Here is a 57,671-nt window from a genome sequence, read left to right as displayed (position 1 = left end):
TAGATGGTACCTCTTCTATCATGATTGTGAGCTATCTGGAGGAATAAACCACAAACGTAATGTTAAGGTAAGAGAGTTTTTCTATAACAGTGATGGCAGTATATCTTTGATGGATCCCTAATCTGTCTGGAGGGGGAAACTCATTTTAAAGGTTAATCCTTTATCATTATACATTTGATGTTCCCCTTCTAGCTGCTTTGTTAAACCACTGATGACGGTCATACCATAAGAGTCTGATTCTTCCGGGTTAAAGTCTTCAGGTAATCCGATTCCATCATCTTTATACAGGATATGCACATTATCATCCTGTTGGGTAATATTGATATGAATATGACCTTTTTGACCATCGGGAAAACCATGTTTAACAGAGTTGGTGAAGAGTTCGACGAATATTAATCCCAGCAATAAAGCTTTGGCTGAGGAAATGTTAATATCTTCTGTATGATTCGTTAATTGAACCCTATCCTCTGTCATATGTTTAGTCAGATTATCCATATATAAGTAAAGGCTCATGGATGTAATATCATCGCTTATATAGACGATATGGTAGAGTTCTGCCATCGCATCAATTCGTTTTTCAATTTCTGCTAATGGGGAATTGGCTTCTGCAGAATTCTTATCCGTCATCATAATACTTACCATACTGGATAATAAGGTAAAGCTGTTAATGACTCTATGCTTCAATTCTCTTAGAAGTTTTTTATTCATGTCCAGGGCCTCTGCCAATTGCCTTTTCTGCTGAATATGCTCAGTGACATCTCTTAAGGAATACATGGTGGCATCTGCTCCATCCCAAACGATATTATCTTCTTTTAGCTCATAAATATGATTATCACCATAATGATTTAGTACTTCCAATTGATTGTCCACAGTCTTGTTCTTGATCTCTTCTATCAAAGTATCAAAATTAATATCTGCCTGGAGGGATATATTGGTAGCGGCAGGATTCATATAGGCAATTCTTTTATCATGTCCTACGACTAGTTGACCATCCAGGCTTTGATCCATTAGATGTTTGATTTGATTGTTGAGTCGACTGTTGAGATAGGTTTCCTTGGCATTTAAAGCAAAGGTTATAGACTGAAGCAATAGTTCAACATTAATCTTGTCTTTAACAAGATAGAACTGGGCTCCTTCGTCCATAGCTGTCATGGAAAGGGATAAGTTATCCATACCTGTGGTCACAATTATGGGGATATCATCAGATATTTCCCGAATCTTTTTAATGGATGTCAGATTTTGCGAATCAGGGAGTAGTAAATCAAGAAAGACCAATTGAATAGGTGCTGATTGAAGGATTTGAAGCCCTGAGCTCAAAGAGTCTGCAGATTGTACCTTAAAGGAGTAATTGGGAATCTCTGAAAGGGTTTCTTCTAAGAAGAATATATCTCCCTGATCGTCATCTATAAGGAGGATCTCTAAATTCTGTCTCTCATCTACAACAACCATTTTACTTTCCTTAAGGTTGTGGATACTTAACAATAGAAAACCAAAAATTTTCTATAGAGGATACCACTTGTCTTAGCTGTTCCAAACCTACTGGTTTGGTTATATAGCAACTGGCTCCAGATGTATAACTTTTTACTATATCAATATTAGAATCTGAAGTGGTTAGTATGACAACAGGAATATGTCTGAGCTTAGAATCAGATTTAATCTCTTCAAGTGTTTCTCTTCCGCTTTTACGAGGCATATTCAGATCTAGCAAAATTAGATCTGGGGTACTACTATCAATATACTGATCCACTTTTCTAACGAAGTTCATGACTTGTACACCATCGGACACAACAGAAAGATTAAGTTTGATTTTTGACTCTTCAAATAAATCAATCATAAGTTCCACATCTGCTTCATCATCATCGGCTAATAGGACATTAATTTGTCCAGTATCCATAGTTATAACTCCTTAACAGAAAGAGAACAAAACATGTATAATTTTGAGTATATGCATGTATTGGAGAAAATCAAATATTTTTGATATTTTGCAAAATAAATATTGAGATCCTATAATTGGCTTATGAAAAAGTATAAATTCATATCAAAGTTAATGACTTTTACTTTACTATTTATGCTTGTCTTAGGATGTCAAAAGAAACCAAATGAGATGGATATCCTGGAAATATCCCTATACAAAGGTGAGGTATCAGCTCCTATCTATGTCGCTGATCAACTAGGATATATGAATGAGGAAGGTTTGAAGCTTCGATTCATTGAGTTTGATTCTGGTAAATTAGCCTTTGAAGACTTAAAAGCGGGAAATACCAAAATTACTACAGCCTCAGACTCAGTTATTCTCTCGAATCCTAATTATGCTGATAATGTTCGAATCCTTGCTGTTCTAAGTACGGCTGAGATTATTGAATTCTTTATACCCTATGATCCAGACATCAATACTATAAATGACCTATTAGGTCATCGCATTGGTACGACCAGAGGCAGTGCTTCAGAGTATATCTTAGAAAGTCATCTTCTTCTCAATGGGATAACCATGGATCAAGTAGAGCTAATCGATATGAATCCCCCAGAGATGGAAGCTAACCTTCTAGCGGATAATGTGGACGCTGTCTATTCCTGGAATCCCAATATTTACAATCTTGCCCAGGACTGGAAGGGCGATTATACGATACTGGAAGGGCAAAGGGGTAACCCCTTTTACTTTCTATTGATTGCTGATAAAGGATGGTTGGATACCCATCATAAGCAAACAATATCATTACTAAGTGCTATTAAAAAGGGCGTTGAGTATTTAAGAAATAATGAAAAATCCAGTAAATCAATTCTGATGGAACGTTTCCATTTAGATGAAGCTTATATGGATTATAGCTGGACCAGACATTTTTATACTCTTTCCTTACCTCAATCGCTTGTTTTTGCTATGGAGAATCAACTCCGCTGGATTAATAGACATGACAAAAAGGTTGATCTTGATTTTAAAAGCATTATAGATGATTCCTGGTTAAATGAAGTTAATCCTCAGGGGGTTACAATAATAAGGGAATAGTATATGACACTCAAAAAAAAGTTTCTCCTTCTTGGTATTTGTGAATTCCTCCTCCTCATTACAGCGGCCTTTTATATGGCATTTGCTTTTCATTCTGTAGAAAAATGGCGTATATACAAAAAGGAAGCCCTTGAAATCGAAAAGAACATTCGAAATTTGACCATACTGGCTTTTGAATACTCGGCTACCAAAACCAAAAGTTCTATCAATCGATGGTTTCTTCTTTATGATGAGTTTGATCAGAGTGAGTTATTACTTCTTAAAGATCCAAATCCGGAATATGCCCTTCGTAAGTTCAAAGATCAAATGCCGATTTTAAAAAATTTGTTTGAACAAATCATTACTTATCGGATCACTCCCACTAAGGATTCTCAGGATTATTTAACCCATCTGACAGTTATGTTTTTGAATTTATCTCAGGATATGTCTAATAATGCCCAATCCTATGTTTACCTCATGATAGATAGGGTTGATATTCTTCAGAGCCGCATTGTGATCACAGTAATATTTATAACTATTGCTTTGCTCTGTTTATCTATAGGTACTTATTATTATATTAACAAAAGTATTTTTAAGCCGCTCTTTGAATTAGTTGCTTTATCCCGGGAGGTGGGAAAGGGGCATCTGGAACATAGAAGCTCAATTAAGCGAGAGGATGAATTAGGTGTCCTTGTTAATAGCTTCAATCAGATGCTTGATGACATTAACCAGCAAATAGAAAAGGAGGAAGAGATTCAAAAGCAACTTTTAAATACAATGGATGGACTCCAGAAGTCCAATAGTGATCTAGAGCAATTTGCCTATGTCGCCTCCCACGATTTACAGGAACCTCTTCGTAAAATCCTAAACTTTACAGAACTCTTCAGTAAGAAATTTGTGGACATAGAAGATGAAAAGGCTAAGCGATATATTTATTATATTACCGATGGGGCTATGAGGATGCAGAACCTTATCCGGGATCTTTTAAGTTATTCCCGGATAATGAATAATCAGATAGAACTAGAGATTGTAGATATGAATGAGGTTCTTACGGCGGCCCTCACACAACTGGATGTAAAAATCAAGGAAAGCAAAACCAGGATCGTTAAAAAGGACCTCCCTATGGTTCTGGGCATGGCTTCCATGCTAACTCAGCTTTATCAAAACCTCATAGGCAATGCCATGAAGTTTCAAGCTCCTGATCGTAAACCTGTTATAGAAGTCGGTTATACAGAGGAGGCGGATCAATATACTTTTTATGTAAAAGACAATGGCATTGGAATCAGTAAGGAGTATCAGGAAAAAATATTCATAATCTTTCAACGCCTCCATGGTAAGTCAGAATATGACGGTAATGGCTTAGGATTAGCTATTTGTACGAAGATAGCCAATCGACATAAAGGACAACTTTGGGTAGAGTCAACAGTAGGGGAAGGTAGTACTTTTTATTTCAACATTCCCGTTCACCACTAAGGACGTTTTTTATGCTTAAACAACATTCTCAGCGTATTAAAACCTGTGTCATACCTATTGTCGCAGGAGTTATTTATGCTTTTGCTATCAAATACTTTATCATGCCTTCAGGGATCATTATGACAGGGACAGAAGGGATAGCCCTGGCTAGTTCCTATTTCTTTGAATCGGATCGCTTATTCATCCTATTGTACATTATCTTTCAATTCCTTCTATTGATATTCTCTTTTGTCAAAATAGGTAAGATCTTTAGTATCAAAACTATGTTAACCTTAGTGACGGTCTCCTTATTACTAATCTTTTTACCCTCTCTGGAAGTGGCTTCTCCAGAACCGGAAAATGAACGTCTTGTCCTCGTTCTCTTTGGAGCTATTGTCTCAGGTATAGGAAAAGCACTCTCCTTGATGAATAGAGGGTCCACTGGTGATGAAGATATTATTGGCGTGTATTTTTCAGAAAAACTTCGTAAACCTGTAGGTACAATCAGCATAGTGGCAGGAATAATTTCTATGTCCTATGGTTTGCTACTTAATTATCTCAAGTATCATGATGTAGGTGAGTTAGCTAATACCTTAATCTATACGGTTATCTTTGTATTTGTAGGAGCATCAACTGTTAATGAAATCTATAAACGGTATCGCTTCTCTAATGTCACGATCAATACTAATAGGCCTTTTGATGTGATCCGGATTCTCCAGCAGATTTTTCCGGATCGTACTTTTACTAAGTCTACGGTCATAGGAGGATTCTCCCAAAGACGTCGAACCATTATCAATGTGATTGTTACACAGGAAGAACTGCCACATATTATGAATGAAGTCTCCCAGCTGGAGGGCAATAATTTTATCTATCACCATGAAATAGATAATATTCAAGGGCGTTTTGTTTTTCAGCAAATCAAGTAGGCCATCATAACCCTACTTGATTTTAAAATACCGTACCATATCCTGGAGTTCCAAAGCCTGGGAGGATAGCTCTTCTGCCGTAGCGGCTAATTCTTCTGAAGAAGAAGAGTTTTGCTGGATGACCTCATCCAGCTGCTGGATCGCCATATTAATCTGTTCCACTCCAATTTTCTGTTCACCACTGGCGATACTGATTTGTTCCACTAATGTTTTTGTTGTCCTAATATCCGGGGTCAGTTTATTTAACAACTCTCCTGTCTTTTCAGCGATATCAAGGGATTCTATACTCAGAGAACCTATCTCTCCTGCCGCCTCTGCACTTTTTTCTGAGAGCTTTCTGACTTCTCCAGCCACGACGGCAAAACCTTTTCCAAACTCTCCTGCTCTAGCGGCTTCAATGGCTGCATTAAGAGCTAATAAGTTTGTCTGTCTTGCTATTTCTTCAATAATATTTATCTTTTGAGCAATGTTCTTCATAGAATTGACTGTCTGCATGATAGCTTGTTCCGTTTGTTGGGCATCGTTATAGACATCTATGGCTATTCTCTTTGTTTTTAAGGCATCCTCAGTATTATTCTGTATACTGGCCGTGATTTCTTCAATGGAGGCTGATACCTCTTCTGCTCCCGTTGCCTGAGAGATGCTTCCCTGAGAAACGTATTGAGCACTCTCACTGATTTGGGCGCTTCCTTTGCTTACATAATCAACAGAGGATACGATGTTTTCAACGATATCTTTTAGTTTATCCCCCATGGTTTTCATTGCTTTCACTAATTCGCTAACCTCATCCTTTCCTGAACGTAATCTGATTTGCTGAGTAAGATCTCCTTCTGATAACAAAGTTGCCATCTTAGCTACCTGGGTAATGGGTTTTGAAATAGTCGCGCTAATAAAAAATATAGCGGTAATGATAATGACCAGTGCAACCACCACAATAAAAATGACAAGCCACTGCATCCTTTGAAAGGGAGCGAACACTTCCTTTTCCGGTATGGCTAATGTGAGAAGCCATTGTTCCTCTAGATAATTAATGTTTAAAGGCACAGATATATGCCAATAACCATCATTTTCCAGTAATCGAAAATCTTCTATATTGGTAGAATCAAAAAAAGGAAAGACATCATGAATGTTCTGGCCCAACTGATTAGGTTGATAGCCAACTATGGTTCCTTTTCTCGTTGTGAGATAGGCAAAACTATCCTTATAAGGATTGATCTTATCTATTTCTTCCTGATAATAATTCAAATCCATAGAGTAACCCAAAACACCGACACTCTTCCCTTCATAGGTTATTGCCAGGCATAGGGATGTCTCAAAAACGTCTCCGATAGCTCCTCCATAGTCCCAATGATAAGGTTCCGTTATGGTTAACTCCTGGGTATTGAAAGGGATAGTCCACCAACTATCATACATGAAAGGATCATAATCAATACTATTGGTAATTAATTCCTCCCCCTCCCATCGCCTTACTCCAGAGTCGAACCAATTTGAATAGATATCTTCATCCGTTCCTCTTAAATCATGATCATTGATATATCCCGGCATAACAATACACCATTGGTTAAAAGCTAATAGGCTATCACTATCGTCAAAAAAACGAATCAAGGTCTTATGTAAATGGGCTCCTGTTTTATCTTGAGGGGTCTCTATATTAGCTTGAAACACATAACTTAAGGAAAACAGTTTTGTGATAATAGGGTTTAGTTTATTACTAAAGTCTGAAGAGTGTGCTTTAGCTAACTGTTCTATTCGTTGTATCGTTTGTTCCTGGTACAAAGCTTTTGACTGAGTTAGCAAAATAACTGAGATGAAAACCATACTGATTCCAAGGAGTAGGGACGTAATCAGTATTAGCTTAGTACGTATCTTCATGTTTTTTAGCATTGAAACCCTCATAAATATTAGTATTGATACTTATGAGTCTAATGCTCAGATTCTCTAATTGCCATAGTTGAAACTATTATTGTCTAATGGGCCATACAGTAGTATGTTATCACCCTAATACGTACATTTTTAATAAATAAGGAAATAGATATGTCTGAACAGAATCCTCTCTTGAATGAAAGTTCCTTAGCTTATGGAGCTCCTGATTTTGGACTCATCAAAACGGAACATTTTAAACCAGCCCTGGAGCTAGGTATTCAAGAGCAACTCAAAGATATAGAGGCTATTGCACAGAACTCTGAAGAAGCAACTTTTGAGAACACCTTTGTTGCCTTAGAGAAGAGTGGTCAATTACTTAACCGGGTGCAAGGACCTTTTTATCTCCTGGCTGGTGCCCATACCAATACGGAAATACAGAACTTAGAAGAAGAAATGGCTCCCAAGTTAGCCAATCTCTCTGACACTTTATTCCTCAATGACCAGATCTTTGGTCGAGTGAAACAAATCTATGAACAACGGAATACCCTTTCCTTAGACGAGGAATCTATTCGTTTAGTAGAATATTATTATCAAAAATTTGTTCTAGCAGGGGCTGAGTTAAGTCCTGAACAAAAAGAACGAATGAAAACTTTGAACGAAGAAGAAGCTCTGCTCTGTGCCCAATTCGAGAATAAACTGCTTATTGCTAATCAAAAGGGGGGACTGGAGGTAAGTGATTCTGCAGACCTGGCCGGACTATCAGAACAGGATATTGAAGCTTATAAAAAAGAAGACGCCGGGAAAACCAGTTATTACATCCCCCTTCTTAATACCACTCAACAACCAGATATGGCTTCTCTATCCAAGAGAGAAACTCGTAAAAAACTATATGAGAAGTCAATCACTCGTACGGAAAAAGGGGATGAATATGATACCCAGAAGATCCTCATCCGTATAGCAGAGATCCGGGCAGAACAAGCCCAGCTCATGGGCTATAAGACCTTTGCTGAATGGCAATTACAGGACCAAATGGCTAAGACACCAGAAGCGGCCAGAGGTTTATTAGCCAAGTTAACCACACCGGCCATTCCCAAAGCCAAACAGGAAGCAGAAGACCTCCAAAAGACGGTAGCGGCCCAGGGGGATAGTCTTACTCTGGAAGGATGGGACTGGAATTATTATGCTGAGTTCTTAAGGAAAGAAAAGTACGGTTTAGAAGAAAAGGACATCCGACCTTACTTTGAAGCAAACAAAGTATTAGAGGATGGGGTCTTCTATGCGGCAAAGGAACTATATGGCATTAGCTGTAAAGAACGCTTTGACATTCCTGTCTATCATAAAGACGTACGGGTCTTTGAATTATTCAATGAAGATGATAGTGCTATTGGTTTATTCTATGTTGACTTGTTCAAAAGGGATGAAAAAGGGGGCGGCGCCTGGATGGGGAATGTTATAGAGCAATCCCATCTACTAGGGCATAAACCAGTTATCTACAATATATGTAATTTCCCCCAACCCAAAGGAACAGACCCAAGTCTTCTCTCCTTTGATAATGTAGAGACCATGTTCCATGAGTTTGGTCATGCTTTACACGGCTTCTTTGCAGATCAGCATTACCCCAGTTTGTCAGGAACAAATGTTCCCAGAGACTTTGTAGAATTACCTTCCCAGATCAATGAGCACTGGGCCCTTCATCCTCAAGTCTTTGCTAACTATGCCAAACACTATAAAACAGGGGAGCTAATGCCCCAGGCTTTAGTGGATAAGGTTAAGAAATCATCCAAATTCAACCAGGGTTACGCATTAAGTGAATTTCTACAAGCCGCCTTATTAGATCAGGAATGGCATAGCTTAAGTGTGGGAACAACAGTCAAGGATGTAAAAGAATTTGAAAACAATGCTCTAAAAGAGTTCGTTTCTGAGCTTCCTCAAATCCTTCCCCGGTACAGGTCCAGTTATTTCCTCCATATATGGGGACACGGTTATTCTGCCGGTTATTATGCCTATTTATGGGCGGAAATGTTAGATACAGACGCCTTCCAATGGTTTGAAGAGAATGGCGGCCTCTCAAGAGAGAATGGACAGCGGTTTAGAGAACTTATACTATCCCGTGGAAATAGTGGTGATCTTAATCAATTCTTCCGTGATTTCCGAGGAGCAGATCCTGATATCACTCCTTTGTTAAGACATAGAGGCTTAATAGATTAATTCTTTTCTAAGCAACTAATCATTTACTGATCTTAGGTCTATTCCTAAGATCAGTATTTTTTTAAAGGCAAATCTTAAGGATGTCCCTCAAATCTTTTACTTCATAATGGGGCTTAATATCAGATTCGTTAGGGACTCCTTCAGGATTATACCAACAGGTATCCATTCCTGCCCTTAAGCCACCTAATATATCCGCACTAAGCTTATCTCCTACCATTAGACATTCCCCGGGATGCTTCGTTGTACTTTTCCCAAGGGCGTACTCAAAATAGGCTAACTCCGGTTTTGCATAGCCGATCTCTTCTGAGATAATGATAGTCTTGATAAAATCTTTTATGGGAGATCCTTCTAAGCGACTATATTGAACTTGAGTGAGACCATTGGTGGCGATTATAATCTCTATTTGGTTCTCATAGAGGGTTCGACACAATTCTTCTGCATAGGGCATGAGTTGACGCCCCTGCCCTAAGTATTCAATGTATTGTTGGCTAATTCTGTCAATGGTATCACTAGTGTGAATGTTTAATTCGTCAAAACAAAGTTCAAAACGCCTAAGCTTTAGATCCTTTGCTGTGGTTTTCTTATCTTCCAGATCCTTCCAGAGCTTGTTATTAATCCGATGATATACGGCAATATTCTCCTCATTAGCCTCGGCTCCATAGTGTTGTAAGAGCTTTGATAGGGCCTCCAATTCGGCCGCTGTGAAATCAAAAAGGGTATTATCTACATCAAACAATACAGTGTTATACTTCATTTATAATTCCTTGGTCATGTAATAGCTATGAGGATCTTCCTTATACTCCCCGAAGGGGCGGCAGAAATGAAAACCTTTCCTCTGGTATAATTTATGAGCAGGTATAAAGGAGGAATCAGAGCCCGTCTCCAGACTTAACCTTGTATACCCCCTTTCCCTGGCTGTATCTATCATATGATCTAAGAGAAGAGAGGCTATTCCCTTTCGTAAAAAAGAAGGAGCTGTTCTCATAGACTTGAGTTCTCCCCATGTCGGGGATAGTTCTTTTAGTGCTCCACAACCGGCAATCTGATTCCCTTCCCAGACACTCCATACTGTTACCGAGCTATCCTGGAGGGCGTTTAGGTCGAGGGCATGAACACTGTCGGGAGGACTGCCGGCTTTCATCTCACTTAAGTGATGAGTGATAAGGGAGCGAATCTCTATAGAGCTCAAATCATCAATTATAATGTTCATTGTAAAAACCTTGGAATTCGATAGGAAGAATTGGCAATATCATTGTAACGCTTCACGTCGTTCTTAAATACAAAATACCAAAATACCCTATTCAGGCTAAGGGAGGTAAAACTGGCAGCAGCAACTCCCCATTTTGTATTGTTGTCCCCTTCCATGAAAGGAGAGTACAACAGAGGGGCCACTATAAGCGTATCTAAAGCATAGAGAAGGAACGCACTAATTCGATAATGTTCCTTGGCAAAAGGATTGTCCTCACTAAGATAGGATACGGCCCGACCAGGAGATATGATGAGGTTTGCTACCAATCTGGACATTTCTTTAGGTTCTATATCTACAAAAATATCATCATTTTTCTTTATCTGAGGGAATTTCTCCTGCAAATAGGCAGAGAGAAGGAAGGCTGAAAAAGCGACATCCCCATTACTATTGGATTGAACACCCATGGCATAGGGGAAGTTGGAATCATTCCTGGACAAACTTAAATCACTGAGGGAATGAGTATAGCTAAGATACTCTGTACCCCTTCGTTCTGTCTTTTGTAAAAAATCAATGGTAAAAAAGGAATACCTTCCATAGAGATGAACATATTCCTCTGCTTCTTTATGGGCATTGATATTAGCTGCTACAGTATTCATGACACTCCAATCGAGGAGATCTTTATTTTCTGTGTGGAATAGGACTTTCACTAAAGGATAGTTTTCCTGCACTTGAAAGCTGGTAAGAAGCTCTTCTGGATTCTCTCCAAAGGAGGAATAAGCTAAGAGACCTATCATAGTAATAACAAATATCTTTGTGCGCATAATCATAACTGAGATTATAGAAATATCCTGTCCCCTTCAAGTTCTTCCTGGCTTAGTTAATCAATTGTTCCCTTTTCCTGGTCATCGACACCTCTCTTCACGCTTGAATAAGAAATTAGAAGGCCCTTCTAAAACTTTTAGAAAGCCCTTCTAAAAAAGTTAGAAGGTCCTTCTAATATAATTTTCAAGTGCACAAAACATCCCTTGTATCTCTTATTTATCTGCACGGGAACTAGCTGTGAACCCTGAGGTGGCAAAGCTTCTCAGCCAGCTTTCTTCTACAGGATCACCAATGCTTAAACTCTTTAATTCCAGGAATTTCATAAAGGATTTTATCTCTCTGATGATGGATTCCTTCATGGCTTTGGTAGGTTTGATGTGATCTTCCCACCACCAGTTTTGGATGAGGAGTTCTTTATCCTTCCCATTGCGAATGGGTTCAAATCGTCCTACAAAACGATCCTTATATAAGACGGGCAGAACATAATAGGCATATTTCCGCTCAGGAAGGGGCGTATAGACTTCCCATTTATAGTGAAACCCCCATAGTTCCTGGACGAGCTTTCTATCCCATATGAGATTATCCAAGGGGGCAATGAAGGATGTCTTTCCCTTGATGTCCCCTTTTTGTTGTTGGTCAAAACGATGCTTATCTACATAGAATTGGGCATTAATACCTCTGACGGTTACAGGTTCTAGGATTTGTTTTTCGATAAGACGATGGAAGCCCTCCTCTCTATCTGCTTTCTTCAAGGGACAGCCCAGCCAAACATCACTGCCCCTGTCCCATAGTAATCCCAGGGAATTAATTCTTCGTCTAACATACCAATCATTGAAATCTTCTGTGCCATAGGAATATTTTTCTTCCCCTAGAGCCTCTTCGGGATAGAGATCTTTTATGAGACCATAGTATTTTCGTGTTCCTTTTCTGTGATGAATGCCAAGATGCCCTGTATGATAGAGGCTTTCCAGGGCAGCCCGTACCCCATTAGTGGGGGCCCAGGCCCAGTCAACGGTGATGTCTGTTTTGATGTCACTTGAGCATAGGTATTCATGCTTTTCCAAGTAGTGAAATATCTGATTAGCCGCTTCTTCCCACTGTTTGGCTCTGTCCTTATAATGACTCTTGTACTTGTCTCGACTCCAGTTGAATTGCTTCCAGTCATCCAAGGCCATAATGGACATATTTTTATCCCAGCCGTCGAAGAGGACTCTATCTTTGTAAAGAAGCTTATCCAGGCGTTTTTCTTTGTAATTTTTGACACGGTTGTTTAACACCAGATCTGCATTCTTGGCGATTCTGCTTAGGGGATCATATTGGATGCACCCTACCTTACGTATGAAGTCTTGTATCTCTTCATCTTTAGTATAAGGGCTTTTTGTATTAATATTTTGATAGCTTAAGAGGTAGTGAATGGCTTCTGTTGGTGTTAGATTAATCATATACTCCATAGTAATAGGAAATCTTATGAATGGCATCTTACATTTATGATTATTAATGTGGGCAATAGGACCGACATTCCAGCCTTCTACAGTAAGTGGTTCTATCATCGGATAGCAGAAGGTTTTGTGTATGTGAGGAATCCTTATAACTACCATGATGTGACCCATTATGATTTAGACCCGAAGGTCGTGGATCTGCTCTTTTTCTGTACCAAGAATCCACAGCCTATGCTGTCGGACATATCCCTAATCGATTCCTTTGATCAGTATTGGTATGTCACCATCACTGGATATGATAAGGACATTGAACCCTTTGTCCCTCCCTTTGAATCTGTTCTCCATAGCTTTTATCAATTGAGTCATACCTTGGGTTCTCATAGGGTAGGATGGCGTTATGATCCTATTATTATAACGGATAAATATGATATGCCCTATCATTTGGCTCAGTTCGAAAGGATCGCCCGGTCTTTAGTAACTTATACGGAAGTTTGTGTTATTAGCTTTGTGGATCTTTACAATAAGACCGTTAAGAATATGCCGGGAATAAGGGAGGTCACTCCTGAGCAGCAATTAGAATGTGCGGCTGCCATGGTAGAAATCGCAGCGCAGTATGGGATGACTATCAAGACTTGTGCTGAACCTTTAGCCTCATTAGATTCCCTTGCTCTTAATAGGGATGGTTGTTTTATCCAAAAGGACTGGGAAGCTATGACGGGCAAAAAATATAAGATTCCCAAAAAGCCCTCCAAACGGGAACACTGCCAATGTCTTCTGGAAAATGAGATAGGCGTCTATAATTCCTGTCCCCATGGTTGTCTGTATTGTTATGCTAATTATAGTAGGGGCTTAGTCCTGAACAGTTATAAGAAACATGATCCCTTTTCTCCCTTGTTGATAGGTCATAGAGAGCCGGGAGATCGTATAAGAAAATCAAAACAAATGAGTTATATTGATGAACAACTTGGATTGTTCTAGGAGGCTACCCGATGGAAGATATACTAACAACATTGGATGATCTGATTCTAACTCTTAATGATAAGCTCAAACCCCAGCTAAAAGAATGGGGGGATTTTGATAGCAAATATAAGGTATTCCGGGGATTAATGAATGAACGATATCCGGGTAAGGTTCTTCCTGATTCTTATTGGGATAAACAGGATGCCCTCTTGCAGCATCTCCTTGAGAAGAAGGGTGTTGTGACCTTATCAGACATTCCTCATGCAAAGGAGGAGTTTCATTCTCCATTGAAAAACGCCTCACTTCTCTCTCTTTGGCGGGGGGATATCACTCGATTAAAAGTGGATGGTATTGTCAATGCAGCGAATAGTCGTTTGCTAGGCTGTTTTACCCCGGGCCATGAGTGTATTGATAATGTCATTCATTCAGGGGCAGGGCTTCAGTTAAGGGATGAGTGCTGGGATATTATGATGGCTCAAGGTCATGAAGAATCTACAGGGGATGTGAAGATAACCAAAGCTTATAACCTTCCCTCCCGTTATGTTCTCCATACGGTTGGCCCCATTATAGAGGGGGATCTAACAGAAGAGGACGAGTTTATGCTGAATAAGTGCTATGTCTCCTGTCTGGAAGGGGCTATCAAGAAAGGAATCAGGACCCTTGCCTTTTGCTGCATATCCACAGGAGTGTTCCATTTTCCCCAGCAACGGGCCGCAGAAATTGCCTTAGACACGGTTATTCATTACCTTGATAAGTATCCTGTTAGTTTTGATAGGATAATTTTTAATGTCTTTACAGAGCTTGATTGGAATATCTATCGGGCTCTTTTGATATCCTAGGAGCGTAAAATGTTCTTACGAAAAATACTTTTTTTATTATTGGTCCTACCATTACTCCTTATGTCCTGTGGCAATAAGGAGAAGTTTAATCTGAATCAGACCTCTTTATTTGTTGTAAGCGATATACACTACCTGGCTGATAAATTACACGATGAGGGCTCCCTTTATACTGAGCTGGTGGAAGAGGGGGATGGAAAGAATATGTATGTTCAAGCTCCCTTATTAGCGGCCCTCAAATCTACCATTGAAAGGGATAAACCAAAAGTTTTACTTGTAACAGGGGACTTAACTTTTAATGGAGCCAAGAGAAGTCATAAAGATTTGGCTGATTACTTCAAGGAAGTTGAAGAGGGGGGGACTCAAGTTTATGTGATTCCTGGTAATCATGATATCAATAATCCCAGAGCCTTGACTTTCTATAAGGATAAGGCTTTCCCTTCAAAATCTATAACCCCCTATGATTTTAAGAAAATCTACAAGGATTTTGGTTATAAGGGGGCTTTATCCTATGATAAGGATTCTCTGAGTTATTTGATTGAACCTATAGAAGGTATTCAGGTCTTGATGGTGGATTCTAATAAATATTCTAACAATAAAGTCTTAGGTAATCCCGTTCAGGGCGGCTTTATCCGTCCTTCTACTTTAGCCTGGATGGGGGATCTTGTTGCTAAAGCGCACGGAGACAATAAGCAAATATTTGTTGCTATGCATCATAGTTTGATTAAGCATAATCCTATGGTGAGTGAGGGCTTTACTATTGATGATAGTGACAAGCTTCAAGAGCAGTTCCTTGATTGGAATATCCCCATGGTACTTACAGGACACATTCATATTCAGGATATAATTCAGAAGTCTCTAGGGGATAGGAAAATTTATGATGTGGCTACTAATGCCTTATCTGTTTATCCTCATCAGTATGGACGTATCAGCTTTGGTCCTTCCGCCTGGCATTACGAAGCTCATCCTGTAGACGTTGAAACCTGGGCTAAAGAAAATGATATTGAGGATGATCAATTACGGAATTTTCCCCAATACTCCCGGGATTTCTTTATTAAACTATCTAATCTGATGGTTGATAAATCGGTGAATACAGATGCGATTGATGAGGAGACATTAGAGGAAATTAAGAAATGGACAGGAGAATCTAATGCTGATTTCTTTGCAGGAAGGGAAGGGGAGACTCCCATTGATATTCCTGGGATAGATGAGAAAGCCCGTTCCTGGATAAATCCTTTTCTGGAGAATTATCTAGACAGTATCAAGGAGGATGGGACTCCTCCTGATAATGATCTGTATATAGAACTCAATCTTTAGGATTCTGTCAGAAGCCCTTTAGATAGGAGGAACTGGGTCGCTACCTCTTTATCGCTCTTATGTTCTCCTTCTACTTGATAATTCAGGTCGGCCATAGTCTGGTCATCCAGAATATTATCCATCAATAAAAGGATGGGCTTTAATTCGGGGTAGCGTTCCAAAGTCTCTGAGCGTACAACAGTTCCACAGTAGTAGGTCTGGTAGAAGTTTTTATCATCCTTGAGAACGGTTGTGTCAGATACACTCAATTGACCATCTGTGGTAAATATATTCATCACATCAATTTGCTTACTATTGATAGCGTTGTATTTGAGTCCTATATCGAGGTCGACATGTTTTTGGAACTCAAGTCCGTATTCTGCACAGAGGGCCTTGTATCCGTCTTCCCTTTCGTAGAAGTCATACTCTGCTCCAAAGCTTAACTGATCATCATAGTTCGCCAGGTCTGAATAGGTTTTGATACCGTATTGTTGGGCTAAATCCTTTCGAATGACTAAGCCATAGGTGTTATTGAACCCATAGAGGCCCACCCATTCCAGGTTATATTGGTCTTTGTAGTCTTTAACTAATTGGGTATAGAGAGTCTGATCATCAGGAATTCCTTCTTTTTTGAGAACAAAGCTCCATCCTGTTCCTGTGTATTCCGGATACATATCAAACTCACCTTTGATTAAACCTGGATGAATATTGGAAGTCCCTCCTCCAATCCCTTTGATGAGTTCCACCCTAATGTCACTCCGGCTTTCAATGAGTTGGGCCAACATCTCTCCTAACAGGAATTGTTCTGTCATAGGTTTTGTGGCGATTTTGACAAGGTTGTCCTCTGCTTTTCCCTGACAACTTGTGAGTAGACTGAGTGATAACAGTCCTGCCATGAGGATGATTGTCATAGTGCTCTTTTTCATTATTGAACTCCCTTTATTGGCTTTACCCTTTTAGTATAAGTATAAGCTTTGGGAAAGACAAAATTCCTGATTAGGGTTGGGCCAGTAGCTCTGGATACTGAGCCTTTAGTTCTACGATTTTAGGTAAGTCCCAATACCTGATATAGGGGTAGTCAGGATTTAGACGCATAAAGTCCTGATGGTATTTTTCTGCCATGTAGAACTTCTTTAAAGGGCTGACTAGGGTTACTATGTCTCTCTTATCCGCTTTGATATATCTTTCTGCTTCCTGTCGCTGCTGTTCATTCACGTAGAATATGGCTGACCGGTATTGGGTTCCTCTATCTGGACCTTGATAATTCAGCTGTGTGGGATCATGAGCTACAGTAAAGAAGACTTCCAAGAGGGTTTTGTAGCTTATGATGGAAGGATCATAGATGATCTGAACAGATTCGGCATGTCCCGTAGCTCCGGAGCTGACCATATTGTAGTGGGCGGTCTTCTCACTACCTCCCGCATAGCCTGAATGAACATCCAATACCCCTTTTAGTTGTTCATAGACTCCTTCCACTCCCCAAAAGCATCCTCCTGCGAAGACGGCTGTCTCCACTTGATCCATGGTGTATTGGTCTTTCCATTCCGGTAGAGGTCCTCGTAATTCCGGTGATCCTTGACTCCATAAGCTGCCCGTTAAGACAGCTGTTAATAATAAGATAATGGTAGATAGATATTTCATTTCATTTCTCCAAAGAGATAGAGTAGATTTCCGTAGCCTTCCTGTTTCATTCGGGTTTTTGGAATAAACCTTAGTGAAGCAGAATTGATGCAGTAACGCAGTCCTGTAGGCTTTGGTCCATCATTGAATAGATGACCCAGGTGATTATCACCGTAGGTACTTCGTACTTCTGTACGTACCATTCCCCAGGAACTGTCTTTGTTATATTGAATATTGCCGTCAGCTAAGGGTTTGGTGAAGCTGGGCCAACCTGTGCGAGAGTCATATTTATCAGTGGAACTAAAGAGAGGTTCCCCTGATACGATATCCACATAGATGCCCTCTTCATGGTTATTCCAGTATTCGTTTTGGAAAGCCCTTTCTGTGCCTTCATGCTGGGTGACTTTATACTGGAGAGGGGTGAGTTGTTTTTTCAGTTCCTTATCTGATGGTTTCTGATAGGTACTGTTTGTTAATTGGGGAGGAGGTATTGTTCCTTCCCTGATATCCTGAGCTATTAAGAGTCCCGCTTGAAGCATTAAGATGATCATTATGTATTTCATTGTTTTTCCTCCTTAGGGATTTATCCAAAGGTAAAGGTATAGAAACGTACCTTTCCTTTGATGGTTAGAGTTAGTATATGAGATCCGGTTTTGTCCAACTGGACGAGCTGGTATAGCTTGCTTTCTGTAGGTTCTAGAGTCGAGGTCTGCTCTGAGCCGTCTATTGTGATAGTGATACTCGGTTCTTCCTCTAAAGGATCCACTACCATGTAGACATTCTTTGCTGTAAAAGAGAGCTTAATCTGGCTATCCCCTTCTGTTTCAATGAAGTCTTTTCGTACTGTCCATGAACCTTCCAGTGTCCATTCTCCTTCCTGTAAGGTCGAGTCAGGCTGGTAAGTCTTTTGTTCTTCCTGAGTGATGATTGATCCTTTATAGGCATCTGCTCTTCCATAACCGAGATAGGTTTCTTTAGTAATCCTGCTTTTGGTATTCTTAGTCTCTTTATCAATGCTTTCCTTAACAGAATAGCCAGCTTCCTTTAACAGTTTTTGTATGACCTTTTCTGAAGTCTCTGTACCCCCTTCACCAAAGTGGTAATAGCGGATCTGTCCCCGGGCATCTACAAAGTAATGGGCAGGCCAGAATCTATTGTTATAGTCGTTCCATAATTGGAAATTATTATCTTGAACAACAGGCCAGGTAACTCCTAATTCTTCCATGGCAGTCATGACATTGTTCCTATTTCTTTCAAAAGCAAATTCAGGAGCGTGTACTCCAATGATGACAAGTCCTTGATCCTTGTATTTGTCATACCAGTTCTGAAGATGGGGAATGGTACGTACACAGTTGATACAGCTGTACGTCCAAAAATCTATAAGGACAACCTTGCCTTTTAAACTATCCCAGTCCAAAGGTTCTGAATTAAGCCAGGTGCTGTTAGAGATAAAGTCCGGAGCTGATCCGTATTGGCCCAAGAGGCCGCCTTGAGGGGGATTCTGCCAGGACAGGGAACTAGTGGATTCCCTTTGTTTGTTCAACTCCTTCTGAACAATCTTGGTGTTCTCAAAACTCGTCAGTCCTGTGCCATATTGGGGAAACTTATTCAGAACATAGCTTTGGAATTGACGATCCCATCCCAGACCGATAGCCAGGGCAAGAAAGATCATAATGACCCCGAAGACCCTTTGGATCGAAGAGGCGGAATGCTTGATAAAAGGTAGGGCATTGATGAGTTTTCGTCCTCCCAGCATGATGGCAATCATAGGAATAGATGTTCCCAGGGCATAGGCTATAATTAAGACTATGCTTGATCCTTTTACCTGCTGACTAATGGCTAAGCTGATAACAGAGGCCATAATAGGGCCTACACAGGGGGTCCATATTAAACCGAGACTACTGCCCAGAAGGATTCCTCCTCCTAATCCCTGAGATTTCGATTGGGGCTTTATTTTGATGATTCTGGATAAGAAGGTCTCAAATACTCCCAGGATGGTAGGAAAGATCAGCATAATCCCAAAGATAAAGATGATAGCTATGGCAACCCAGCGTAATGCTTCAGGGGGGATATTCAGTGTCTGTACCAAAGTGGAGAGGAGGAGGGTGAAGAAGCTAAAGCTTAGGATGAATCCGATGATCACACCGATTGGTTTTCTCTTTCCTCCGACACTTCCTGACAAGACAAGGGGCAGAACCGGGAGAATACAAGGGGATAGTATGGTAACTATCCCTGACAGAAAGGCGAAAAAAGAGAGAATGATCATTACATCATCTCCAATATTTTATCTACAGAACCGCCATTCCATTTCTTTATGGCTTTGCCTTCTGAGTCTATTTGTACAAAGGTATGTTGGTAAGTGACTCCGTACATCTTTTGAAGATCATCAGAGTTATCATAATCTACTATGAGTAGGTTGATCCCTTTTAGGTCATCAACTCGGCTTTGAAGCTCTTTCTTAGCTTCTTGACAAGTAGGACACCACGTGGCATAGAAGAAGAGTACTGTTGGTTCGGATTGTGCCATTAGCTGGGCTCCTTCCAAATCCATAAAATCGGGATAGGGATCAATCAGACCTGTCATTTCTGACATGTCAGAGGACATCATCATCATGGAATCAGCATGATCTGCTTCCATGTGTTCGTCTTCTGACATCATCATAGAATCGTCCTTCTGTCCCCCGGCAAATAGGTTTGTAGAAGCTAACAGTAATCCTAATAATACAATTGTAAACATTTTCATATGCTTACCTCCTTTATTCATTACTAAGAAGATAAACAATAAATGTCACAAAAGAATCACAAAATAGGAAAAGATTTGTAAACTTTAAACATTAAAGGAGATAGTAAAGAGGGCTCCTTTCTCTGGTCCTTTAGAGGCTTGGATCGTTCCTTCGTGAAGAAGAACGATTTCTTTTGCGATAGAAAGACCTAAACCTGTCCCTGGAAGGGAACGGTTGCGGCTTTTGTCCGCCCTGTAGAACCTTTCAAAGATATGGGGAAGATCTTCTTCTGCAATACCAGAGCCAGAGTCGAGGAGGGAAATGATCCGTTTGTTGTCTTCTGTTGCGATGGATATTTCTATGTGTCCCTCTTCTGGTGTGTGGAGAATAGCGTTTTCAAGGATGTTTGTGATTACCCTTTCCAGGAGTGGGAGATCACCTTCCAGACTGGAATCTCCTTGGGGCGGTTGGTAGTTAATGCTTATCTTTTTGAGATCACTTTGGGGTTTTTCCTTGAGTATGACATCCTGAATGAGTTCGGCCAGATTGATAGTCTCCTTATGCAGGGAGATTTGTTTGGCTTCCAGTTTGGCTAAATCGAATAATTCTTGGACGAGAGATTGGAGACTGGTAACGTTTTTCATGATCGTATGAAGATATTCCTGGCTCTCTTTTTGGGATAGGGAGGATTCTTTCATGAGTATCGTTTCTAAATAACCACGTATGGAGGTCAAAGGACTACGTAGATCATGGGATATATTGGCGATTAAATCTGAACGCTGCTTTTCCGCATCTTCCTTTGCTTCCCAAGCTGATTTGATAGATTGTGCCATATCATTGAATGTCTGTTCTAAGCGACCTATATCATCATTCCCTGTGACAGGGATACGATGATGGTAATTCCCTTTCTCAAACATCCGTACACTGGTTCCGAGATGGGTGATGCGTCTTGTAATAATGAAGAAAAGAGACAGTCCTACAATGGCTGTTGCCAAGAGGGCTATCAGGAAGGTTATAATGCCTGATCTGAGGTAGTAGTTATTGCTAACCATAGCTAAAGATCTATCATAACCCTGACCTCTGAGGATGACATAGACATAGCCCAAGTCTGACCCCATCCGCAATTCCGCAGCGGAGAAGGGTTTATTCCTGTTTTCACTTCGAGGGTCTTGCCCCAGGAGGGGGACTAGCCCATTTGCATTAATAAAATCGATGACGGGCTGTATATCGATCCGGGTATGGAGGAGTTGATCATGAGGATGAGTAAAATAGGCCAATATAGCTCCTGATCCATCTAATAGGTAGATTTCCACCATGGGATTAAGAACCATCATATAGTGAATGGCTTCTTTGATGCCGTCCTGAGAGAATCCCCCTTGAACCAGGGGTTGTAATTCATTGGCTATATCCGCCGCATATTCCCTGTTAAGAAGTTGCTCTACTTCATCAAATAAATGTTTTGATGATTGGAAGGCTATTAATAAACTAATGCCTCCAAAGGCCAGTATCATGAGCAAAAATAGTATGGATAGTCGTCCATAGAAAGTTTTTAATATCATTATTTTAATTCCCTCTCTTCTGCAAAACGGTAGCCTACACCCCATACGGTTATAAGGTAGCGAGGATGATTTAGGTCAGACTCTATTTTGTTTCTTAACCGATTGATGTGGGTATTGACTGTATGCTCATAACCGTCGAAGTCATATCCCCAAATAATATTAAGGAGGTCTCTTCGGCTATAGGCTCTCCCGGGGTTTTTGCTAAAAAGGGTGAGGAGTTCAAATTCTTTTGCTGTTAAATCGAGAATGTTCCCTTTTAAGGTCGCCCTCCTTTTTCCTTCATTGATAACGAGCTCTCCCAGAACCAATTCATTCTCGGTCAGGGGAGGCTGCTGTATATGAGAGCGTCGCAGGAGTGCTTTTATCCGGGCAATGAGTTCTCGTATACTAAAGGGTTTGGTAAGATAATCGTCGGCTCCCAATTCCAGTCCGAGAACTCTATCTATTTCCTCCGCTTTAGCTGTCAGCATAAGAAGGGGGACATTATTATTTTGACTTCTTAATTCTTTACAGAGACTGAGTCCGTCTTTCTGAGGTAGCATTATGTCTAATATGACCAGATCATATTGCCCACTCAATGCTTTCGTTAAGCCTGTGTTTCCATCATAGGCATATTCTGCTTTATAACCCAGGTCTTTTATATGCAAGCCTATGAGTTGGGATATCTCTCTATCATCTTCTATTATAAGGACATGGATTGTTTTATTGTCCATAGGCTTGTCCAATGAGTTTTGCTGTAAAATCTGTTGAAGGATTCTTAACTATATATTCTGGTTCGTCATATTGATGAATGGTTCCGTCTTTCATCACCATAAGTTTAGAACCTAAAGTAAGGGCTTCCTGTATGTCATGGGTGATAAAAAAAATGGTTGTCCTCGTTGCTTGATGGATGTTAAGGATTTCTGTCTGTAATTCATGTTTGGTTATCTCATCAACCGCCCCTAAGGGTTCGTCCATGAGAATAATCTCCGGCTTGGCCGCTAAAGCCCTCCCTAAACCGACTCTCTGTCGCTGCCCTCCTGATAACTCATGGGGATAACGATGAAGTAGGTCCTCAGATAAATGGACTAAATCTAATAGTTCCCTAATTCTCTGCTTGATGAAAGGATGATCTCTTTTTTGAAGTTTTAGGACATAGGCCAGGTTGTCTTTGATTTTCATATGAGGGAATAATCCTATTCCCTGTATGACATATCCCATATGCTGTCTTAAATCATCCTGCTCTATTCGGGCAATGTCCTGTCCTTCTATCAGTACCTGTCCTGAATCAGGTGAGAGTAAGCCGTTCATGAGCTTGAGTACTGTTGTTTTTCCACATCCAGAACTTCCAATGGCTGTCACCAAGTCACCCTTTTGAATTTCCAGATTAAAATCTCTTAGTACTGGGACGTCCCCATAGCTTTTATTGATGTGTTTTAGTTCTATAGCTGTGGTGTTTGTCATTGTTCTTTCCAGGGAATGCGTGATTGTAATAGGTGAAGGATAAGGTCCATAAGTATGGCCATGAGAGCTATGAGTAGACTTCCTCCTAAGGTAACGGCCATGTTATTCGTTGTAATCCCTCTATATATGGCCACTCCCAATCCTCCCGCACCAATGAAGGAGGCTATACCTGCTAAAGCAATAGTCATTACAACCATAGTGCGCAAGCCAGTCATGATGACAGGGAGGGCTAGGGGAAGCTTGATGTGGACAAGAATATTCCAGCGGGAGCTACCCATTCCTTTGGCTGCTTCTATTATTTTGGGATCTATATTACGAATTCCCGTAGCTGTGTTGCCCACTATAGGAAGTAAGCCGTACAAGGACAGGGCTATAATGGCCGTTGTATCCCCGATGCCTGTAAAAGGGAGGAGAAATCCTAGCATGGATATGGATGGAATCGTATAGACTACATTAGATATGCTTGTCACGATTCTATATAACTTTTGATATTCTGTGATGATGATACCCAGGAATAAACCTAGGAGAGAGGCAAATAAAATAGCCAAGGCACAAATTCTAAGATGTTCGATTAGTAGTTGACTGAAGAAATCCCAGCGCTCATATAGTATTACTATGGTCTTCCAAAGCAAGGTTAATAATCCTTTTATGTTTTAGTAAAAGAGTAATGTTCAATCGGATATAAGTAAAGAATATAAAAAAAGACTAGATCAGAATGATCTAGTCTTCGATGTATAAAATTAATTATAGTCTGTTAAATTATGGGATCCAGTCAGCTACAACGTCTTCGTTATCAGCTAACCATGCTCTTGCTGCATCTTCTTCACTACCATCAGCTTCACTAATAGCAACCATCAAAGATCCTACTTCGTCAGTAGTTAGGAACATGTTGTTTAAGAACTGAGCTAACTCAGGCTTATCTTCGCTGATTGTTTTACGTCCGATAATATGAATGTTACCAGCACCCCATACAACGTCTTTATCCTGTTCAAGGAAGGTCATACCAAAATAACCAAACATTGAATGTGGTTTCCATGCTGTTACTACAATCCATTCTTCTGACTGATAAGCGTCTTTTAAAGCTGCCATCATTGCAGGTCCTGAAGAAGCTAATAGCTTATATCCTGCTTTGTCTAATCCATAAGCAGGGAAAACATTTTCTTCAGTAGTTTTCATGATACCCGCACCAGCATCAATACCGGTAATGGTTGAATCTAGTTTGTCCATAACTTCTGGTTTTGTTAAGTCAGAGATAGTCTTAACTCCAGCTTCATACATATAATTAGGTACGGCTAGTCCACTAAGAGTGCCTTCGTAGACATGTCCTAAATCAACAATATTTTCAGCATATTGTTCGTTATAATCCTTATGTAGTACAGGAAGCCAAGATTCCATAAAAGCATCTTGATCCCCGGCGGCAACACTTGCGTAGGCAGGAGCTACGTCTGAAGCCGTAATTGTTACATCATATCCCATCTTGTCTTCCAAAACGACTTTAGCCAAGTTGGTATAAGCGATTCCTTCTTCCCAGTTAGCATAAACCAGGTTAGCTGTTTTTTTAGCTTCACCAGAATCTTTTTGTCCATTAGCAAAAGTAATAGATGGTAATAATAAAGTTAGCGTTAAGGCTGCTAAAACAATCTTTTTCATTGTGTCTCCTATATAATTTTGTATTTAGAATACTAAATATAATAATCTCTCAACGAGAGAATAAATAACTAAACATTTTTCTTTTTACGGGTATTGTCACTGAGTGCTTGTGTAACTCTGTCTAAGTAGATAGCCAAAATTACAATAGCAATTCCACCTTCAAATCCCATATCGATTTTAAGCTGTGTAATCCCTTTAAGAACGACATTCCCTAATCCACCAGCACCGATCATCCCTGATATAACAACCATAGATAAGGCTAACATGATGGTTTGGTTTACCCCGGCCATGATGGTTGGCATGGCTACAGGTAGCTCTGCCTTCAATAACATTTGCCGTGGAGTTGCTCCGAAGGAGCGGCAAGCTTCTTTGATTTCTTTTGGTACCTGTCTAATCCCCAAGTTTGTCAAACGAACTGAAGGAGGTAATGAAAAGATCAACGTTGCAATAACACCTGGAACTGGACCCAGTTTAAATAAAAGTACAGCTGGTATTAAGTAAACGAAGGCGGGCAGGGTCTGCATAAAGTCCAGGGTTGGACGCAGGATCTTCCAGGCAGAATCTGATTTCGAAGCCCATATTCCTAAGGGCAACCCAATAAGCAATCCAAAAACAACAGCGGAAAAAACCAAGGATAATGTATCCATTGTCTGATCCCAGTATCCCATATAGGCAATAAGGCTAAAACCTATTAATCCGAAAATCCCCACTCCTCTACCTGCAATCCACCAAGCTAACAAAGCTAATAGGGGAATAAAGATAAAGGCTGGTGGAAGGTGAAATAACCCTTGTATAAGATTAAGAAAGCCTTCAACTACCGCAGAAATAGCATCAAAAAACCAGTCCATATTCTTAGTCATCCAATCGATGATAGCTTCGAATATAGCACCTATATCTAAAATACTTTTAATAAAATCCATGTTTATCTATCCTCCTGCTCTGTATTGTCTTCATTGAGCACATCACTAAGAACAGTTGGACTTTCTGAGTCTTTTATTCCCTCATTGACTTCGGCTATTATAGCCGCTCTGTCGACGATACCATGGAACTTTCCTTCAGTGATGACTGCGATAGGATAGGGGCTTTCAACTGCTGTTGCTAATAAATCAGAGATGGCTGTATCCATGGAAGTCGTGTACACTTCAGCATTTATGATCTCTTTAAGGTCTTTTTTCTTTTCCTTCTTAAGCCGAACAACGTCTTCAATAGATATAATCCCTTGTAAAACTCGTTCAGCATCAACAACAAAAGCATGAGGTAATCTTTCTTTTTCCATTAACCTTAAGGCAGATTCTGGGCCGTCTTTTACCAGGTTAACCTGTGGTGTCCGGTGAACAATCGCTCCTGCTGTTATGACCCTGGTTCTGTCAACATTCTGAACAAACTTCTCTACATAAGTGTCCGCTGGTGCTGATAAAATCTCTTCGGGGGTACCGATTTGTCTTACCTTCCCATCAGGACCGAGGATGGCAATACGATCACCAAGCTTTAAGGCTTCATCTAAATCGTGGGTGATAAAGATAATCGTTTTGTGCATCTTGGATTGTAGTTCTAGTAATTCATCTTGCATTTGTGAACGGATGAGGGGATCTAAAGCGCTGAACGCTTCGTCCATTAAAAGGATTTCTGGATCATTTGCCATTGCCCGTGCCAGGCCGACTCTTTGTTGCATACCACCGGATAGTTCATGGGGCATGCTAAATTCAAAACTTTCTAATCCTACTAGTTTCAGTGCCTCAAAGGCTTTCGCCCGTCTTTCTTCTTTTCCCATTCCACCTATTTCAAGACCAAACTCTACGTTGTCCACTACATTACGGTGAGGAAGTAATCCAAAATTCTGAAAAACCATCGACATTTTGTATCGTCTTAGTTTCTGTAATTCCTCTTTGTTCATTTTCATAATGTCTTGTCCGTCTATAAGGATTGCTCCTGCAGTTGGTCTGATTAGACGGTTTAGACAGCGGATAAAAGTTGATTTTCCGCTTCCTGATAAACCCATAACGACAAAGGTTTCTTTTCTGTGGATATCAAAGGTAGCACCGTTGATGGCGATGGTACAACCGGTCTTTTTTTTGATCTCCTGTTTACTCTTCCCTTCTTTGATCATGGGAATAGCGCGCCTTGGGTTGGGGCCGAAGATTTTATATAAATCTTTAACCTCGACTAATGCCATATATATAAACTCCTAAAGAAATAATATCTGTGTTTGATACTAGTATTGATATATTGAATACTAAACATAGTGTACTAAATAAATATCAAGAAATCAACACCTAAGATCAATACAGGTTTGTTTGCTTAAGTTTAGTACTCCTTAGTTTTTATCGCCAATAGGAGTTTATGAGAAATAGATTAGTGAGCAAAAATGTTCTTTTTATGCTTGTTCTTTGTTCACATTAATCCACAATTTTCCCGGCCTTGAATAAGGATCTACAGACTTTTGTTGAAATAATTGTGTGAGAGTGACAAAATGATAATTCTTTTCTTTAAGTTGTTGTATGAGAAGGTTTAAGCTTTGATGTGTCTGATGAGGCTGTACATCATGAAGCAGTATGATGGATCCATCTTGGACCTGATTCAGGATCATTTGAACCCGCTCTTCATCACTTGTTGTACTAATCCAGTCATTGCAGGCTATCCCACCCATGAAAGGTAGGTTTATTGTTTGTGACATTAGTGTACTTATGGCCAGATTAGGGGGTCTGAAAAAAAGAGTTTGTTCTGGCGCAAATTGCCGGATTTGCTCACTAGTCTTAGTAATGGACTGTTTTATTTCCTCTTCTGTCATCCTATCCAAACTGTCCCATCCCCAGGAATGATTATGGATTTCACATCCTAAAGATAGACAGCGTTCTATGGTTTTTTGTGTGGTTTGATTGATTAATTGTCCTATAACAAAAAACGAAGCAGGGATCTGTTCCCTTTCTAATATGTCTAATACCAGAGACGTTTTGTCACGATCTGGTCCATCATCAAAAGTCAGGGCACAGTATTTCTTATTCATTGCTGATCTCCTTATAGAAAGGATCCCTAATTCTTAGGAGGATGAACTAAGGATCCCTATTTTGATTATGAAAATTGACTGTTAACCAAACCTGCATAATGGCCGTTTTGAGCTAATAATTCCTGATGGTTGCCGGATTCAACGATTTTGCCATCATCCAGGACAAGAATATTATCTGCTCCTTTGATAGTAGATAATCTATGAGCAATAACAAAGGTAAAGCGATCTTCTTTTTGGACACTTAAGGCTTGTTGGATAATCTCTTCTGTTAAGGTATCTATGTAAGCGGTTGCTTCATCCAGGATAAGGACTTGAGGTTCTTTCACTAGAGCTCTCCCTAATGATAATAACTGTCTCTCTCCCAGGGATAGATTATTTCCCCTGGCTCCTGCCTTGGTCTGATAACCATGGGGGAGCTTATCAACAATATCAGACAGGCCGAGTTCAGACATCTTTGTTTTTATTCGCTCTAAGTTTAAGTCATTACCAAGTTGTAAGTTAGCGGCTACATCCCCTGTAAATAGAATAGGTTCCTGCATCACAATAGATATCATCTGACGGTACTCTTTTAAGCCCATCTGAGAGATATCCTTATTGTCCATGAGGATTTGTCCTCCCTGGGGGGCATAAAAACGACAGAGGAGATTCATCATTGTTGATTTACCAGATCCTGTATGTCCCACAATAGCTGTGGTTGTTCCTCTCAGGGATTCGAAGCTTATTCCCTTGAGAATGGGTTCATTACTCTTGTATTCAAAATGAAGGTCTTTGAAAGCCATCTTGTGCGCCTGTAAAGGAACTTCTCTATCTTGTTCAGGTGTAGCATAGATTTCTTCATCCTGATCAATGATCCCAAAAATTCTTTCGCAGGAAGCAATGCTTCTGGAGAATTCATTGATTAAGTTACTAATCTGTTGAATAGGGTTGAAGAATTGTACAATATATCCCATGAAGGCGGTGATTATTCCAATAGTTGTCCACCCTTTCCATAACAGTAATCCACCAAAAAGTAGTACCAAAGTTTGACTTCCTAAGTTGATCGTAGTAACGGATTGCCAGAAAAAAGAGTTGAGAGGGATAAATCGTCTTGTAATACTGTAGTATTGTTCATTCCTATCATGAAATTCTTTGATGTTTTCTTTTTCTTTGGAAAAGGAGCGGATGACTTTCATTCCACTGATGGATTCATTAAGGAAGCCATTAACGTGTCCTAGTTCTTTCTGGCTACTCCTGGCTACTGCAAGCATTTTTTCTTTTACGACCACTACTAGCAAGATGAATAATGGCACAGTTATCAGGAGTATTGAACTTAGTCGTAAGTCAATGAACAACATCATGATCAATATTCCTATCAAGAGGAATATGTTCACAAAAAGGCCTGCTAAACCTCCTTGTAATAATTGTTCCAGAACTTGAACATCATTGGTTACTATAGAGATAGTCTCCCCTGTTTTATTTTTATCAAAATAGGGTATAGGGAGTTTTTGAAGTTTTACATATAAATCTTTTCGCAATGAGGATAGGAATTGGTAACTGATCTTTGAGACCAGTATACCCTGCCAACGTCCTGAAAAATACATAAGGACCAGGTCTCCCATAATCAAGGCTGCCATAAAAAACATTCCATCAAACTGTTTAGGAATAATGTACCTATCCATCATGATTTTGGTGAGGTAGGGGACCAGTACAGAAGCTCCGGCAAAGATGAAACTGAAAATATACATCCCAACAATGGGCCATTTAGATTCTTTAAAATAACTAAGTAATCTCTTAATCATCTATACTTCCTCCTGAGGCAATTGCTGGTACAGGGAATAATAGCTATCCCTGTATAAGCTGTTGTACTTTAATAAATTTCGATGACTATCCAGACCTTCAATACGTTTTCTATTCAATACTATGATTTTGTCTACATCCGATACGGCTCCCATCCGTTGGGCGATGATAATACTAGTTCGTCCCTTCATGAGTTCTTTAAGCTGTTGCTGTATTTTGAATTCCGTCACAGAATCAAGACTTGAAGTACAATCATCCAGGATAAGGATTTTAGGGTCTTGGAGTATGGTTCTGGCGATAGATATTCTCTGTCGTTGCCCTCCTGATAAGCCCACTCCATATTCTCCTATCATCGTATTGTAACCTTCTGGCAATTCTTTTATAAACTCATGGATTTGAGCGTGGCTAGCCGCTTCTTCAACCTCAGCCTGAGTAGCTGTAGGTTTTCCATAGCGAATGTTATCACCTATGGTAGCAGAGAAAAGAAAGGTTTCCTGATGGACAAATCCAATTTGCCTTCGTAAGGTTTCTCGATGCCAGTCCTGAAGAGGGGTTTCATCAATGGTGATATTTCCTGATGTGGGATAATAGAACCTGGGAATTAAAGAGATGAGTGTGCTTTTTCCTGCCCCAGTAAGACCGAAGAGCATAACCTTTTCTCCAGGGTTAATACTAAAGCTAATGTTCTCAAGGACCGAATCCTCTTCTGTATAAGCAAAACAGACCTTTTCAAACTGGATAGCCCCTTTGATTTCCTTTTTAAAGGATCCTGTTTCTGCATGTTTTTGGTCAGGAAGGTTAAAGATCTCTTCTATACGGGTGATTGCTCCCAAGGCCATATTAAATAGGGAGGTATTGGGTGCTAATAAGGATATGGGCCATCGCATGATGCCCATATAGGTTATGAAGGCTAACAGTATTCCTAAAGACAATTGTCCCATCATAACCTGGTATCCTCCGTAGAGGAGGACTATCAAAGTTCCTACACCATTTACTACAAGTATCAGAGGATTAAAGACTGCTTGTAAGGTTGCCAAGTTGGTTTCTTCGTTTTTTAATTTGGCATTTAAGTTGTGAAGTTTCCTTATCTCTTCTTCTTCCGCAGAGAAGGCTTTAACGGTTCGCATTCCAGTAATGTTCTGTTGTATTCCTGATACAAAGAGTCCTAATCTTCTTTGCTGTCTCTCTACAGCCCTCCGCATTTTTCCACTAAAGAAGAGAATCGTTCCCAGAAATATTGGAATAATGACAAAGACCAGAAGAGTTAATTTCCAGCTTAATAGCATCATTAGGATAAAGACTGCTGTTGTGATAAAAATAATTCTTAAACGATGTTCCAGTCCCCAAGCGAACAGGTTACGTAATATATGTATGTCTGATGTAAGCCGAGACATAAGATCTCCTACTTGCATCTTGTCATAGGATAGTAATTCCATGTTTTGAATCTTGTCGTATAAGGCATTACGCATGTCCCGCACAACAGATTCCCCAATGATCCAATATTGTTGAATCATTATATTAGCGAATATTCCCCTAAAGAGGGCTGCTCCGAAGAGAATGGAACACAGCCATATTAGTTTGTGAACCATGCCCTCCATTTGGATATTAACAAATACATCATCTGTAAGTAACTTCACTACCAAAGGCAGGAGATACTCAGTAACATCGAGTAAAACCATAAATAGGACTGCTATTACAAGATTTCCCTTATAAGGTTTAAGGAAGGGAAATAGCTTTTTTAGCAATTTTAACATGAATACTTCCTTATTAAGAACGTCGGCTTTCTGTAGGGCTTAAGGACCATGACCCTAGATCTTTTTGACTAAGCACTATGTTTTGGATCACAATCCCTGGATCAATCATCCATATTTGGAGCTGGTGTATACCAGTTTTATTGATTTCCTTTCTTATTTCTTGGGTACGGATATTATTCCCTACGGCCTTATTCCAATCATCGTTTGTTGTTACTGGATTGAACCAATCCTCTTTAGTTGCCTTCTCATGTATATTAATGACACGGGGCTCTTCCTGATTCCAGCTGATTCCATAACAAAGTCCTCCTTTATTGAGGAAATCATTACTAGGTGCTACCTGAATATAGATCCAATATTCCCCTATTTGATCCAGATAAAGATCATAAACGACAGAGGGGTGCTCTAAAATATTGGTATTAGAGCAGGACGCTCCGATGGGAAATGTTGTTATTCCCGATCCTTCTCTTCCTATGCCAGGGATGACTTTCCATTCAATTTGCTGTCTCTTATAGGATGCTTTAAAATTCTTGGCTTTAATTGAGGTGATACCTTTATATGGTAGGAAGGTCCCTTTTGGTAAGGATGTGGGGTAATCTTTTTTACGAACAACAAGCTTGACTTCCCATTCTTTTATACCAGCAGTGATGATTATACTGGTTTCCAATTCTTCCTGATCAACTTGATCCCAGTGGATTTCAATAGGTATTTGTACTTGCTCATGGATGATCCCTTCTTGTGAAGCAAGTTTTAGCCAATCTACTTCACATTTTATTTGATAGCTCTGATCTCGACATCCCCGATTATAGATATCAATATAACTAGGTTCCTGTTGTTGAGATTCTATTACTATCTTTTTTGTATCAATCTGTATATCCACATTCTCTTGGATAGGTAGGAGCTTTGTCTCAGGACATAAATCGATTTCAGGTTGCTGCCAGTAGGTATAGCTAATATGATTTTGACTGGCCATGTGATTCCACTTTCCCTCTCTGAGACTATGATATTGATTGGTTAAAGCTTTATCTTTGACATAGCATTCCATGACTTTATAAGCATAAGCATTTGTAGAAGATCTTTCTTGTAAACTATAGTCTTCATTTTGTTTTTGATAGATGTACATTAAATGTAAATTGCTTAAAGCCATGAGGGGGTATTCAATTAATTGATAGAAACTATCCTGATAAGATTCAGGAATCGTTGTTTTTAATTGCTTAAGTCTTGATTGCAATTCTATGGATTCCTTCTGTATCCTATCCCTTTCATTAAAGACTTTATTTGTATAGGTATCCTTGTCCAGTAGTTCTGGTCTCCGGCGGCTGCTGTATAGAAGGTAATCTTCTATCAATTGGGATAGGTCTGTATCTTTGATTCCGAATTGTTCATAGGTCCATCTCTTAAGATAATTTGCTATCTCATCAGATTTAATATCCTCAGGATTCCAGGCCATATCCATAAAAAAGCTTAAAGGGAGTTCCTGGAATTTAATATCGCCTCCATTCACGATCCATAGACTTTGTATTCCCGAATTATAAGCCAGGGTGAGTTGCTCCCAGGTTCTGCTTAGATTCGTAGAACTAATCCATTTGTAATTACGAGGACCACCTACATAATCAAAGTGATAATACAGACCATAACCTGCTTTGTGTTTCTGTTTATCTTTGGGGGGAATGATTCTGAGATTTCCCCAGTTATCATCACATAACATAATGATGATATCTTCCGGTATCTCAAAACCTTGCTCATATACATCTTGTACTTCTTTATATACAGCCCACATTTGAGGAATATCCTGTGGTTTTTTATGGGTGACTTCCTGAAGAATGTCTCTTTGGGTTTTAATGATTTTCTCTAACAGATCTGCCTGTTTATCATTGGTAAGTGGTTCATCTCCGTCCCCTCTCATCCCAACTGTGACGAGACTTTCATATGAGCCCATCCGTTTAATACTTTGGGTCCAGTATTGCTTTAACTGTTCCAGGTTTTTATTAAAATCCCATTCTCCTTCACCATAACGTCCCCATTCTTTCCAATTACGCATCATTGGTTCATGGTGACTTGTTCCCATGATGATACCTAACTTATCTGCTAGAATGTGATTCTGAGGATCGTCATCATAAAAACAATCATCCCACATGGCTGGCCAGAGATAATTCCCACGTAAGCGGAGGAGCAGGTCAAACACGTGTTCATAGAATTCATGATTAAGACTTTCAAATTTTTCATGGGCCCAATTACCTAAACAGGGGTATTCATCGTTAATGAAAAAGCCCCTATATCTGATAGCAGGCTCTCCCGAGGTGAAGGTTCCTTTTTTGATAGCTATGTAATTATGCTTTGGATGAGGTACATCCGCCCACCAGTGCCAGGGGGAAACACCTAACTGACGGGATAAATCAAATATCCCATAAAGCGCTCCCCTTATATTACTACCTATTATGGAAATAGCTTTGTCAGACACCTCGATAATATAGGAGTCCCATTTGTCTTTGAGTGCATGGTATTCCTGTTTTGAGTCAGAAGAATCCTCTCCTATCAGCTTTATTTCAAGAATAGGGTTGGAAGCCTTCTGAGAAGACGAGCTTAAGGGAAAGGTCATATTCGTTATACCGAGAAGATCTTCCTGGAACTGTTTGACTCCCCATTGGAGTCCTTCCTGAGAAGGCTGAATTAGGGTTAGGGAGGGATTCCCGTCATAAATTGTTAGATAATCTACCTGAGGTTTACAGGATAGTATTGATTCTTTGTGTGATAAAATAGTCATAATTGCTGTACACTCCTATTTTACTTAAGATATTAGGGATAGCTCCTCCTTAGAACCAATGTTCATTACCATAATATTCTTGTACAATACTGCTAATGAAAAAGGCGATAGATTTTGGTTCAGGATTTCTTGTGAATGATTTCCCCCTCCATTCAGATAGCTTTTATGAGATGCATCTATTCTATAAGGGGAAGGGAACCCTCGTTGGAGCAGGGTTCCAATACATAATCGAACCACATTTATTGACAATAAGTCCTCCCCATGAAGAGCATCGTCTCTATGTTCAAGATGAATTAGCTTTTCATATTGTGCGTATTCATGAACCAGGAGGGGAAAGGGATTTCTTGAATGCCCTGTGTGTTCTCTGTCGTGATCAAGGAGGATTCCTATTATCTTCCCCCAGAAGTTATGAATGGAAACGATATCGAGTACTCTCTAATATCCCTAATAAAGAAGTTCAAAGAACTGTGTGGTATGGGGTTATGGCTTTATTGAGTGAACTAAGTATTCCCTCTGATCCAAGCTATAGTGTGGACATTACAGATCCCTTAATGGATGTTATGTATTATATGGACCAGAATCTAAATCGAAAAATTACTCTGGAAGATTTGGCTTCTCTCGTTAATTTAACCCCATCCCGACTTAGTCATTTGTTTAAAGAAAGGACAGGTCGTTCTCCTATCGATTATTTTTTACGCTTAAAAGTAGATGCTGCTTGCTATTTACTGGAGAGTCATGACTATGTAAATAAGGAGCTAGCCACGCTTTTTGGTTTTTCTGATGAATACCATTTCAGTAAAATATTTAAGAAAAAAACTGGCATAAGCCCCAAAGATTACCGTCAATCCCTTAGGAAAGGTAAGCTGCCTCCTCGGGATTAAAAAACTTGTGCCCCTAGAATATGCACCGTATAATGTTTGCGGAATGAATATATTCATAAAGTGGTTCCTGGATATTCCTATTGGCCGTAAGTTAGTCTTGGTCTATTTTGGAGGTTTTTTTCTTCCTCTGATTCTTGTGGTCTCTTATTTTACATATGAGTTGATCCAGGCAGGGCAGGTTCAGGAAGATAGCTATTTGAAAGAATCCTTAAAAGCTGTGACTGATGATTTGGAGAACTACATAGACTCTTTTTCTCTGATATCAAAGGCCATTGTTGCTGATTCTGTAATTTATCGTTTATTACTGGATGAGTATCCTCAGAAGCAAAAGTACCAAGAAGTCCACTCTTCCTATTTATGGCCAGAGCTTAACAAGTATATAGCGGGATATAATGGAATTGAAAAAATTCTTTTCTATGTCAGTAATCCTTCTATTGGTGTTTCATCCGGTTATGTGACTTTGAATGAGGACAATCTTAACAGTACCTGGTATAAGCTCATTAAAAAGACTCCTTCCAGGCAGTTACTACTCATGCATAAAGAAGAGGACAGGAGATTAAGTCTCCATCAAGGTCCTTACTTGAGTCTTTATAAATATATAAGTAATCCCTCCTATCCCAGTAAGTACGAAGTCATTCTTCGAATGGATATGTCTGTCTCTATTCTTAAGTCTATTCTCTCTAGTTCTCCCTTAAAGGGGAATCTTCAATTAAGAGATGGCTCTGGACATATTTTAACCCAGTGGCTCAGTATAGAAAGATTAAGCAGACAAGATAGATTATTGGAAGTCAAACCAGAATTAGACTTGGGATATGATCTAAGAATATCCGGTATGGTCGCCAGTATGAACCCGACTGTGGGAGATCGTTTTAGTTTTCTTAAATACGTTCTAGTCCTTATTCTCAGTCTGGGACTGGCTAGTATTTTTGTTTACTTGGTTAATTTATCTATTACTTCTCGTCTTAAACTACTATCAAAACATATGAAAAAGGTGGAGAAAGAGGATTTCTCTCCTATTACTATAGGGGCCTTCGGTCATGATGAGATAGCCACTTTACTTAATGATTTTAATCTGATGGCCCAACATATTAATTACTTGATCAACAAGGTTTATAGACAGGATATAGAAAGAAATAAACTGGAGTTAACCAAAAAACAAGCAGAACTAGATAACCTACAGAGCCAAATTAATCCTCATTTTCTTAATAATGTACTGGAATCCATTCGAATGAAGTCCGTCATCAAAGATGAATATGAGACTGCTGATGTTATTCTAAAGCTATCCCGTCTTTTCCGGCGTATGGTGGAATGGGATCATGATCTGATACCATTAGAGTCGGAGTTAGCCTTTACTAGTGAGTATTTGGATATCCAGAAGTATCGCTTTGAGGACAGATTGAAATATGAAATCTATACAGATTATAGGCCGGACTATTGGCTTATTCCACGGATAACCATTCAGGGAATAGTGGAAAATGCCTGTATGCATGGATTGGAAAATGTATTACAACAGGGGTCTCTCATTATTAGAGTGTTTGAAGAAAATGACTTTCTGATAATTGAAGTAAAGGATAATGGTGAGGGGTTTGATTTGACCCATGTTCCAGATGGTATCGGATTATCTAATTTAAAAAAGCGTCTTGATTTATATTACCAGAAAGATCATCTGCTTCATATTCATAGCTCTATAGAGACAGGAACCTATGTCCGGATTCAGATTCCATATAGGGAGGATTTTTTTGAATCTTAAACTAATCACAGTCGATGATGAGCGTTATCTTCATCAAGGTTTGGATAAATTAATGAATTGGGAACAGTGGGGCATATCCAAAGTAGGGATGGCCTATGACGGGGAAAATGCCTATAAACTTATTGATGGAGTACGGCCGGATATTATTATATCCGATATTCGTATGCCTAAGTTAGATGGTCTGAACCTTATTGATAAAGTTAATTCTCTTCAAAACTACCATCCTCATTGGATAATATTGAGTGGGTATAGTGATTTTGCTTTTGCTCAGCAGGCCATGAAATTCGGGGTTAAGCACTATCTTCTCAAGCCCGTGGATCCAGAGGAAATAAAACTGGCCCTTGAGCAAATACGTAAAGAATCTCAATTTCATTCTGATCATAGACAGATGGATAGCTCAACACGAAGCTTTAGGCAGCTTATCATTAATCATAAAATCTATGATGATTCTCATCTTAATGAGGTTCTTCCTTTATTTCGTAATCTACGTTATATGCAGTTTATGATGCGACAGGAACAACCTGATCAAGAAGAAGTCCTGTGTACACTCTTGAATAAGTTCAATGTCCCCTTAACCAAACAATCCTTTATTAGATTGTCCCCATATAAAACTGGTTTTCTATTGGAAGACAGCCTCTGCTCATCAAAAGAGGTTTTATCCAAGCTCATCCATTGCTCTAAGCGTGAGTTCAAAGCTGAACCATATATCCTTTTAAGTCCAGTACTTAATACTAAGGAGGCTCTTAGATCCAGTTTCCAGGGTATTATAAATTCCCTCGCCTGTCTTCCTTATACAGAGACAGCTGGCTTATTCTATTGGACTGATCAGACCCAGGATATCTACTCTGTAAAGACTCCATTAAAAGAAGCCCTTTTCTTCCCTGAATTACTTAATAGTATCGAGCGGGGGGACCAGTTAGAGATTACTAAACAATTACAGCAAATACGTTTATGGGCATATGCAAGAAAGATCTCTCTTCTCGCTCTCCATGACTGGATACAGTGTATTGTTATGGATGTAACCCGCATTATTCTTGAGTTGGATGGATCTGTAGATGGTTTTATGGCTCACTTTCGTGATCCTTCATATATTGAAGATTTATGTTATCGAAAAAATGTGTTTGATTATATGGAGCAATACTCTCAGGAAGCCTCTCAAGTGATTCAAGAACTAAAGCGCCTTAATAAAGCAGGTGTCATTATGAGTGTGGCAAAATACGTACAGGAGCATTATCAGGAGTCCCTGTCTCTAAAGGAACTAGGTCAGATCTATTCCATAAATCCAGTGTATTTAGGTCAATTATTTAAGAAGACCTATAGCGTAAGTTATAAAAAATATTTATGCCAAATACGTATGGAGGAAGCACAAAAGTTATTAGCTTCAAGCGATTTAAAAGTCTATGAAGTAGCCCATGCGGTAGGATATTCTGACAGTGATTATTTCTCTGAACAATTCGTAAAACACACAGGAGTTTCTCCTGCCAAGTTTCGATCTTTATAGGTGAAAACTCCTACGATGTTATCGGTATTATTTCTATAAATAATTATATATAAGGCATTTATGACCCATATGCTTTAGAATCTCCTGTTCTTTTCTTTACTTTGTCCTGTATCGGGTTTTAAAAAAACCATGATAGTTTGATGTACAAAGTAAAAGGAGGACAATTATGAAAAGGATTACTACAGTACTAATTATGTTTCTGGTAATGCTAGGAATGGTTAGTGCTAATGGTACTCAGGAAGGTACGTCTTCAAACGGCAAGAGGACCTACACTATTTTCCTTGGATACGAAAAGGAAAACTATCCAACTAAAGGTACTATTTTCGGGAATTGGCTTGAAGAACAAACTGGAGTCAAATTGGAATGGGACATTTTGGTTGGTGATTTAAAGCAAAAAATAGGAATCATGGCAGCATCAGGTGACTATCCTGATCTAATTGCCGGTCGTAATCAAACTCACGTTTTATACGAAGCTGGTGCCTTTATTCCTCTTGATGATTTATTAGATCAATATGGACAGGATCTCCTGGCTTTATGGGGAGATAATATCAAGTTACTTCGTCAGGATGATGGTCATATCTATTGGCTTCCTCAAACCATGCCCTATGGTGACAAAGTTCGTAAGAGCCAGGAAGCTCAAGGTCTTTATATTCAGAAGGCTGTCTTGGAATATTATGATTACAAACTACCTGAAAACTTAGAAGAAGCCGTTGATATGCTTATTGGGTATGCTCAAAAATTCCCAGAAATCAATGGTAATAAAACCTTTGCCTTTACAGCGTTAACTGATGGATGGCGGGAATATGCTTACCTCAATACTCCTAGTTTGTTTTCTGGACACCCTAATGATGGAAAGGCTAACGTCGACATGGTAAACGGTCGTTGGACTGTATCTCCTATTGGATTTGATGAAGCTGCTTATAAAACCTACAAATTATATAACAAGATATATAACGCAGGCTTGTATGATGAAGAATCTTTTGTAATGAGTTATGACCAATACACGGCCAAGCTTACAACAGGTTCCATTCTTGCTTTTTATGACCAATGGTGGAATTTTGATCAACCTAATACCTTATTGAAAGAACAGGGACAAGGTCGATGGTATGTTCCCACACCAACCGTTCTTGCTGGCTATCCTGAAAGTTATGAAGGACCTATCGAACCTCAATCTACAGAAGGTGTAGGAATATCTGTGAATTGTAAAGATCCCGTAGGTGCTATTAAGTATCTTAATTTCTTAGCCAAAGAATCTACTGAAATAATGAGACATTGGGGTCGTGAAGGGACTGATTACTTGGTTGATGAAGATGGTTATTTCTACAGAAATGCTGAAATGATCCAACGTTTCAATGACCAGGATTGGGTTAAGAAAGAATTTGGTGCAGATTATTGGGCAAATATGATTAGACCTGATTCTGCAAACTTCTATTCCGATGGCAAAAACTCTGTTGCTCCTAAAAACCAGCCTTCCATATATAAAGCGAAACTTCGACCTGGTGAATTAGAAGCATTAGAGGCTCTTGGTGTGGATACCTTCTATGAGTTGTTCAACAAACCTGATCAAAGAAGAGCTTCTTACTACCCCGCTTGGTCTATTAATTATCCTACCGGTAGTGATATCGCCATTACAGATCAAAAAATTACTGATGTACGTAGAGAGTATACTCCAAAATTAATCATGGCTGCTCCCGGGGAATATGACAAAATCTGGAAAGCTTACTTAGCTGAATACAATGCTATTCCTAAAGCAGACAGAGATAGTGTTATGAATTATTTACAAAAAGAAATTGATAAAAGAGTTGAAATAAACGGCGGATATTAATCATCTCACTGATCCGGCTTGTAAAAGCCGGATCCTAATTCATTATTTGTCCATTTTTAACATATTGAGGAGACAGTCATGTCCAATAATACCAGCAAATTAAAGGGTTTCTCTCGTAAGCTTAATTCCCAAAAGATTCTTTTGCTGATGACCCTGCCATTTGTTGTCCACATTATTATTTTTCGTTATATCCCTGTAGGTGGCTGGATCATGGGATTTGAGGATTATAAACCAGCAATCCCTTTTTTCAAGCAAAAGTTTGTGGGATTAAAACATTTTAAAGATCTACTAGGGGATGCTAATTTTTACTATGTCATTAGAAATACCCTTGCTATGGCTACTATAAAGCTTGTATTGGGAACTTTTTTTGCCATACTCACGGCTGTGCTAATTAATGAAACACGGCATCATGGTTTTAAACGAAGCGTTCAAACCATATCTTACCTGCCACACTTTGTGTCTTGGGTTGTTGCAGCTAATATCGTGTTGGAAGTTCTTTCTCCAACAGGAATCATCAATCAACTATTAGTGGGAATGGGTGCCATTAAAAAGCCTATTCTGTGGATGGGGAAGCCTCATTTCTTTTGGTGGATAATCGGGTGGTCCCATGTTTGGAAATCTGTAGGGTTCGGAGCCATCATATATTTGGCAGCGATGACTGCTATTGATCCACAATTATATGAAGCCGCTGACATCGACGGTTGTAGTCGTCTTCGTAAGATCACGGCTATCACATTACCAAGCATTAAACCAACTATTATTATCTTATTGATTATGGATATAGGACATCTTTTGGATGCTGGTTTTGAACAGCAGTATCTACTTCAGAACTCTCTTGTTATGAATTATTCTGAGGTCTTTACCATATATGTTTTACGCTATGCCTTTGAATTTTATCGTTTTTCCTTTGCGGCTGCTGCAGGAATCTTTAAATCACTTGTTAGTATAACTTTGCTTTTAGCAGCAAACCTTATAGCTAAAAAACTCGATCAAGAATCATTAATGTAGGAGCTTAGTAATGAGAAAGACTCGCGGAGACGTTATATTCGATACAATTAAGATTATTATGATACTCTTTTTATGTGTCGTAACATTATATCCTTTTTTAAATACACTAGCCATTGCCTTAAATGATCCTATGGATTCCTTAAAGGGAGGCATTGGCATTTGGCCAAGGATTCTAACATTTAGTAATTTTAAAGATATTATATATGATGAATTTATTGGGATAGCATTTCGTAATTCCCTATTAAGAACAGTGATATCAGCTTTGGTACAGACCTATTGTACAGCAATGGTTGCGTATACCTTGAGTAGGAAAGAATTCTCTCTTCGTGTTCCCATTGCTATTATTTATGTTATTACCATGTATATAGATGGTGGGTTGATTCCTACTTATTTTCTGTATAGAAAACTTCATTTAGTGAATAGTTTCCATGTCTATTGGTTACCAGGACTTACAACAGCTTGGAATATGATGGTCATTCGAACTTATATGCGAGGTTTGCCAGAATCTCTCGTTGAAAGTGCGAAGCTGGAAGGGGCTGGTGACTTTATGATTTTTAGAAAAATCATTCTTCCTTTATCTACCCCTGTTTTAGCTACTATTGTCTTATTTACCTCTGTTTGGCAATGGAACACATGGTTTGATACCTTTATCTTTAATTCAGCCAAGATCAATCTAACTACCTTACAGTATGAGTTAATGAAAAAGATTCAGTCTGCTAATGCGGCTATTTCTAATACCAGTATGTCTGATGTGTATTCTAATGCCAGTAATCAGAGTGGTAATTCGGTAACTCCTAAATCATTAAGAGCAGCTATGACCATCGTGGTTAGTTTACCTATTATTATGGCCTATCCCTTTCTTCAAAAATACTTTGTCAGTGGTCTTACCATCGGTGGGGTAAAAGGATGAGTTATAAACACAATACCTTCACAGTAGATTTAGGTCCTTCCTATAAGAATTGTGAAGTAGAAGTTAGCTTCCAAAAACATAAGTTTTTATTTGGTTGTAATGGATTTGGTTTTATCGGTCTGGAAACCAAAGAGGAAACAGAACAATATAAAACCCTTTTTACCAAGCTTTTTAATATGGCTACCTTACCCTTTTATTTAGCTCAATACGAACCAAAAGAAGGAAAAACTAAGGAAAAGGAGCTCAGTGCCGCATCTCATTGGGCTTCTAATGAGGGAATAATTCTCAAAGGGCATCCCCTTTGTTGGCATACTTTATGGCCAGAATGGATGCTTCAATATGATACCAAAACCATTTATTCCAAAACCATGGCGAGGATTGAAAGAGAAGTTAGCCACTATAAGGGCACTATTGATATGTGGGATGTTATCAATGAAGTTGTAATTCTACCAAGATTTCAACGATATGATAATGGTATCTCAAGATTACAAAGGGAATACGGAGCAGAAAACCTGGCCTTTGATTGTTTTAAAAAAGCAAAAGAAGTGAATCCTGATGCCACATTATTAATAAATGATTTTCTATTAATATCAGAATACAAAGACCTCATAACAAGACTTCTAGATAGAGGATGTCCTATCGACGTCATCGGTCTACAGACACATCAGCACCAGGGGTATTTAGGACTGGAAGCGGTACAAGAATTAATTGACACTTTTGGTACTTTTAAATTACCTCTTCATTTTACAGAAAATACTCTTCTATCAGGAAGATTGGTTGATCCTGCTATTGAAGATTTGAATGATGCGTATAGCAACGATTGGCCAAGTACAGAAGAGGGTGAACAAAGACAGGCCAAGCAAATAGAGGAAATGTATCGCTTACTCTATGAATCCGATCAGGTGGAAGCCCTTATATGGTGGGATTTACAAGATGGCAATTGGTTAAATGCTCCCTCTGGCTTAGTTAGGAAAGACTATAGTCTTAAGCCTGCTTATCAAAAACTGGACGAATTGATCAATATAGAATGGGGATATCCACAAAAAACTTTAGTAACCAATGAGAAAGGTCAACTGGATATAACAGGACCAGAGGGGGATTATTCTCTCAACATTAAAGATAAGATACAGAACGTTTGTTTATCAAAGGATAGTCTATGACCATGCGAGCTATGGAAAGAAGCGATGATCATCATCGGGAAAAACATGATTATTTCCTGGGTTTAAGTCAGAAGGAAAACTTTGATATTGTCTTTTTTGGAGATTCTCTTACCAGACGTTGGGAAGATTATCCCGATGTTTGGAATAAATATTGGGGTACTAAAAAAGCCTTAAATATGGGAGTAGGTGGTGATACTTTAGAAAATATGCTGTGGCGTATTGAAAATGGTGAGCTACAAGATCTTAATCCTTCTTTATTTATCCTTCTCATGGGAACGAATAACCTTCCTCTTCAGGACAATGATTATATTATTCAAGGAATAAAGTACGTAGTCATGTCCATTCACAGCTCTTGTCCTAGTGCCAGAATACTATTACAAGGCTTGTATCCTAGAAGTAAGGGAGAAGAGGGGCAGGATTATATGTCCCGTATTACTATTATTAATGAGCAATTAAAACTCTGGTCACGGGATCCTGTATTTTATATAGACCCAGGGGTTAATTTACTTAATCCGGATGCTACTGTGGATTATGACATCATGCCCGATGGACTCCACCTAAATGATAAAGGTTATGACAAATTAGCTCCCCAACTAATCAAAGCTATAAAGGAAATAGAATTATGAAAAATATTACTAATCCCATATTGCCAGGTTATTACCCAGATCCATCCCTGTGTCGTGTAGGTGAGGACTACTATCTAGTGAATTCTACCTTCTCCTATTTCCCAGGATTACCCCTTTTTAAGTCTCAAGATCTTGTTCATTGGAATCAGATAGGCCATGTCCTGGATAGGGATGACCAATTACCTCTTCAGGATGCTATGCATTCGGGAGGACTGTTTGCTCCTACCATTCGTTATCATGAAGGTCTCTTTTATGTGATATGTACTAACGTCACTACTGGAGGAAACTTCTACGTAACAGCAGAAGATCCTAAAGGCCCCTGGTCTGAAGTCTATTGGTTAGAAGGTGCAGAAGGTATAGATCCTTCATTGTTCTTCGATGAAGAGGGACGGTGTTGGTATTGTGGGACTAGAGCTATAGAAAATCAGAGCTATTCCGGTGAGAATGAAATTTGGTTACAAGAGCTGGATTTAGTTAAACATAAGCTTACAGGTCCTATCTATTCCTTATGGAGGGGGGCTCTACGTCAGTCTGTTTGGCCAGAAGGCCCTCATATCTATAAAATAGGTGATTATTATTACCTTCTTATATCAGAAGGTGGGACAGAAATGGATCATGCATTAACCATAGCGAGGGCCACTGATCTTACAGGGCCCTGGGAAGGTAGAAAATCAAATCCTTTCTTGACTCACCGTCATTTAGGGCACAGACATCCTTTTTGTAAAATTGGTCATGGTGATCTCTTTGAGGATCATAAAGGACAATGGTGGCTTATTTGTCTAGGATCACGACAAATAAAGGGAGTCAGTCCCCTAGGACGGGAAACCTTTCTGACTCCCATAAGATGGGAAGAGGATTGGCCTTATCCTGATACTGTAGATGGCTTAGTTCCTGCTAATTTGAATCATTATTTTGAAGGAAGAGTAAAAGTTGGGGCTGAGCCTTTCATTACTTTTGACATCAACAAACAAGGATTATCCCATGAATGGATAGGATTACGTAATCCTCCCACCACCTTTTATGAGGCCCATAATGATAATCCTAATCTGTTTAAGCTCTATCCTTCTTCTGGGTATCCTGGAGATCAAAAACAACTTGCTTTTCTAGGCTGCCGACAGACAAGCCACAATTATGATCTTGCCGTATCTTTTCGTTTAGAAGAGGTAACTCCTGGATTGAAAGGTGGATTCATGATCATTCAATCAGATGAAAATCTGTTATTAGTAGAGCAGGAAGTTAGCTCAGAAGAGTTGTTTATTCATGTGAAGGAAATTCGTAAAGGTGTAGAAAAGAAACTCAATACATTAAAGAGTAAAGAGAAGGAAACTGTTTCCCTAAACATAAAACAACGAGGCACCATATTGGATATCGATTGGCTGATGGGTTCTGAAAAAGTAACTCTTATTGAACAATATGATACTAGTTTTATGAGCACTGAAGAAGCGGGAGGCTTTGTGGGGAATGTTAATGGATTATACCTTTCCCAAAAGGATGATGTTAACTCCTCTCATGCTTATCTGAACCTGCTTCATTGGTCATGGCATATTCTATAAAAAAGGGCTGTCCTAAGACAGCCCCGGGGTGAACACTTATTGGGTCTAGTTGTGTTTAATCAATGGCAATTCTTTTAGGACTTGCTTCTGGTTTTTTAGCAATGTTGATTGTTAATATTCCATTCTTAAGTTCTGCTTTGATATTGTCTTGGTCAGAGTCCTTAGGAAGTCTAAAGCTTCTGGACAGGGTGTTGCTTCGTCTTTCTCTAAGAAGATAAGATAGCTTTTCTTCTGTCTTATCTTCTTTTTCTATATTAGAAAACGTCAATAGATTATCTTTGACCTCAAGTTTAACATCCTTCTGATCGATTCCTGGGAGGTCTGCTACCAATAGATACTCACTGTCTTTTTCAATGAAGTCAACAGCTGGTTTTGCAGTGCTGAGGTTGTTTCCCCATAGCCCGTTCATCATTCTTTCAACATCTCTTGACCAATCTAAGCCATTGTTTGAACTAACTAAATATCTCATAATTTGCCTCCTGTAGAGATCCTCTCATAGGATCTCAAGCTAATTGTTTTATTGTAAAATCTCTGAGCCATCTGCTCACTAATCATTAAGCAATCAACGTGCCAAGAATTGGTAAAAATAGTTAATAATTTTTAAATATTTATATTGTAAGTAATTATATTATTTATGATTTAGTCTTGTTTGATCAATTAAGTTAAAGGATATGTTTCTTTTTGACATAGTGTCTTTTTGACAAGGTATTATGTATCATAATTACCCACCTATAGGGGAGTCTTATCTTGGATTGTGTTTCGTTTTGACAAGAGCTTAGAAAAAGTCAATGGATTTAAGTTCAAAGGGAATATTTGTGATGTCTTCTTAAATAAGTAGGGGAAAGATTCCTGGTCTATGAATCTTTCCCTCTGAGGATAGAAGTGGATGTTCTTGTAATGCTTAGCTTATTACATTTTTGCCTTGCTCAATACAGACTATGCTTGATAATCGTTCCTGCCGGGGAACTTTTATCAAGTATTCACTCTCATTTGTTTATATCAGCCTCGACAGGGGCGAATTGTGAAGCCATAAACTTTATAACGTATAATCCAAACATTGTATAAATCCCAACTCCTGTATACCTAATGAGAATAAAGACTTCCCGTGAAGAATCTTCACAGTTATATGGTTAGGACCATCCACCATATGGGAGTTCATATCCTATTCCCTAGAAGATGCACCTCAAAGTGTATTTTAATGAGAGTAAACTTGAGTCGTTATCAGGGAAACTCCTGATTTAATCAAAGGACGGTGAGTATTGGGTACTTTTTATACTGACAATGGCTTTTGGGGATTATCTACTCCCTATTCTTAAGCCTATCAAAATAAAATAATAGTAAATTATATTGACTCTTGAATGGCTTATGTTTAATTTGTTCGAAACCGAACAAAGGGAGATGTACCATTGGCAAGATGCCTTCTAAGCAAAATGGGTGATATAAGTACTAAAGCGCGTGATTATATTGTTAATCACTTTAGTGAGTTGGATTTACCCTTACCTAAAAAACATATTCCTCTATTTTTTTTACTCCCAAAGAATGGTGAACTCCTTCACTTTAAATCCATACAGGAAGAGTGGGGAATCTCCAAGTCATCCTTGTCTGACATACTAAGCCGCTATTATGGAGAGGGTTATATCCTTAAAGAGGATAGTCTGGATAAACGCTGTGTAGAGATAGGGTTAACCCCTAAGGGGCATGATATCCAGGCCCAATTGCTAGCTCTTGAAGAGGAGTTTGTTCAAAGAATGCTTGAAGGTTTTGATCCAGAGGAACGAGAACTTATGGAACAGCAAATTAACCGTATGCTGTCAAATATTAAAGACATTACTTAAGATAAGGAGGTACTAATCTTGAATAGTACTATTGATACAATTAAAAATCACAGATCTATTAGATCTTATACAGATCAGGCTGTTGATGATAAAATGATTGACGAAATTCTCGCAGCTGCTCAGGCCATGCCTAACTCTATAAATGCTCAGCAGACATCCGTTATTGTTGTTAAAAATCTTGAAACGAGAAAGAAACTAGCTGAACTTTCCGGTGGAAACCCCTGGATCGTAGAAGCGCCTGTTTTTCTTGTATTTATTGCTGACTTCTATAAAACGGATCTAAGTGTAACAAAGAATCAGGCCACTCAAGTCATTCATGAAAGTATAGAAGGTACCGTTGTTGGTGCTGTGGATGCGGGATTAAATCTGGGGGGTGCTATTGTGGCTGCCGAGTCTTTAGGGTTAGGTATTGTTCCCATCGGGGGTATTAGAAGAAATCCTCAAGGTGTTATTGATTTACTTAACCTGCCTGAGAAAACCTTTCCTCTTTGTGGTTTAGCTATAGGACACCCAAAGGGTAGTTCTGATAAAAAACCACGACTTCCTATGAGAACTTTCCGTCATGATGAAGTTTATAATGCAGATATTCTTCCTGAAGCTATCGAAGAGTATGATGAAAAAATGGAAGCTTATTACAAAGAAATTGGCCGTGAACAAAGTGGTAATTGGAGCAAGTTGAATGCAAGACTTTATCAGATGGTTTACTATCCTGAAGTCTATCCTACCATGGTTAAACAAGGCTTTAAGAACGATAAATAATAAGGAATAACGATGAACGAAGAAATTTCAGTCTGTGCAAAGTTCACAGTAAAAGAGGGCGCTGTAGATACTGTTATCTCAAAACTGCAAAAACTAATTGACCATACAAGAACAGAAGAAGGATGTATTAAATATGATCTTCATCAGGACTTAGCTAATCCTAGATCTTTTGTGTTCTATGAGGTATGGGCTAACAAGGATGCTCTTAAAGCTCATGGTGATAGTGATAACTTTAAACAGACTATGGCAGAACTTCAGGAGTATACAGAAGGGCCTTCAGAAAACACCCTAATGAAAAAAATATCCTAATAACATAAGGCAAGGAATAAGAAGCTATTCTTTGCCTTTTTCATTGACTTTGAGCTAACTCTAACTATTATGTTTAACAGAGGAGTTATATGTGCTTATTAGTGATGTTAGTGAAAAATACAATATTTCAACTGATACCTTACGTTACTATGAACGTATTGGTTTAATCCCCCATGTGAATCGATCCAAATCAGGTATTCGTGACTATACAGATGAGAACCTTAACTGGGTTCATTTTGCAATAAGCATGCGGAATGCAGGTCTTTCTATTGATGTTTTAACGGAATATCTTAGTCTATATGAACAAGGTGACAGCACCATAGAAAGACGTAAGAATTTATTATTGGTACAAAGAAATCAACTTAATGATCGTATCAATGAGATGAAGGAAACCTTAGGGCGGCTTGATAAAAAGATTCATAATTATGAGAAGGTCTTCATAGAAAAGGAAAAAAAACTGTTAGGATAACGCTTTTTTTCTTGCCTTGAAGTTTACTCCAAGTATTAGCCTATAACAAGAAATAATACAAAGGAGCTGTGTTAATGCAAAAACGAACACTAGGTTCATCAGGTTTAGAAGTATCCGCCATAGGCTTAGGCTGTATGCGTATGTCCTTTGGAGATAAACCTATTGGGACCAAACAAGAGATGGTCACATTAATTCATCAAGCTATCGATAGAGGGGTTACCTTTTTTGATACAGCTGAAGTTTATGGTCCCTATACTAATGAAGAACTGCTTGGAGAAGCTCTGGCTCCCTATAAAGACAAAGTTGTGATAGCGACTAAATTTGGTTTTGACCTCTATCCTGATGCCAGACCTGGTTGGCGGGGTTTTAATAGCCGACCAGACAGAATACGCCAGGTAGCAGAAGAATCGCTAAAACGATTAAAAGTCGAAGCTCTCGATTTATTTTATCAACATAGAGTTGATCCCGATGTACCTATAGAAGAGGTTGCCGGTACTGTTAAAGATCTTATTACAGAAGGGAAAGTTAAGCATTTTGGCTTATCCGAAGCCCCGGTAGAGGCAATAAGAAAAGCCCATTCTATTCAATCAGTAACCGCCATACAAAGCGAATACTCCATGTGGCTGCGGGATCGTGAAAATGATGTGCTTCCCCTGTGTGAAGAATTAGGTATAGGTTTTGTTCCCTATAGTCCTTTGGGTCGGGGATTTCTGACAGGTAAGATAAACGAAAATACCGAATTTGATAGTTCAGATATTCGCAGCCATAATCCAAGGTTTACCAAAGAAGCGATTCAGGCGAACCAAAACTTTGTTTTCTTTCTTGAAGAATTAGCCAAATCAAAAGGAGTAACACCAGCACAGATCGCCATTGCCTGGTTATTGGCGCAAAAACCCTGGATTGTTCCTATTCCTGGAAGTCGAAGATTAGACCGCTTAGAGGAGAACCTTGGTGCCTCTGATGTTCAATTCACAAAAGAAGAATTACAAAACACAGCTAAAGCATTAAGCACCATACCAGTGATGGGTGACAGATATTAATAGAAGGAGCTATATATGGAAACAATTACTGTAAAGGCTTATGGAACAGAGGGCCAGAACCAACCTTTAAAAGATATGACCATACCTCGAAGAACCTTGGGGGCTCTGGATATTGAGATGGACATTCTCTATTGTGGAATATGTCATTCTGACCTGCATTGGATCAACGATGATTTTGGTGCTACGACCTATCCCATCGTTCCCGGTCATGAAATCGTAGGACGAATTACCAAAGTCGGGACAGATGTTACTGATTTTAAGATAGGTGATAAAGCGGCTATTGGATGCATTGCCGATTCCTGCGGTCATTGCCAGTACTGTGAAGATGATCTGGAAATGTTTTGTGAAGAAGGGGCTACCATTTCTTTTAATTCCTCTGATAAACACTTAGGGGGCGTTACGTATGGTGGCTTTGCTCAAAGCTATGTCTGTGATTCTCGTTATGTTCTTCATATGCCCGAAGGAATCGATTTGGCTGCTGGTGCTCCCTTATTATGTGCAGGGATAACTGTCTATTCCCCCCTTCGTCATTGGAAGGTGGGACCTGGAAAAGTCGTAGGAATCCTTGGGATTGGTGGTCTAGGTCATGTTGCTATTAAAATAGCGAAAGCTATGGGGGCCCATGTAGTTGTTTTTACAAGCTCTCCTTCAAAAGTAGACGATACCCTGCGTTTAGGCGCGGATCAGGCCGTCTTATCAACAGACGAATCACAGATGAAAAACTTTGGATTACCTTTGGATATGATTTTAGATACCATATCTGCTAAGCATAATATTAATAGTTATTTGAATTATCTTAGACCTGATGGAAGTATCGTACTGGTTGGTCTTCCCCCAGAGGCATTGGAAGTGGGAGCTTTTAGTTTGGTTCATGGACGACGTAGTTTGTCCGGTTCTAATATTGGTGGAATCGCTGAAACTCAAGAGATGCTTGATTTCTGTGGTGAGAATAACATAACGGCAGATATTGAATTAATTAATGTCTCCCAAATCAATGAAGCATTTAAGCGATTAGAGAAGGGTGATGTTAAATATAGATTTGTTATAGATATGTCTACCTTATAATACAAGTGAAAGGAGTAAGTATGGAATACGTACAATTAAATAATGGGGTGAAGATGCCCTATTTAGGTTATGGGGTTTATCAAGTAACCCCTGAAGAATGTGAAAGATGTGTAACGGACGCCTTAGACGTCGGTTATAGATCCATTGATACCGCTCAGGCTTATCGCAATGAAGAAGGGGTGGGGAATGCTGTCACCAAGAGTGGAATCGCCAGGGAAGAATTATTCTTAACTACTAAAATCTGGATTAGTAATGGGGGATATGATAAAGCGAAAGCTTCCATAGAGCAATCTCTGAATAAGCTACAGACCTCTTATATCGATCTTATGCTAATTCATCAGCCCTTTAATGATTATTATGGAACTTACCGGGCTATGGTCGAAGCTTATGAACAAGGTAAAATCAAAGCCATTGGGGTGAGTAACTTTCATCCAGATAGACTTGTTGATTTTTGCAAGTTCACAGATGTTGTTCCTGCAGTTAACCAAATTGAGACTCACCCTTTTCATCAGCAGAGCGATGCCCAGATGTATATGAAAAAGTACGGCGTTCAACATGAGTCCTGGGGCCCCTTTGCAGAGGGACGGAAGGATTTATTCAACAATCCCGTTATTAAAGCCATTGGGGATAAATACGATAAAACCGTAGCACAGGCTGTCTTGAGATTCCTCATTCAGAAAGAGATCGTCGTCATTCCTAAATCTACTCACAAGGAACGTATGGCTGAAAACTTTAATGTCTTTGATTTTACTCTTACAGAAGATGATATGAAGACCATAAGTCAGCTGGATGAAAAGGAAAGCGCTTTCTTTTCCCATGCAGATCCTAAGACTGTTGAATATATCACAGGTCTTGGTGCTGTCTAATTCTCTATACAGCTTATTACCAGATGAGAATCTGGTAATAAGCTCTTTGATTTATGAAGATAGGTTACCCATCATCCATAATCCAATATCCTGGAATCCAAGCTTTTTATATAACCTGCCTGCCTCTGGATTATCATAAAATAGTATGGCTGATTTGCCTTCTTTAAACATGTCTTCACAAATGGCCAGTATGTTAACTGTTGCATACCCCTTCTTGCGATAATGGGGATCAGTAGCCACTCCAATGAGCATCCCGTTCATACTGTTCTCAGCAGAAATCTGTGCTGTTGACACGATACGTTCCTTATCTCGTATGAAAGCAATTCTTCCAGATCCTTTAAGAATATCCTGTCCGTAGTGTTCACGCTTACTTAAAGATCCAGAAAACTCTTTGATACTCTTTTGAAAATCAAATAAGTCATCCAAATCCTCTGGTGTCGCTAAATGAGAATGTATATCTTTGGGTCTTTCCACGGATGTAGACCTGGCTTCTGCCAGATAAAGAGTTTGAAATTGATCTGATTTAAGGTATTGATTGAGGAGAGTAACTGAGTTCTGCGGCCCTGATAGCATTCTGGGTTCTTGTGTCTTTAACACTTCATAGGCCGCTGCCATATCCCCTTCCCCTGATACTACATAATTATCAAAGTACTTCAATAGATAGACTTGAGGGGGTTCTTTTAGACTATCAACCCAAATATCAAGATAGTCTTCTTCCAGGGAATGGTTTTCTAAATCCCCGATGAGGAAACAGTTAAATGCAGGGGATTCTTTTAAATGTTTTAATAGAAATTCTTTGTGTTCGTCTTTGCATTTTATCATTCTCCTATTATCCCAATGATTTCTTTGCATGTAAAGTGTTATACTGTAGGTATACAGGGGGTATTCGTGGTTAGTATTGAAGTTCATTTTGATAAAGCTGACTGGGTCTCTTTTATAGGAACAAAAGACGAAGCAGCCCAGTATTTGGAAGACAATCCTTTTCCTGCTCACATGAAAACCTCCCTCGTTGAGATACAGCCTGAACATTTCCCCCTAATCATTCGTAAAACTTCAAAGTTTGAGTACTTTGATTTCCCTGGTTATTGGCAGATTAAAAGTAAAAGAACTCCTAAATCTGGAGTCGACTATTTATGTAGAAATACCTTTATTAGTGTGGGACATGAGGATGAAATGGATCTCTTACCCCATTATCCCTCCGACCCTTCTCCTGATGATAGCGAACTACTAGAGGATTATCTGTCAGAATTAGGGTATGAAGAAAATCTGAAAGAGTTGGATCATATCTTTGAGCTCTATCATGAGCATTCGGATTTGACGTTTAAGTCCCTCATCGCAGAAGGATATCTCTCTGTTTTTCATCAATGGGCCTATGATCATGCCTGTGGAAATTTACCTGTTATTGCCGAGTCTGAACTTCTCTATCCATTAGAACAATGGGAGCTACTACAACAGGCTGTGCCTTACTCTGAGTATTGTGAGGCTTATATTATTTTGCTGGAAAACAGTTCTTCCCTGGAACAGAAAAAGAAATATCTAGATAAATGTCTTCGTCTTGAAAAAGATTTCTTAGGTGATTGCGAAGTAGATGATGTGACCATAAGTGAGCTGATAGCTGTCGCCTATCATATTCTCTTTGATTTCACTCATGAATCATTTTACTGGAACAAAGCTCTTCAGCGATCAGGATACGTACTAAGTCATGGGGAGGCAAAGAGTTCTCGTTTATATTCTTATTTGACACTCATATCCCCGAGAACGTTGTCACTTATGAATGATACCCCTGACTTTGATTTATTGTGTGAAGAATTTGAGCTCCTGGCTGGTAAAGGAGAATCTTTAGAAACGGCTTTGGAAGTGGTTGATGCTTTTCAGCGTTTATATCGTCATTGGGGAGAAGACAAGTTCCCTTATCGGAAGCTCTATAATTCATGGGTTGAAAAAGCCCGCTACTGGGATCCTAAGGATGTCTCTTTAAATAACATTAGTTCTGCTGCACAGATATTCCGTTTTGAAGGAGAACGGTTGGACTCTCCCGAACTGCTCCTTAAGGCCGCTAGTTTATTCCAAATGATACGTGATGAGAATCAAGGTGAAATGGAGATATATTATCTATCCCAAATCTATTCACGACTTGGTCAGCTCTATAGCTCTATCGATTCCCAGGCCAGCCATCATTATTCCTCCCAGGCCTTAACTATCTATGAAACTAACATCGAGATTGTAAGGGGTAACCTGTCTCTATTGATTCATTATCTGGAATATGTAGATAACCTGGTTCTTAAGTATAATCGTTCAACCCAACAAAGCATGATAGAGAAAAAACTTGATCTCCTGAATACTGCTATTCAATTGGGAAAAGGACATTATTCTTCTCCCCTTGTTATAGCGTATAAATGGTATTGTCTCTTAGGTGATACTGATACTGCCATCCAATTATTCCTTCAGCATCTTTTAGTATTAGAATTATTAATGAAAGATGCTGTAGTGGCTCTCAGAGACTGGTGCCTGGACCAGTCCCTGGTTAAACAACTGCCCTTACTGGCTTCCGTTCTAGACTTATTTGAGAGTATTAATAAGCAGTACTATTATAATCCTCCTTTTAAATGGGAATCGGTGAAGGATTGTAGTAAAGCCCAACTGGAAGAACTGTGGAAGGAACGTTCTCTGTCATTAAGAAAGACTTGATTATTTTTCGAGTATCCAGCTCTCCGATTCAGATTATCCCCCGTTTTTGATAAAAAAGGGTAAGGAATCTTTTACAATTTAAAAGCCGCAGGATTAGACTTAAGAAGAGATCACCATTGAATGCAATGGTTAAGACACAAAGGAGAGTCCTATGTCTAGCACCGAACAGAGAACCGGGGATTTGATCTTCAAGTTGAATGATAGACCTAGTCCAGGCAAAGCCTTCTTGGCTTCTTTACAGCATTTGATGGCCATCTTTATAGGCATTGTAACTCCGGCTATCATCATCTCCGGAGCAGTAGGGCTTAGTATGGAATATTCTTCCTATTTAATAAGTATGTCTTTATTCGTTTCCGGTATCGCCACATTTATCCAATGTCGCCAATTTGGTCCTGTCGGTTCAGGACTACTAAGCATTCAGGGGACTAGTTTTACCTTTTTATCCCTCTGCATCAGTATTGGTTTATCTGTTAAATCAGTAGGAGGTTCTGAAAGGGAAGTCTTGGCAACCATTTTTGGTACGGCATTGATTGCCTCCCCTGTAGAGATGATCTTCAGCCGGTTCATCCCCATGCTTAAAAAAATCATCACACCCTTAGTGAGCGGTATTGTTGTCACCCTTATAGGTATATCCCTCATTAAGACCGGCATAACAGATGTTGGGGGTGGTTCCTGGTTATTAAATAATAAACCTGAGCTTTTCGCCAGCCCTGTTAACCTCATGCTGGCAGGTATTGTTCTCACCATTATCATTGTTTTCAACAGAAGTAAAAACCAATGGCTTCGAATGGGGGCTATCGTCATTGGTTTAATAGTAGGTTATGTGGTCGCAGCTTGTTTAGGAATAGTGGACTTTAGCAGGATTTCCCGTCTTAGCCTCATTACCCTTCCTGTCCCTTTTAAGTTTGGTTTTGGTATCAGCTGGCCTCATGTCCTTCCTATGACATTGCTTTACTTAATAACAACTGTAGAATCTATGGGAGACTTAACAGCCACTTCCATGATATCCGGAGAACCTGTGAAAGGAGAAATTTACATGAAGAGAATCTCTGCGGGTATCTTAGGTGATGGTATTAATTCTGCATTAGCCTCGGTTTTTAACACTTTTCCTAACACGACATTTAGCCAGAACAATGGTGTGATTCAAATGACTGGAGTCGCTAGCCGTTATGTTGGATATTGGATTGCCGGTTTATTAGCTATCTTTGGATTATTTCCGGTTGTTGGTGGAGTTATTTCTATCATCCCTAATTCCGTATTAGGGGGAGCTACTATTATCATGTTCGGGACGGTAGCCGCTTCTGGAATCAAGTTAATTGCTTCTCATATTATGGACCGACGTGGTGTTTTAATAATAGCCATCTCATTTGCTATGGGACTAGGGGTGGTTTTTGTTCCGCAAATCCTTCAAGCTTTACCACCTTTCTTCAAAGGGGTATTGGGTTCTGCCATTACAACAGGAGGTCTCACGGCTATTATTCTTAATGTCATCCTTCCTAAAGGATATCGCAACCAGCTTGTAGATGATCCGATGAAAGATATGGTCTAGACCTCTGTCGTTAGATAACTAATTCTTTTCTCATCCTAAGCTCTACTGTTTGAGCCTTTTTTGTCCCCTCAGGTCGTAGCTGTCTTTTGTTAAGCAAACGTTGTAATGGTTATTAGAAGGACTATCTAAAAGTTTTAGAAGGCCCTTCTAAAAAAGTTAGCTGGTCTTTCTAAAGTTGTTAGAAGGCTCTTCTAATATTGAGAGGAAGGTGTGAAAAAAGTAAGGAGTATTCCTTTTCGAGGCGCTTTCGAGTTCCCAGGCAATAAATATCGTGTACTTTTAATATGTGCTTAATTATTTCATTACTATCACAAGATTTAGCTATATAAAGTAAGGTCCCGTATGAATCCATTCTAAAAGGAAGAGTTATGTCTTTAACATATATATTATTTAAACTTCTAAGTAATTAAAAGACTCCCTTGCCTTGGCAAGGGAGGTTCAGTCTCAAAAATACTATTGTTTAGTATATACAGTTTCTCCGACTGTCATTTTGTTACCAGAAATGGAGTATTCAGTATCGTGTGATGATGTATAGATATTATAGGTCTCTGCCCACGCAGAATCTGTTTCAGTTCCAAATTCTTTTTCATATGCAGATCTAAATGTGCTCTCATCCCTTACATCATACATAGTACCACCAATCTCTTGTTTTAGAGGTATTTGTCTTATTTTGTAGTTTCCTAAATTTTGAATAGTTCCTGATGATTTACTCGAACTTTTTCTTGTAACCTCACCATCCTGTTTTACAAATTTAGAGGAATATTCTAGTACATAAGTGGTTTTTGTGTAAATTGCCTTTATAGATTTATATTCTGTTCCAGATTCCCATGAATAAGTCCAAGTTCCAACATAGCTATAATCGTAGACGACTTCATCATCGTTATCGTTATCGTTTACAATATTACATCCAGTAAAAAGAAAAAAAGAAAATAGTCCTAATAAGAATAGTTTTTTCATATTTAACTCCTTAAAAAAATTTCCAATGGTAATAGTCACGTTTAATGGAAATCATATAAATATAGTGTTTACTTCTCTGATTAATTGAAAGACTCCCTTGCATTGGCAAGGGAGGGTTAGTGTCAAAATACTATTGTTTAGTATATACAGCTTCTCTAATTGTCATTTTGTTACCAGAGATGGAGTATTTAGCATCGTTTGGTAATGTATAGTTTTTATAGGTCCCTGCCCACTCAGAATCTGTTTCAGTTCCATTTTCTTTTTCATATGCGGATCTAAATGCGCTCTCATTATTTACATCGTACATAGTTCCATCAATTTCAAGTTTAAGAAGTATTTGTCTTAGTGTGTAGTCTCCTAAATTTTGAATAGTTCCCGATGCTTTTTGCGAATCTACTCTTGAAACAGAACCATCATTTTCTACATATCTAGTGTTAGTTTCAGCTACAAAAGTAGTTTTTGTTAAAGTTAACTTTTGATACCCATATTCTGTTTCATCTTCATCTTCATTTGTAAATGAATAAATCCAAGTTCCAACATAGCTATAATCCTTATCATCGTCGTCATCGCTTACTTTATCATCGTCGTCATCGCTTACTTTATCATCGTCGTCGCTTACTTTGTCATCGTCAGTGGTTACTTTGTCATCGTCAGTGGTTA

53 protein-coding genes (1 of these 53 running past the window's edge) are annotated in these 57,671 nt (G+C 39.1%); 26 read left to right on the top strand and 27 right to left on the bottom strand.

The window, feature by feature from the left end; translation table 11 throughout:
• On the top strand, positions 1–121 hold the 3' portion of the coding sequence (locus tag K345_RS0111320; protein WP_156888386.1) for a glycoside hydrolase family 43 protein. 839 nt of this gene lie to the left of the window's left edge; the window shows 121 of its 960 coding nt (coding positions 840–960); the start codon falls outside the window, past its left edge; it ends in the stop codon at positions 119–121.
• Here K345_RS0111320 and K345_RS0111315 read toward each other — a convergent pair.
• Positions 118–1,449, bottom strand: coding sequence for a response regulator (locus tag K345_RS0111315; protein WP_028974235.1), 1,332 nt, complete (start codon positions 1,447–1,449; stop codon positions 118–120). The two genes, K345_RS0111320 and K345_RS0111315, sit on opposite strands and share 4 nt — an antisense overlap.
• Before the next feature lie 10 nt (positions 1,450–1,459).
• Positions 1,460–1,894, bottom strand: a complete 435-nt coding sequence (locus K345_RS0111310; RefSeq protein ID WP_028974234.1) for a response regulator — start codon at positions 1,892–1,894, stop codon at positions 1,460–1,462.
• A 123-nt stretch (positions 1,895–2,017) separates the two neighbouring features.
• Between K345_RS0111310 and K345_RS0111305 the strand changes: the two genes are divergently transcribed.
• From K345_RS0111305 to K345_RS0111295, 3 genes are read left to right on the top strand one after another with little or no spacing between them, the layout of a single operon-like run.
• Positions 2,018–3,001: an ABC transporter substrate-binding protein gene (locus tag K345_RS0111305; protein WP_028974233.1), complete on the top strand. Its 984-nt coding sequence runs from the start codon at positions 2,018–2,020 to the stop codon at positions 2,999–3,001.
• A 3-nt stretch (positions 3,002–3,004) separates the two neighbouring features.
• Positions 3,005–4,453 (top strand): sensor histidine kinase, encoded by a 1,449-nt coding sequence (locus K345_RS20845; protein WP_053228250.1) that lies wholly within the window; start codon positions 3,005–3,007, stop codon positions 4,451–4,453.
• An 11-nt stretch (positions 4,454–4,464) separates the two neighbouring features.
• On the top strand, positions 4,465–5,358 hold the full coding sequence (locus K345_RS0111295; RefSeq protein ID WP_053228249.1) for a YitT family protein: 894 nt from the start codon (positions 4,465–4,467) through the stop codon (positions 5,356–5,358).
• 12 nt (positions 5,359–5,370) lie between these two features.
• Here K345_RS0111295 and K345_RS22410 read toward each other — a convergent pair whose 3' ends face one another.
• A complete protein-coding gene (locus K345_RS22410; protein WP_053228248.1) occupies positions 5,371–7,242 on the bottom strand; it encodes a methyl-accepting chemotaxis protein in 1,872 nt (623 codons plus the stop codon).
• 150 nt (positions 7,243–7,392) lie between these two features.
• Between K345_RS22410 and K345_RS20835 the strand changes: the two genes are divergently transcribed.
• On the top strand, positions 7,393–9,429 hold the full coding sequence (locus tag K345_RS20835) for a M3 family metallopeptidase (RefSeq protein WP_083963742.1): 2,037 nt from the start codon (positions 7,393–7,395) through the stop codon (positions 9,427–9,429).
• Between the two features lie 61 nt (positions 9,430–9,490).
• Here K345_RS20835 and K345_RS0111280 read toward each other — a convergent pair whose 3' ends face one another.
• The 4 genes from K345_RS0111280 to K345_RS20830 all read right to left on the bottom strand — a co-directional run bounded on the left by K345_RS0111280 (position 9,491) and on the right by K345_RS20830 (position 12,882).
• Positions 9,491–10,183, bottom strand: a complete 693-nt coding sequence (locus K345_RS0111280) for a YjjG family noncanonical pyrimidine nucleotidase (protein ID WP_028974231.1) — start codon at positions 10,181–10,183, stop codon at positions 9,491–9,493.
• Positions 10,184–10,639 carry a GNAT family N-acetyltransferase gene (locus K345_RS0111275; RefSeq protein WP_028974230.1) on the bottom strand — a complete coding sequence of 152 codons (456 nt, stop codon included), beginning with the start codon at positions 10,637–10,639 and terminating at the stop codon, positions 10,184–10,186.
• Positions 10,636–11,439 carry a hypothetical protein gene (locus K345_RS0111270; RefSeq protein ID WP_028974229.1) on the bottom strand — a complete coding sequence of 268 codons (804 nt, stop codon included), beginning with the start codon at positions 11,437–11,439 and terminating at the stop codon, positions 10,636–10,638. The genes K345_RS0111275 and K345_RS0111270 overlap by 4 nt, the downstream gene beginning before the upstream one ends.
• A gap of 213 nt (positions 11,440–11,652) precedes the next feature.
• Positions 11,653–12,882, bottom strand: a complete 1,230-nt coding sequence (locus tag K345_RS20830) for a DNA glycosylase AlkZ-like family protein (RefSeq protein WP_053228247.1) — start codon at positions 12,880–12,882, stop codon at positions 11,653–11,655.
• A gap of 45 nt (positions 12,883–12,927) precedes the next feature.
• Between K345_RS20830 and K345_RS0111260 the strand changes: the two genes are divergently transcribed.
• Genes K345_RS0111260 through K345_RS20825 form a run of 3 tightly spaced genes read left to right on the top strand, consistent with a single transcriptional unit; the run spans position 12,928 to position 15,992 of the window.
• Positions 12,928–13,857 carry a DUF1848 domain-containing protein gene (locus tag K345_RS0111260; protein ID WP_028974228.1) on the top strand — a complete coding sequence of 310 codons (930 nt, stop codon included), beginning with the start codon at positions 12,928–12,930 and terminating at the stop codon, positions 13,855–13,857.
• A gap of 11 nt (positions 13,858–13,868) precedes the next feature.
• Complete coding sequence (locus K345_RS0111255) at positions 13,869–14,678, top strand: protein-ADP-ribose hydrolase (RefSeq protein WP_028974227.1); 810 nt, start codon at positions 13,869–13,871, stop codon at positions 14,676–14,678.
• A gap of 9 nt (positions 14,679–14,687) precedes the next feature.
• Positions 14,688–15,992, top strand: a complete 1,305-nt coding sequence (locus K345_RS20825; protein ID WP_053228246.1) for a metallophosphoesterase — start codon at positions 14,688–14,690, stop codon at positions 15,990–15,992.
• Here K345_RS20825 and K345_RS0111245 read toward each other — a convergent pair.
• From K345_RS0111245 to K345_RS20790, 16 genes are all read right to left on the bottom strand, one after another.
• On the bottom strand, positions 15,989–16,897 hold the full coding sequence (locus K345_RS0111245) for a glycine betaine ABC transporter substrate-binding protein (protein WP_028974226.1): 909 nt from the start codon (positions 16,895–16,897) through the stop codon (positions 15,989–15,991). The two genes, K345_RS20825 and K345_RS0111245, sit on opposite strands and share 4 nt — an antisense overlap.
• A 70-nt stretch (positions 16,898–16,967) precedes the next feature.
• Positions 16,968–17,612, bottom strand: coding sequence for a peptide-methionine (S)-S-oxide reductase MsrA (gene msrA / locus K345_RS0111240; RefSeq protein WP_028974225.1), 645 nt, complete (start codon positions 17,610–17,612; stop codon positions 16,968–16,970).
• Complete coding sequence (gene msrB / locus K345_RS20820) at positions 17,609–18,154, bottom strand: peptide-methionine (R)-S-oxide reductase MsrB (protein WP_083963740.1); 546 nt, start codon at positions 18,152–18,154, stop codon at positions 17,609–17,611. Before msrB ends, msrA begins: the two co-directional genes overlap by 4 nt.
• Positions 18,155–18,174: 20 nt before the next feature.
• Positions 18,175–19,857: a cytochrome c biogenesis protein DipZ gene (locus tag K345_RS0111230; protein ID WP_028974224.1), complete on the bottom strand. Its 1,683-nt coding sequence runs from the start codon at positions 19,855–19,857 to the stop codon at positions 18,175–18,177.
• A complete protein-coding gene (locus tag K345_RS22405; RefSeq protein WP_053228245.1) occupies positions 19,857–20,333 on the bottom strand; it encodes a TlpA family protein disulfide reductase in 477 nt (158 codons plus the stop codon). Before K345_RS22405 ends, K345_RS0111230 begins: the two co-directional genes overlap by 1 nt.
• Before the next feature lie 84 nt (positions 20,334–20,417).
• The gene (locus K345_RS20810) at positions 20,418–21,872 is read right to left on the bottom strand and encodes a sensor histidine kinase (RefSeq protein ID WP_053228244.1); all 1,455 of its coding nucleotides are present in this window, start codon (positions 21,870–21,872) and stop codon (positions 20,418–20,420) included.
• A complete protein-coding gene (locus tag K345_RS0111215; RefSeq protein WP_028974223.1) occupies positions 21,872–22,585 on the bottom strand; it encodes a response regulator transcription factor in 714 nt (237 codons plus the stop codon). The genes K345_RS20810 and K345_RS0111215 overlap by 1 nt, the downstream gene beginning before the upstream one ends.
• On the bottom strand, positions 22,575–23,315 hold the full coding sequence (locus K345_RS0111210) for an ATP-binding cassette domain-containing protein (protein WP_028974222.1): 741 nt from the start codon (positions 23,313–23,315) through the stop codon (positions 22,575–22,577). The genes K345_RS0111215 and K345_RS0111210 overlap by 11 nt, the downstream gene beginning before the upstream one ends.
• Positions 23,312–23,947: an ABC transporter permease gene (locus K345_RS20805; protein ID WP_053228243.1), complete on the bottom strand. Its 636-nt coding sequence runs from the start codon at positions 23,945–23,947 to the stop codon at positions 23,312–23,314. The genes K345_RS0111210 and K345_RS20805 overlap by 4 nt, the downstream gene beginning before the upstream one ends.
• Positions 23,948–24,074: 127 nt before the next feature.
• The gene (locus K345_RS0111200) at positions 24,075–24,965 is read right to left on the bottom strand and encodes a glycine betaine ABC transporter substrate-binding protein (protein ID WP_028974221.1); all 891 of its coding nucleotides are present in this window, start codon (positions 24,963–24,965) and stop codon (positions 24,075–24,077) included.
• A gap of 68 nt (positions 24,966–25,033) precedes the next feature.
• Positions 25,034–25,885, bottom strand: a complete 852-nt coding sequence (locus K345_RS0111195) for an ABC transporter permease (RefSeq protein ID WP_156888382.1) — start codon at positions 25,883–25,885, stop codon at positions 25,034–25,036.
• Between the two features lie 2 nt (positions 25,886–25,887).
• Positions 25,888–27,138: a quaternary amine ABC transporter ATP-binding protein gene (locus K345_RS20800; protein WP_037572096.1), complete on the bottom strand. Its 1,251-nt coding sequence runs from the start codon at positions 27,136–27,138 to the stop codon at positions 25,888–25,890.
• Positions 27,139–27,339: 201 nt separating this feature from the next.
• Positions 27,340–27,969, bottom strand: a complete 630-nt coding sequence (locus K345_RS0111185; RefSeq protein ID WP_037572094.1) for a polysaccharide deacetylase family protein — start codon at positions 27,967–27,969, stop codon at positions 27,340–27,342.
• 65 nt (positions 27,970–28,034) lie between these two features.
• Positions 28,035–29,747 (bottom strand): ABC transporter ATP-binding protein, encoded by a 1,713-nt coding sequence (locus K345_RS0111180; protein WP_028974218.1) that lies wholly within the window; start codon positions 29,745–29,747, stop codon positions 28,035–28,037.
• On the bottom strand, positions 29,748–31,499 hold the full coding sequence (locus tag K345_RS20795; RefSeq protein ID WP_053228242.1) for an ABC transporter ATP-binding protein: 1,752 nt from the start codon (positions 31,497–31,499) through the stop codon (positions 29,748–29,750).
• A 13-nt stretch (positions 31,500–31,512) separates the two neighbouring features.
• On the bottom strand, positions 31,513–34,260 hold the full coding sequence (locus K345_RS20790; RefSeq protein WP_053228241.1) for a glycosyl hydrolase 115 family protein: 2,748 nt from the start codon (positions 34,258–34,260) through the stop codon (positions 31,513–31,515).
• 95 nt (positions 34,261–34,355) lie between these two features.
• On the opposite strand from K345_RS20790, the gene K345_RS22400 reads away from it, so the two are divergent.
• The 9 genes from K345_RS22400 to K345_RS0111125 all read left to right on the top strand — a co-directional run bounded on the left by K345_RS22400 (position 34,356) and on the right by K345_RS0111125 (position 45,474).
• The gene (locus K345_RS22400; protein WP_083963736.1) at positions 34,356–35,141 is read left to right on the top strand and encodes a helix-turn-helix domain-containing protein; all 786 of its coding nucleotides are present in this window, start codon (positions 34,356–34,358) and stop codon (positions 35,139–35,141) included.
• 43 nt (positions 35,142–35,184) lie between these two features.
• On the top strand, positions 35,185–36,891 hold the full coding sequence (locus tag K345_RS0111160; RefSeq protein ID WP_028974216.1) for a sensor histidine kinase: 1,707 nt from the start codon (positions 35,185–35,187) through the stop codon (positions 36,889–36,891).
• A complete protein-coding gene (locus K345_RS0111155) occupies positions 36,881–38,392 on the top strand; it encodes a response regulator (RefSeq protein WP_028974215.1) in 1,512 nt (503 codons plus the stop codon). Before K345_RS0111160 ends, K345_RS0111155 begins: the two co-directional genes overlap by 11 nt.
• 166 nt (positions 38,393–38,558) lie before the next feature.
• On the top strand, positions 38,559–40,217 hold the full coding sequence (locus K345_RS0111150) for a type 2 periplasmic-binding domain-containing protein (RefSeq protein WP_028974214.1): 1,659 nt from the start codon (positions 38,559–38,561) through the stop codon (positions 40,215–40,217).
• 78 nt (positions 40,218–40,295) lie between these two features.
• Positions 40,296–41,225 carry an ABC transporter permease gene (locus tag K345_RS0111145; RefSeq protein ID WP_028974213.1) on the top strand — a complete coding sequence of 310 codons (930 nt, stop codon included), beginning with the start codon at positions 40,296–40,298 and terminating at the stop codon, positions 41,223–41,225.
• Between the two features lie 10 nt (positions 41,226–41,235).
• On the top strand, positions 41,236–42,135 hold the full coding sequence (locus K345_RS0111140; protein ID WP_028974212.1) for a carbohydrate ABC transporter permease: 900 nt from the start codon (positions 41,236–41,238) through the stop codon (positions 42,133–42,135).
• Positions 42,132–43,295: an endo-1,4-beta-xylanase gene (locus tag K345_RS20780; RefSeq protein ID WP_053228240.1), complete on the top strand. Its 1,164-nt coding sequence runs from the start codon at positions 42,132–42,134 to the stop codon at positions 43,293–43,295. The genes K345_RS0111140 and K345_RS20780 overlap by 4 nt, the downstream gene beginning before the upstream one ends.
• On the top strand, positions 43,292–43,921 hold the full coding sequence (locus tag K345_RS0111130; protein ID WP_028974211.1) for a GDSL-type esterase/lipase family protein: 630 nt from the start codon (positions 43,292–43,294) through the stop codon (positions 43,919–43,921). Before K345_RS20780 ends, K345_RS0111130 begins: the two co-directional genes overlap by 4 nt.
• Positions 43,918–45,474 carry a glycoside hydrolase family 43 protein gene (locus K345_RS0111125; RefSeq protein WP_028974210.1) on the top strand — a complete coding sequence of 519 codons (1,557 nt, stop codon included), beginning with the start codon at positions 43,918–43,920 and terminating at the stop codon, positions 45,472–45,474. Before K345_RS0111130 ends, K345_RS0111125 begins: the two co-directional genes overlap by 4 nt.
• Positions 45,475–45,529: 55 nt before the next feature.
• Here the strand turns inward: K345_RS0111125 and K345_RS0111120 are convergent, their stop codons facing one another.
• Entirely contained in the window at positions 45,530–45,943 is a 414-nt protein-coding gene (locus K345_RS0111120) for an Hsp20/alpha crystallin family protein (RefSeq protein WP_028974209.1), read from the bottom strand.
• 937 nt (positions 45,944–46,880) lie between these two features.
• Here K345_RS0111120 and K345_RS0111115 point away from each other — a divergent pair.
• From K345_RS0111115 to K345_RS0111085, 7 genes are all read left to right on the top strand, one after another.
• Positions 46,881–47,309, top strand: a complete 429-nt coding sequence (locus K345_RS0111115; RefSeq protein WP_156888381.1) for a MarR family winged helix-turn-helix transcriptional regulator — start codon at positions 46,881–46,883, stop codon at positions 47,307–47,309.
• Between the two features lie 18 nt (positions 47,310–47,327).
• A complete protein-coding gene (locus K345_RS0111110) occupies positions 47,328–48,068 on the top strand; it encodes an NADPH-dependent oxidoreductase (RefSeq protein ID WP_028974207.1) in 741 nt (246 codons plus the stop codon).
• Between the two features lie 12 nt (positions 48,069–48,080).
• The gene (locus tag K345_RS0111105; protein WP_028974206.1) at positions 48,081–48,377 is read left to right on the top strand and encodes a putative quinol monooxygenase; all 297 of its coding nucleotides are present in this window, start codon (positions 48,081–48,083) and stop codon (positions 48,375–48,377) included.
• 91 nt (positions 48,378–48,468) lie between these two features.
• Entirely contained in the window at positions 48,469–48,846 is a 378-nt protein-coding gene (locus K345_RS0111100; protein WP_028974205.1) for a MerR family transcriptional regulator, read from the top strand.
• Positions 48,847–48,920: 74 nt separating this feature from the next.
• Positions 48,921–49,886 carry an aldo/keto reductase gene (locus tag K345_RS0111095; protein ID WP_028974204.1) on the top strand — a complete coding sequence of 322 codons (966 nt, stop codon included), beginning with the start codon at positions 48,921–48,923 and terminating at the stop codon, positions 49,884–49,886.
• A 15-nt stretch (positions 49,887–49,901) separates the two neighbouring features.
• Positions 49,902–50,951, top strand: coding sequence for an NAD(P)-dependent alcohol dehydrogenase (locus tag K345_RS0111090; RefSeq protein ID WP_028974203.1), 1,050 nt, complete (start codon positions 49,902–49,904; stop codon positions 50,949–50,951).
• Between the two features lie 20 nt (positions 50,952–50,971).
• Positions 50,972–51,817, top strand: coding sequence for an aldo/keto reductase (locus tag K345_RS0111085; protein WP_028974202.1), 846 nt, complete (start codon positions 50,972–50,974; stop codon positions 51,815–51,817).
• Positions 51,818–51,868: 51 nt separating this feature from the next.
• Here the strand turns inward: K345_RS0111085 and K345_RS0111080 are convergent, their stop codons facing one another.
• On the bottom strand, positions 51,869–52,639 hold the full coding sequence (locus K345_RS0111080) for a GNAT family N-acetyltransferase (RefSeq protein ID WP_028974201.1): 771 nt from the start codon (positions 52,637–52,639) through the stop codon (positions 51,869–51,871).
• A gap of 66 nt (positions 52,640–52,705) precedes the next feature.
• On the opposite strand from K345_RS0111080, the gene K345_RS0111075 reads away from it, so the two are divergent.
• On the top strand, positions 52,706–54,505 hold the full coding sequence (locus tag K345_RS0111075) for a hypothetical protein (protein WP_028974200.1): 1,800 nt from the start codon (positions 52,706–52,708) through the stop codon (positions 54,503–54,505).
• 151 nt (positions 54,506–54,656) lie between these two features.
• Positions 54,657–56,054: a nucleobase:cation symporter-2 family protein gene (locus K345_RS0111070; protein WP_028974199.1), complete on the top strand. Its 1,398-nt coding sequence runs from the start codon at positions 54,657–54,659 to the stop codon at positions 56,052–56,054.
• A gap of 453 nt (positions 56,055–56,507) precedes the next feature.
• Here the strand turns inward: K345_RS0111070 and K345_RS0111065 are convergent, their stop codons facing one another.
• Together K345_RS0111065 and K345_RS23355 are read right to left on the bottom strand one after the other, a co-directional pair.
• Entirely contained in the window at positions 56,508–57,011 is a 504-nt protein-coding gene (locus K345_RS0111065) for a hypothetical protein (protein WP_028974198.1), read from the bottom strand.
• Positions 57,012–57,141: 130 nt separating this feature from the next.
• Positions 57,142–57,671: hypothetical protein (locus K345_RS23355; protein WP_037572090.1), on the bottom strand; the 530-nt coding region annotated here is incomplete at its 5' end.

It is taken from the genome of Spirochaeta cellobiosiphila DSM 17781, from assembly GCF_000426705.1.
In the GTDB taxonomy this organism is placed as follows: domain Bacteria; phylum Spirochaetota; class Spirochaetia; order DSM-17781; family DSM-17781; genus Spirochaeta_E; species Spirochaeta_E cellobiosiphila.
Note: the sequence above shows the minus strand (reverse complement) of the source record. Positions and strands in the feature narration are given on the sequence as shown.

Bases quoted from the DNA above. Each gene is read 5' to 3' on its own strand.
- K345_RS0111230 (WP_028974224.1), bottom strand. From the start codon at position 19,857: ATGATCATTCTCTCTTTTTTCGCCTTTCTGTCAGGGATAGTTACCATA.
- K345_RS20835 (WP_083963742.1), top strand. From the start codon at position 7,393: ATGTCTGAACAGAATCCTCTCTTGAATGAAAGTTCCTTAGCTTATGGA.
- K345_RS0111090 (WP_028974203.1), top strand. From the start codon at position 49,902: ATGGAAACAATTACTGTAAAGGCTTATGGAACAGAGGGCCAGAACCAA.
- K345_RS0111125 (WP_028974210.1), top strand. From the start codon at position 43,918: ATGAAAAATATTACTAATCCCATATTGCCAGGTTATTACCCAGATCCA.
- K345_RS0111295 (WP_053228249.1), top strand. From the start codon at position 4,465: ATGCTTAAACAACATTCTCAGCGTATTAAAACCTGTGTCATACCTATT.
- K345_RS0111185 (WP_037572094.1), bottom strand. From the start codon at position 27,969: ATGAATAAGAAATACTGTGCCCTGACTTTTGATGATGGACCAGATCGT.
- K345_RS0111105 (WP_028974206.1), top strand. From the start codon at position 48,081: ATGAACGAAGAAATTTCAGTCTGTGCAAAGTTCACAGTAAAAGAGGGC.
- K345_RS0111150 (WP_028974214.1), top strand. From the start codon at position 38,559: ATGAAAAGGATTACTACAGTACTAATTATGTTTCTGGTAATGCTAGGA.
- K345_RS0111310 (WP_028974234.1), bottom strand. From the start codon at position 1,894: ATGGATACTGGACAAATTAATGTCCTATTAGCCGATGATGATGAAGCA.
- K345_RS0111120 (WP_028974209.1), bottom strand. From the start codon at position 45,943: ATGAGATATTTAGTTAGTTCAAACAATGGCTTAGATTGGTCAAGAGAT.
- K345_RS0111195 (WP_156888382.1), bottom strand. From the start codon at position 25,885: ATGGATTTTATTAAAAGTATTTTAGATATAGGTGCTATATTCGAAGCT.
- K345_RS20845 (WP_053228250.1), top strand. From the start codon at position 3,005: ATGACACTCAAAAAAAAGTTTCTCCTTCTTGGTATTTGTGAATTCCTC.
- K345_RS22405 (WP_053228245.1), bottom strand. From the start codon at position 20,333: ATGAAAATGTTTACAATTGTATTATTAGGATTACTGTTAGCTTCTACA.
- K345_RS20810 (WP_053228244.1), bottom strand. From the start codon at position 21,872: ATGATATTAAAAACTTTCTATGGACGACTATCCATACTATTTTTGCTC.
- K345_RS0111070 (WP_028974199.1), top strand. From the start codon at position 54,657: ATGTCTAGCACCGAACAGAGAACCGGGGATTTGATCTTCAAGTTGAAT.
- K345_RS0111065 (WP_028974198.1), bottom strand. From the start codon at position 57,011: ATGAAAAAACTATTCTTATTAGGACTATTTTCTTTTTTTCTTTTTACT.
- K345_RS20795 (WP_053228242.1), bottom strand. From the start codon at position 31,499: ATGTTAAAATTGCTAAAAAAGCTATTTCCCTTCCTTAAACCTTATAAG.
- K345_RS20790 (WP_053228241.1), bottom strand. From the start codon at position 34,260: ATGACTATTTTATCACACAAAGAATCAATACTATCCTGTAAACCTCAG.
- K345_RS20780 (WP_053228240.1), top strand. From the start codon at position 42,132: ATGAGTTATAAACACAATACCTTCACAGTAGATTTAGGTCCTTCCTAT.
- K345_RS22400 (WP_083963736.1), top strand. From the start codon at position 34,356: ATGAAAAAGGCGATAGATTTTGGTTCAGGATTTCTTGTGAATGATTTC.
- K345_RS0111260 (WP_028974228.1), top strand. From the start codon at position 12,928: ATGATTATTAATGTGGGCAATAGGACCGACATTCCAGCCTTCTACAGT.
- K345_RS0111270 (WP_028974229.1), bottom strand. From the start codon at position 11,439: ATGCGCACAAAGATATTTGTTATTACTATGATAGGTCTCTTAGCTTAT.
- K345_RS22410 (WP_053228248.1), bottom strand. From the start codon at position 7,242: ATGCTAAAAAACATGAAGATACGTACTAAGCTAATACTGATTACGTCC.
- K345_RS0111200 (WP_028974221.1), bottom strand. From the start codon at position 24,965: ATGAAAAAGATTGTTTTAGCAGCCTTAACGCTAACTTTATTATTACCA.
- K345_RS20800 (WP_037572096.1), bottom strand. From the start codon at position 27,138: ATGGCATTAGTCGAGGTTAAAGATTTATATAAAATCTTCGGCCCCAAC.
- K345_RS0111210 (WP_028974222.1), bottom strand. From the start codon at position 23,315: ATGACAAACACCACAGCTATAGAACTAAAACACATCAATAAAAGCTAT.
- K345_RS0111275 (WP_028974230.1), bottom strand. From the start codon at position 10,639: ATGAACATTATAATTGATGATTTGAGCTCTATAGAGATTCGCTCCCTT.
- msrB (WP_083963740.1), bottom strand. From the start codon at position 18,154: ATGAAATACATAATGATCATCTTAATGCTTCAAGCGGGACTCTTAATA.
- K345_RS0111130 (WP_028974211.1), top strand. From the start codon at position 43,292: ATGACCATGCGAGCTATGGAAAGAAGCGATGATCATCATCGGGAAAAA.
- K345_RS0111160 (WP_028974216.1), top strand. From the start codon at position 35,185: ATGAATATATTCATAAAGTGGTTCCTGGATATTCCTATTGGCCGTAAG.
- K345_RS0111085 (WP_028974202.1), top strand. From the start codon at position 50,972: ATGGAATACGTACAATTAAATAATGGGGTGAAGATGCCCTATTTAGGT.
- K345_RS0111245 (WP_028974226.1), bottom strand. From the start codon at position 16,897: ATGAAAAAGAGCACTATGACAATCATCCTCATGGCAGGACTGTTATCA.
- K345_RS0111095 (WP_028974204.1), top strand. From the start codon at position 48,921: ATGCAAAAACGAACACTAGGTTCATCAGGTTTAGAAGTATCCGCCATA.
- K345_RS0111215 (WP_028974223.1), bottom strand. From the start codon at position 22,585: ATGGACAATAAAACAATCCATGTCCTTATAATAGAAGATGATAGAGAG.
- K345_RS0111315 (WP_028974235.1), bottom strand. From the start codon at position 1,449: ATGGTTGTTGTAGATGAGAGACAGAATTTAGAGATCCTCCTTATAGAT.
- K345_RS0111180 (WP_028974218.1), bottom strand. From the start codon at position 29,747: ATGATTAAGAGATTACTTAGTTATTTTAAAGAATCTAAATGGCCCATT.
- K345_RS0111255 (WP_028974227.1), top strand. From the start codon at position 13,869: ATGGAAGATATACTAACAACATTGGATGATCTGATTCTAACTCTTAAT.
- K345_RS20825 (WP_053228246.1), top strand. From the start codon at position 14,688: ATGTTCTTACGAAAAATACTTTTTTTATTATTGGTCCTACCATTACTC.
- K345_RS20830 (WP_053228247.1), bottom strand. From the start codon at position 12,882: ATGATTAATCTAACACCAACAGAAGCCATTCACTACCTCTTAAGCTAT.
- K345_RS0111140 (WP_028974212.1), top strand. From the start codon at position 41,236: ATGAGAAAGACTCGCGGAGACGTTATATTCGATACAATTAAGATTATT.
- K345_RS0111145 (WP_028974213.1), top strand. From the start codon at position 40,296: ATGTCCAATAATACCAGCAAATTAAAGGGTTTCTCTCGTAAGCTTAAT.
- msrA (WP_028974225.1), bottom strand. From the start codon at position 17,612: ATGAAATATCTATCTACCATTATCTTATTATTAACAGCTGTCTTAACG.
- K345_RS0111080 (WP_028974201.1), bottom strand. From the start codon at position 52,639: ATGATAAAATGCAAAGACGAACACAAAGAATTTCTATTAAAACATTTA.
- K345_RS0111280 (WP_028974231.1), bottom strand. From the start codon at position 10,183: ATGAAGTATAACACTGTATTGTTTGATGTAGATAATACCCTTTTTGAT.
- K345_RS0111305 (WP_028974233.1), top strand. From the start codon at position 2,018: ATGAAAAAGTATAAATTCATATCAAAGTTAATGACTTTTACTTTACTA.